Source organism: Nocardiopsis sp. FIRDI 009 (assembly GCF_003386285.1).
Taxonomy (GTDB): Bacteria; Actinomycetota; Actinomycetes; order Streptosporangiales; family Streptosporangiaceae; genus Nocardiopsis.
The window spans coordinates 1-56,916 of the sequence record NZ_QPNC01000039.1; the positions used below are offsets into that span (position 1 = coordinate 1).

Below are 56,916 nucleotides of genomic sequence, written 5' to 3' on the forward strand. Positions count from 1 at the left end.
GACGTCACTTTGGGTGAGGGCGCCTGCAAGGTCCGCTCCGGGCACGCTCCCGACAACCTGGCCGCGCTGCGAGCGGTCGCCCTGGTGTTCCTGGACCGGTTGGGGCAGGACACGGTGCCCGACGCGATCCGGTGGGTGTCGTATGAGGCGTTCACCCGCCCGCTGGGCGTGATCGGTCTGCCGTGACCAGCATCAACGTCACCACCCACCGAGAATGAAACAGCCCTGGATCACCCCCACGGATATATCGTCTCTGTCCTCTCGTCGGGGGTCTCACACGGCCAGGTCCAGGCGCTTGTCCATGTCCAGGTCGAACCGGCCATAGGGGTTGATATGGGTCCAGAACAGCGGGTTGAGCGCCCGCCGGTCCTCGGGGGTGAGCCGCTTCGCCCAGACGGGGTCTTCCAGGACCCGTTGCAGGAGCAGGGTGTTGACGTAGACCAGGGCGGACTGGAGCAGGTGCAGGCACAGCATGGAGATCTCGGCGTGCTCGCGGTCATCGCCGGTGAGCACGCCCTCCTTGCCGTAGAAGAACTTGTCGTTGGCGCCGTTCCAGTTTTCCACCGCCTCCAGCCCGCCGTGGATCTCCCTGCGCAGGGCTTCGTCGGCCAGGGAGTCGCAGGCGAAGATGGTGCGCACCGCCCGGCCGAGTTCTTCGAGGGCCTGGTAGACGGGCATCTTGGGGCCGCCGCCCTTGGTGAAGCGGCGCAGCACCTGCTCGGTGTCGGCCGTGCCCAGGCGCAGCGCGGTGGCGTAAGCGACCATCTGGTCGTAGTTGTGCTCGATCAGCGCCCAGTCGATGGGCCGGTTCTTGACCACCCGCTCCAGGTGCGGCCACGTCGCCGGGCCGGTGTCGGGGCTGTACAGGCGCACCGCGCCGATGTTCTTCAACCGCGGCAGCAGCTTGAACCCGAGCAGCTCGGTGAAGGCGAACCCCACGATGGACGCGCCGTGGGTGTCGGTGTAGTTGGCCTGGACCTCGGCGTCGGTGCAGTGCCGCAGCACCCCTTCGATCATCGCCGCGACCTCGGAGGAGGAGCACGACTTGAGCTGGGAGTAGATGCAGGCCCTGCCCTTGTCGACGTGCCAGTAGATCATCACCCCGTGCCCGCCGTAGCGGGCGTGGAACTCCGTCATCAGGTTCGACTCCCAGGACCCGAACCGCTTGGAGTCCGACGCCGTGGCGGTGGCGGTGCCCCACCAGGTGGCATCGCGAGCGGCGAAGGTCTCGTTCACCACCTCGGCGATGGCGCGGCGCAGGTTGTCGCGGGTGATGTGCGAGGCGCGGGTGCGGCGCAGCGCCCCCTCGTCCTCGCCGTGCTCGCCGGTGGCGATCATCTGCTTGATGCCCATGTTCGTCCCGAGCGCGAACAGACACAGCAGCAACCGGCGGTGCAACGTCGATTTCGGGATGGCCTCGCGGGTGGCCACCGAGGAGAACTCCTCGCAGAACCCGGTGAGCAGCGCGGTGTCCTTGAGGATGTCGAGCAGGTCGATGGTCCCCCACCGCCTGAGCACCTCACCCTTGAGCGCCCCCAGGTTCTGCGGCTCGGGCAGCGCCTCCAGCTTCGGGACACTGATCCAGGGCTGGCCCTTGCGGGTCACGATCCGCACCCCGCCCGTAGTGCCCTCCGACATCGCGGTGCCCAACCGGTCCAGAGCCTGGCGCATCCGGGCGCGCACCCCCTCCACGAACGCGTTCGGCTCCACCGGCTTCTTCAACGCCGCGTAGTGCACATCCCGGTTGTCGGCGAAGTCGCCGGGCAGGTCGGTGTCGGGGTCGCGCCGCTTCCCGGCCCCCTCCACGTAGATCTCCCGCCGGCGCAGGGCCTCACGCAGCGCGATGAGCACGCACAGCTCATAAGGGATGCGCTCCACCCGCCCCGAGGCGGCCTCGGCCCAGGCATTGGGCACCACGCCCTCGATCGGCACCACCTCGGCGGTGCCGTAGAACTTCTCGGAGCGGTCGACGTCGGTGTAGCGGCCCAGCAGCTCGATCGCCTCCATCACCGGCCGATAGGCGGTGTTGTTGCACCTAAACGACAGCGCGGCCAGTAGCGGGGAGAGCATCCGCCGGTAGTAGTGGGAGTAGGAACCGCGCAACTGGTAGCGCACCCGCTCGGCCACCGCCTTCTCCGTGGCCATCAGCTCGCGCGCCAGCTTGCGCAGCGTCTTCTCCCCGCCCGGGACCGCACCGAAGATCACCTCCGACACCGTCCCGCCGGGCTCGGCCAGGGAGGCGTCCACCATCCGCCGCAGGATGCCCTTCTTGCCCGGCACCGCGGTCAACTGGCCGATCAGCTCCTTCTCCACCCGCTTCTCCGCACGGGCGTTGATCCGGTGGATGAGGCGGATCAGAAGCTCCACCAGGCCATCGATCAGCTCGGCCTGCCGGGACCAGCACAGCGCGGCCAGCAGGGTGTAGCGCACCGGCGGTGCGCATTCGGCGAAGTCGGAGGGGTACATCCGGGCCGCGCGCGAGCGCCAGGCGGCCACGATCTTCTCCGACACGCCCCCGAACGGCTCGTCCGGCAGCCCCAGGGCCTGCACGGTCTTGAGCTTGTCGATCTCCTCCAGCAGGGTTTCCAGCCCCAGCGGGCCCGGGGTCGGACTTCACCGCCCCCAGCACGCCCTCGGTGCCCAGCACCCGGCTCTGGAGCCGGTCGCAGATCCCCGGGCCCAGGCGGGTCATCACGCTGGTGGTGAAGGACTCCTCGAACCGGCGCACCCCCGAGCCGACGATGCGCTCGACCTGCCCGGGTGAGGGCGGTTCGATCTTCAGGGTGCGGCACCGGCGCACCACGGCCTGGGCGAGTTCGTCGCGGTCGGCCTCCACCGGGCACACCTGGTCCGCGAGCCAGTCGGCGAGCTGGTCTTCGTCGTCCTCGGTGGCCGCGTGGGTGCCGTACTTGTCGCGGATCTGGCTGCGGTGGTACTTCACCGACCGGGTGTTCCAGGGGTACTTGCCGAACAGGGCCGCTTCCACGCCCACCTGGTCGGCGACGAAGGGCACCGCGGCGGCCGGGACTTCCTCGGCGTAGGAGGGGAAGCGCCCCTCGATCTGGAAGAACTTGAGCTTGAGCGCGAACCCGAGCCGGGTGGCGCCGCTCTTGTTACCGATCAGCTTGCGGTCGCCCTCTTCCAGGGACCACTCATCGACGAGCTGCTCGGGGGTCCAGTCCTGGCGCATGAGGGGTGCTCCCAGATCATGGCGGTCGGTAGTCGACAGCGCACACGATCGCGGACCGGTTCCGGGTTACCGGCGGGTTCGCCTGATCTGTGACCTCGGACCGCCCCAGAAGCTACTCACCGGTTACTTTGCCCCTCGCCGTAGCTTCGGGAGAACCGGGCCGTGGTGCGGGCGACCCCGGGGGAACGAGCCTTCTGCGTTTCCGACAGAACCGCAGGGATCCCACGACCGCGCAACATTCCGGGGTTCTCGCACGGCGCCGTGGTGTCAGCGCACGCGCGTGTACCGGTGAACCCCGTCGGCCGTCTCGACCGTGGCCCCTCCCCGCAGGACGAGCACGTCCAGGTGGGCCGCGGTCTCGTTGACCGCGAGCATCCGGTTGACCGCGTCCAGGCCGTCGAAGGGCGTCCCGCGACGGGTCCAGGTGAGGCCGCGGGCCACGGTGAAGGCGTCGTGGGCGCCCTCCCCCAGGACCGCGAGGGTCGCACGCAGTCGGCCCCGGTGGTGCGCGAGCAGCTCGGCGACCCGGGCGTGCGCGCTGTCGGTGACCGGGCCGTGGGCGGGCAGCAGCCGGGCGTCGGCGTACCGGGTCATCAGGTGCAGCGAGTCCAGGAAGTCGGCCAGCGGCCGACCGTCGGGATCGGCCGGTTCGAAGCCCACGGACGGTGTGATGTGCGGCAGGACGTGGTCGCCGGAGAACATCAGCCCGCGTCGCTCGTCCAGGTAGACGACGTGCCCTCGGGTGTGGCCGGGGGTCGGCACGACCCGGAGCCCGCCGCCGGGGAAGCGCAGTGTCTCCTGGCCCAGCCAGCGGTTCGGGGTCTCCCAGTCGCGGGGGTCGTAGTCGTCGGGGTAGACCGACCGGACCTCGTCGGCCAGTGCGGCCGCCCCCGCCCCGCGCAGGGTTCGGAGGAGGAAGGGCAGTCCGCCGCGCCGCTCGTTGAGCAGTTCCAGGCCGCGGCGCTCCCCGGCGCCGAGGTGGACCCGGCAGCCCAGTGACCGGCGCAGCTCCACCGCGTGGGTGTAGTGGTCGCGGTGGACGTGCGTGACCAGGATGTCGCGGATCTCGGCCAGGTCGCGGCCGATGGCCGTCAGGCCCTCCTCCAGGGCCTTGCGCGCCTCGGGGATGGTCCATCCGCCGTCGATCATGACCAGGCCGTCGTCCTCGGCCAGGTCCTCCAGCACATAGACGTTCACGGCGCGCAGGACGTCGTTGGGCAGCGGCAGGGGGATCCGGTGCACCCCCGGGCAGACGGTCTCCACCCCGGGCTCGGCCCACGCCCTTCGATCGATCATGGCTTTCCCCTCACTGGTGGCGCACGGTGCGCGTTGGGGTGGCGGACGGAGGCCGCTCACCGCACCGCGTGGGGTCTCCCCCGAAGAAAACAATATGAAATAAAATATCTTGTTCGTGTTCCGTGGGCAAGACCCCGGCCCCGGATGCCGCCCGGTCGCGGCCGTACCATGGGCGTCGTCACCCGATCTCGCCCGCCCGAGCGAAGACCTGCGGCACATGGGTAGGACCTCGCGTGCCACGGGGTGATCGCCCCCACCTCCCCACACCCGGAGCGGAAATGGTCCTAGTCGCCGGAATCGACAGTTCGACGCAGTCCTGCAAGGTCGTGGTCTGCGACGCCGACAGCGGCGCGGTGGTGCGCGAGGCGCGCGCCCCGCACCCCGACGGCACCGAGATCCACCCCCGTGAGTGGTGGTCGGCGCTGACCGACGCCGCGTCGGGCCTGCTCGACGGCGTCGCGGCGGTGGCCGTCGCCGGGCAGCAGCACGGCATGGTCACGGTGGACGGCGAGGGCGAGGTCGTGCGCCCCGCCCTGCTGTGGAACGACTCGCGCTCCGCCGGGGCCGCCGACGACCTGGTGGCCGAGCTCGGCGGCCCCAAGGCGTGGGCGGACGCGGTGGGCAGCGTCCCCGTGGCCAGCTTCACCGTCACCAAGCTGCGTTGGCTGGCCGAGCACGAGCCCGACGCCGCCGCGCGCGTGGCCGGGGTGATGCTCCCCCACGACTGGCTCACCTGGCGGCTGACGGGCGGCGGGGGCGAGGCGACCACCGACCGCGGCGACGCGTCCGGCACCGGGTACTGGTCGCCGCCGGAGGGCGTCTACCGCACCGACCTGCTCGTGCGGGCGTTCGGGCGCGAGATCTCCGTGCCGCGGGTGGCCGCCCCCGGCGAGGCCGTCGGGCACACCCCCTCGGGCGCGCTCGTCGCCCCGGGCACCGGGGACAACATGGGCGCGGCCCTGGGGCTGGGGCTGTGCGCGGGCGACGCCGCGCTGTCCCTGGGCACCAGCGGCACGGTGTTCGCGGTGAGCGACGAGGCCACCCGCGACCGGAGCGGAGCGGTGGCCGGGTTCGCCGACGCCACGGGGCGCTTCCTGCCGCTGGTGTGCACCCTCAACGCCGCGCGTGTCCTCACCGCCACCGCCACGATGCTCGGCGTCGACCTGGCGGGGCTGGACGCGTTGGCCCTGTCCGCCGAGCCGGGGGCCGACGGCGTGGTCCTGCTGCCCTACCTGGACGGGGAGCGCACGCCGGTGCTGCCGGACGCGGCCGGTTCGCTGCACGGCCTGCGCCGGTCCAACATGCGCCCGGAGAACATCGCGCGCGCGGCGGTGGAGGGCATGCTGTGCGGGCTGGCCGACGGGCTCACCGCGCTGACCGGCGCCGGGGTCCCCATCCGCCGGGTGCTGCTCCTGGGCGGCGGAGCCCGGTCGGCGGCGGTACGCGCGATCGCGCCCACGATCCTGGGCGTGCCGGTGGTCGTGCCCGCGCCGGCGGAGTACGTGGCCCTCGGCGCGGCGCGCCAGGCGGCGTGGGCGCTGTCGGGGAACGACCGGCCTCCGGAGTGGAACACCGCCGAGGCCGGTCCGGAGACCGGACCCGCGCTGGTGCCGCACGTGCGTGAGCGCTACGCGGCCGTCCGGCGGGCCGCCCACGGGGTGTAGGAACCCGGTCGCCCGCGCTCCCCGGCCGCGGGCTCAGCGGTAGCGGCAACCGGGATGGCCGGTCCCCCGCACCGCCCGGGGCTTCGGACACCGACCGCGCGGACGCCGTCGGGCCGCGCCCCGGCAGGGCCCCGCCGGGGCCGCTGCGAGCACGACCGGCGCACGGGGTGTCGGCGCCTCGGGCGGAAGCGGGACGGTCACGGACGCGTGGGGGTGGCACGCGGCGGCGACCAGCACGAACACGAGGATCCAGGAGCACGGGACCGGGAGCACGCGGCATCGCTCGGGCATGGGACCACACTGACAAGCGGAGACGACCCCCACACCCCACTCGCCCGACCCGAGGTGTCCACTTCAGGCCACACCCCGCGCGCATGGAACCCCAGATCGTGGGGAACGGTCAACGTTCCGCCCACGCTCGGCGCTCTGACCAGCACACCGGTCAGAGCGCCGAGCGACCCGCTCCTCGGTTTCCGACCGAGGAGCGCGGCGGTCACCCGCTCTCGGTGGCCTCCGCCTCCGACCGGACGACCGCGTCCTCCGGCGGACGGCGCGCCCACAGCGTCGCCACGGCCGCGCCGGACATGTTGTGCCACACCGAGAACAGCGCCCCGGGCAGCGCGGCCAGGGGGGCGAAGTGCGCCGTGGCCAGGGCGGCGGCCAGACCGGAGTTCTGCATGCCGACCTCGACGCTGACCGCGCGGCGCCCGCTCTCGGGCACCCCACCGATCCGGCCGACCAGGTAACCCAGGCCCAGCCCCAGAGCGTTGTGCAGCACCACGGCCAGCGCCACCAGGGGGCCGGTGCCCAGGACGGTGTCGGCGTTGGCGCCCACCACCCCGGCGACCACCACCACGATCCCGGTGACCGACACCAGCGGCAGCGCCGGGAGGGCGGCGGTGACCGCCCGGTCCGCGAACCGGCGCAACAGGAGTCCCGCCAGGACGGGCAGCAGCACCATCCTGACGATGGACAGGAAGAGGGCGCCCGTGTCGACGGGCAGCGTCGAACCGGCCAGGCCCAGCACGATCAGCGGGGTGAGCACCGGAGCCAGCAGGGTGGAGACCGACGTCATCGCCACCGACAGCGCCACGTCCCCGCGCGCCAGGTAGACGATCACGTTGGAGGCGGTCCCGCCGGGCGCGGCGCCCACCAGGACCATGCCCACCACGAGCATCGGGGGCAGCCCGAGCAGCTGGGCGATCCCGTAGCCGAGCAGGGGCATCACCGTGTACTGGGCGAGCACGCCCAGGGCCACCGCCCTGGGGTGGCGGGCCACGATCGCGAAGTCGACCGGACGCAGGGTGAGGCCCATCCCGAACATGATGACGCCGAGCAGGAGGGGGAGGTGGGGGGTGACGGTCGAGGCCAGGTCGGGCGCGAGGAGTCCGAGGACCCCTCCGAGCAGGACCAGGGGGGCGAACCAGCGGCCGACGGCGTCGGCGACGCGTGAGATGACAGACATGGAGGAACTTTCCCGTGGAATACCCCGGGGCGGCGGGTACCGATCCCCGGGCGGTTGCCGCCGCGAGGGGTCGACACCGCACCGGTCAGCGTAGCCCCCGGCGTCACCCGGCCCACCGACCGGCCCGGTCGGTACGTGTGCGCGCCGACCGGAGGGGCTCCTCAGCCGAGCTGCTCGGCCAGGCCGACGATGACGCCCTCGGGGCCGCGGACGTAGCAGAGCCGGTAGCTGTCCTCGTACCGGGCCACCTCGCCGACGGGTTCGGCGCCGTGGGCGCGCAGGCGGGCCACGGTGTCGTCGATGTCGTCGACGGCGAACATGACGCGACGGATGCCCAGCGCGTTCGCCGGCGCCTCCCTCGGCTCGGTGGCGACCGCCGGCGGCGTGTGGAACCGCATCAGTTCGAGTCGGCCGTGGCCGTCCGGGGTCCGCAGCATCGCGATGTCGGTTTGGACACCGTCGAGCCCGACGACACGGTCCACCCACCGTCCCTCGACCCGCCCCTCGCCCTCCAACTCCATCCCGAGTTCGACGAAGAACGCGGTGACGGCCTCCAGGTCGGCGACGACGATGCCGACGTTGTCCATCCGTTGAATCGTCATGCGGCCGAGCCTAGGGAAGAGGTGGGACACCCGGCCGCGCCGACATGGCACCGGACCGGGTCCACCGTCGCGTTCTGCGAGGTTCCGCACCGGTGTCACCCCGTTCAGGGGCGACACCGGCCTCGGATGGCAGCCGCCCCGCGCCGACCGAACACGGTCAACGAAAGCCCCCGCGAGGGACGGTCTCAGCCGCAACGCGTACCGCGCCCCCGTTCCTCGCGCACGGCCCTGGCCGTCGCCGTGACGTCCTCGACACCGTGGTACGCGGAGCCCTCCACGAGCAGGGAGCGGGCCAGACGCATCGCGTCACGCTCGCAGGCCCCAGTCCCGCCGACAAGCGCTGGGGGGTGGTTCGAGATCCGTTACGTTGCGGACGTGTTCGAGGAGGGCGTGTGCTCGGGCGACTGACGCCGGACCGGGTGCCGGAGCCTCATCCGAGACGGGGAAGGCGGCGGTCGCCGCCGTGCCCGGTTCGGGGCGCTCGCGCAGCCAGCGTTCGGCCGAAGCTCCACTGGGGTAGGCGGCGAGCGTTGGCGCGGGCCCCTCGCGAACGTCGGCGTCCGGCGGTTGACACGTGCTTCCGGACCAGAACTGGCGCAGGAGGGTGTCGGTGGTGCTCCGTCCCCGGACCAGGCCGAGGTCGTGCCACCGCGGGCGTCGGTGGAGAGAGGAGGAGCTTACGGCCGGTACCGCCTCGGCCGTCTCCGGGACGGCGGCCGAGCGGGTGTCGAAGGGGAGGCCGGTGGGGTCGAGGTCGGCCAGCGGTCCAGGAGGAAGGGCCAGGACGACGGCGTCGGCGCGGACATGGACGTGTCCTGGGAGCGCGTGGCCGCGCGCGTCCCGCCGTTGGAAAACGAGTCGGTAGCGCCCGCCGGGTGGTGGTCGCCTCCGCCTTCAGTCCTCCGGTCACGCCGTAGCCGCCGGCGTCGTGGACGAAGGCCACCGCCTCGTCGCTGAGCGCCGCGCCCAGGGCGTTGGCCCAAGGCGTCGCCTCCACACGCTGATCGCGCAGCACCGCCGAACGGCACCATGCTCGGAAGTGTTCCAGAGCTTCCTCGGTGCCACGCCGGTCCGCTCGGGCGCGTGCCTCGTGGTGGATTCGACGGCTGTGGACGAACCCCGGGAGCAGGGCCTCCGCCACCCGGTCCTCCAGAACCGCTGGGATCAGCCCGCACTCGTCCGGTCTGAGGCGGCAGGAAAGTGCAGCACGGCCCAGGTCCCGTTGCCGCAGCCTGTTCCCCGCAGGTCGTACAGGTTCTCCGGCCGTCCGAAGCCAACGGGATCAGGTCCGCGGACAGGCCCAGGTGATCGACGAGGCCCAGGACCCGGCGCAAACCCCGGTGGAGCCGCATGGCCCCCAGGTCGACCCACGGCACCGCCGCTCCCGGCGGCCGGGTAGGGGACCACCGACGACGTCGGAAACCTCCCTTCCGGGAGGCGACGCTGAGGACGGCGGGGACGACGTCTGTGTCATCGGGACCGGGTTCACCGGACTCACCGTGTGCCGTGCGCTGGCACGCCGGGGGATCGCCTACCGGTGTGGACCGCTCCAGCCACGTGGGTGGGCGTGTGGCACGTGCCTGACGTCCCCCCGGGGACAGCCTCACCCCCGCCTACGCCTCGCTCCGGCTGAACACGTCACGCGCCCGAACCGCGTCCACGGGGTCCCCATGCCGTCCGACTACCCCGACCTCGCCAGATGGCGGCCTACATGGGCGCGTTCTGCTCAGGTCACGGAATCGACGCGCGGACGGAGCTGAGGACCCGGGTGCCCGCCATGGCACCGGGCGGGAACGGCCACTGGGAGGTCGTCACCCGGCACGGGACCGACCCACCACGACGCAGGCGCTTCACACGGGTCGTGGTGGCGACCGGCCACCACTGGACCCCCCGGTTCCCCGCCCCGGCGATTCCGGGGACGGACACGCTCGAAGGGAGGTTCCTCCACTCGGTCCACTACTGGGAGGGCGAGGACTTTCTGGGCGAGAGAGTACTGTCATCGGCTTCGGCAACACCGCCTGTGACATCGCCGTGGACGTCTCGCGGGCGGCGAGGCGCACCCTGCTCTCGGTCCGGGGCGGTAAGCACGTCCTGCCCCGGCGTCTCGGAGGGGTTCCCGTGGACGCCCTGCCGGAGAACCCGGTCTGTCGGGCGCTACCACCGCCGATGAGACGTGCGTTGCTCAGGGCTCTGCTGGGAGCCGTCCGGGGAAGGATCACGAGCTACGGGCCGCCGCCTCCGACCGAACGCCTGCTCTCCTCCCTGGCGGTCCTGTGCGACGAACTGCTTCCCGCGCTCTCGCGAGGCGGCATCGCGCCCAAGGGCGCGGTGGCGCGGTCGGAGGTGAACGAGGTCCTGTTCACGGACGGCAGCCGCGAGAGGATCGCCGCGGTCATCTGCTGCACCGACTACCGGATGGACGCGCCCTTCCTCCCCGAGGGCCTCCTTCCCCGCGAAGGCGACCGCGCGGGACTCTACCTGCTCGTCGTGCCGCCCGCACACCAGGGTCTGTTCCTCGCCGGGTTCGTTCGCGGGACCTCACCCCAGGTGTCCACACTCGTCCCGCTCTTCGAGGAGCAGGCCGAGTGGATCGCCGACCTCGTCGACGGGACCTGTGCGCTTCCGCCCGCGGCCGTCGTGGAAGCGGAGATCAATGCCCATCGCCTGCGCGGGCGTCGCTCCGACGCCGAGAGTCCCTACCACGTCAGCCCCGGTGCCTACGTGAGGAGGTTGCGACGTGGACGCGCGGCGGGCGGGGGCCGATCGCGCCTTCGAACGAAAGCCCCGAAACGGGGTGAACCCCGGTTCGTTCCAGTCCTGCCGGAGACGATCGGGCCGCTGCTTCCAAGCCGCCCCGGCCGATCTCGCCTCCACAAGCCGGAGGAATCAGGGCGAGGCCCTCCAACACTGAAGATAAAAAAACTGATCGCCACAGAGAACATAAAGAACAATCCAAGCACCCCAATGGCCGAAAATGAGAATATCCGCCCTTCCCCACACCTGTCGCATCGATATTTCGCGAGAACCTGACAGCACCCTCTTGAATGCCTGGGCATACGTGCTACTCTCCTTCAGAGGATCCGAGGAGATCGACTTCCGACTCCCCTCGGCCGCCTTCACCAATATCGAAGATGTGTTCGCAACCAAGACGCCGTCTCGCCCGACCAGCTGTTCCTCGATAATTTTTGAGCGATTCTTCGTTCACTTCCTTGCCTGTTTTGTGCGCGTCCCTACGGAGGGTGTGAAAATATGGGTTTTCCGGTCGGCAAGATCAAGATCGGCCTCAAGAAGCCTGATGAGAACAACGTCACCAGGCCAACGGCGAACGGGATCCGGAATCAGCTGTCGAACATCGGTATCACATGCCCGGACACCGTCGCGGAGAAACTTCAGGGGAACATCGACACCGTCATCAAAAGGATCGCGGAGAAGGAGCCACCCAACCCCTGGCCGAGCTACTTCATCACGGAGCCCCGGCAGTCCGCACCGACCTTCGCCGACCCGGCCCACGCCGGCCTGTTCATATCGGGATCCCACGAACTCCTCGGGTCTCTCACAGCGGCGAGCCCGGCCACCCGGCAGTTCGCCAGCACCATAGCGAGTACCAATCCCGGCACCCAGAACTTCATCGACGAGCTGCTTCGCCAGGACTCGGAGGGCCAGGATTTCGTCGACCAGGTCCGTGAATCGCACTCGGAAGCCGTGGGGTTCCTCATGGACGTGGTCAACGACGAGCCGTCGCCTCGCGCCCTCGACGAGCACGTCGATCGACTCGGATCCACTGCACTGATCTACATGGCGCAGGTCGCGGCCCAAGGCCTGGAACCGGTCGCGGTGGGAACCTGGGTTCCGGACGTGAGCAAGGTCCAGCCTTCCCAGGAGTTGCATGACATCCAGCGCCGTAAGAACTGGGACAAGATCGTGCAAAGGCATGGCGACCAGTTCAGCGGGCAGGAGAAGAAATGGACTTCCAGGACGGACTCCTACACCACCGCTGACGCATTCGAGAACCTCTTCACAGACCTCGCCTACAACTCCTCAGCCTCCCTGGCCAACGGCCTCGCCAAGAGGGACACCACCGCAGCACTCGCCAACACGATCAAGCCGCTCCGAAATATTGGAGCCGAGGATTACGCACCCGGACCGCAGTCCCTCGTCCTCTTCCTCGCCGGAGACTACGATCCGACGAAGGAGGAGTGCAAGGGAGTCGGCGTCCTCACTGTGGAATACGAGATCCTCATCAAGGACTACCGAAACAAGAAGAAGCATGACCCCGACCGCAAGGCCACGGCTTCCGTCAGGCCACGCGCGGTCACCTACACTTCCGGAAAAATTCTCGAACGAGACCACAAGTGGGCACTGGAATCGTAGGATTCATTCCATTGGCAGCACTCGAACCACCATCGATTCAGAAACGAGGGGTGAGGAATGCCGTTCCCGGTAAAGAAGAAGATTGAGGTCTTCGACAAGCGTCCCCAGCTCGACAAGGAGTCATTCAACAAGGGGATCCCCCTGCAGGCCACCGCGGAGCAGATGAGGGCAATCATTCTCTACGCGCCCACCCTGCAGCTGGTCGGCTCCATCGACAACACCAATTCGGACGCCGACACCACCTGGTCCAGGTCTGTGACGACGGGTTTCACCTTCACGCAGTCGCTCACCATCGGCGTGGAGACCGCACTGGAGGTGAACGTGGAGTTCGTCAAGGCCAGCATGAAGATCTCGACGAGCATGACCTTCAGCAGCCAGTGGGCGAGGTCGGTGACCGAGACGATGCAGTTCTCGGTTCCTGCTGGGAAGAAGACCTTCATGTACCAGGGGTACATATGGTCCGAGATCGCGATCTACGAGAACAGTGAGTACAAGTGGTCGAACGAGGTGGCACGCTGTCTGTCCAACGTGATGGCCACCTCTCGTGAGCCGTTGGCCACTGGCTGACAACCCAGAAAGGGACGAGGGATGTGTCAGGGGACCACGCGGGAGCGCCGCGACCGGATCCGGGAGATCGTGCTGGAACTGTCGGAACTGGAGGACGACGAACTGGACGAGACGAGCCTGTTCATCGATGACTACGGGCTGGACTCGATGGTCCAGGTCGAGATCGTCGCGGCCGTCGAGCGAGAGTACACCCTGGTCATCGATGACGCGAAGGCCCGCCGGATGACGAGCCTGTCCTCTGTCCGGGAAGTGGTCGCACAGGCCCGAAACGAGATTCTCGCGGGACGACGGGGGTGAGCGGGGCCACGGCGCCGCGGGTCGTGGTCACCGGGCTGGGTGTCGTGAGTGCTATCGGGTCGGGTGTCGCGGAATTCACCGACGCTGTCCGCTCCGGGCGCAGTGGCGCCCGCCCGATCACGCTCTTCGACACCACGGGATTCGACCATGCCCACGGATGCGAGGTGGTGGGTTTCGACGCGGCGCGCTGGCTGCGGCGGCTCAGCCCCCCTGAACTCGGCCGGGCCGCGCAGTTCTCGGCCGCCGCGAGCCGCATGGCGGTTCGGGACGCGGAACTTGATCCGGCTGTTTTGAGTGGGAGTCGGGTGTTGGTATCCGTCGGTACCACGGACGGTGGTTCGCATGAGCTCGACCAGCTCGTCGCCGAGGAGATCGACGCCGGCCCCGAGGGGATGAGTCACACCCTGGTCCGGAAGGTACCGGCGATCGCCCTCTCCGTCGCGGTAGCGAGGGAACTGGACCTGCGTCGCGCGCAGGCCACCACCCTGGGCACGGCCTGCTCCGCGGGTAACTACGCCATCGGTGAGGGGCTCGACGCCCTTCGCTCCGGTGAGATCGACCTCGCGCTGTGCGGCGGTGCGGACGCGATGTGCCGCCGCAACTTCACCGGCTTCTACCGCCTCGGTCTGATCGCACCATCACGCTGTCAGCCGTTCGACGCCAACCGCCAGGGGATACTCACAGGTGAGGGGGCCGGGGTGCTGGTGTTGGAACGGGAGGAGTCTGCGGTACGTCGAGGAGCCCGGGTGTATGCCGAGGTGCTGGGACTGGGGATCACCTGCGACGCCTACCACCAGATCGCGCCGGAACGGGAGGGCATCGCCCGGTGCATGCGCTTGGCCCTGGACGACGCAGGCGTGGAACCAGGCGGCATCGACTTCATCTCCGCGCACGCGACGGGGACCAGACTGAACGATGTCACGGAGAGCCGGGCCATCCACGACGTCTTCGGCCCCTGCCCGCCCCCCACCGTCGGGCTGAAGTCCATGCTCGGCCACACGATGGGGGCCGCCAGTGCCCTGTCCGGCGCCGCCTGTGCGCTGGCCATCGCCCACGGCTTCATACCCCCCACGATCAACCACGTCGAGTCCGACCCCGAATGCGCGGTGGACTGTGTGCCCAATCACGCCGTGTCCACCACCGTGCGGACCGCTCAGAGCAACGGTCTGGCGTTCGGAGGGAACAACGCCGTGGTGATTTTCGGGGCTTACGAATCTGGTGGGGAGTGAAATGAGCACTGGGCCGTTCGTCATCACGGCGTGGTCGACGGTCTCACCTTTCGGGATCGGGCGTGAGGCGTTCGAGAGCGGCCTGCGGTCGGGGAGGACCACCGTTCAAGGGCCGGAAGCCCCACACGGACGGCCTCCACAAGACAAGGCGTGCGTTGTTCCCGATTTCGATGTCCGCGACGTGCTCGGGCGAAAGGGTACCCGCTCCATGGACCGAGTGAGTGGGTTCGCGGTCACGACAGCCAAGGAACTCCTCCACCGTTTGAGAGAGCCCGCTGAGACCGGTGTGGTGCTCGGCTGTACGGGGGCGGTCCAGGCGATGCGTGACTTCACCCGAACCTCCCTCCTGGCCGAGCGTCCCTTCTACGTCGACCCCAGCGCCGTCCCCAACGGCGTCATGAACTGCGCCGCCGGCCAGACCGCCATCTGGCACCGGCTCACGGGACCCAACGCCACCGTTGCCACGGGGCGAACATCAGGACTGTCCGCACTCGCCTATGCCCGACGCCTGCTCTCACACAAGCGTGCCGGGGCCGTGCTGGCCGGAGCGGTCGAGGAATACAGCAGTATGCGCGCCTGGCTGGAGTTCCGCCGCGACGCGTCCGCGACGCCGACCCCACTGGGAGAGGGGTGCGTCCTGTACCTCGTCGAACAGGCGCACACAGCCAGCGGTGCCCCACTCGTTGAGCTTCTCGGCGTGACAAGCCGCGTCCACCCGGCGGGGGACGTGCGCTCCACGTTGCGGTCGTCCCTCAGGGAGGAACTGGAGCGCCACGCGGTTCCACCCCGGCGGGTATGGGTGGCCTGTCCTTCTGGCGCTCCGGGTGAACACGAGGCCGTCGCCTCCGTGCTCGGAAACGATGCCCTGGGACGGGCGCCGAGCCTAGCCGGTGTCGGCGAAACGGGGACGGCCTCCGCCGCCTTCCAGATCGCGGCGATTCTCAGCCTGGCCGGACCTCCCCCGGGCTCCGTCGCTCTGGTCACATCCGTCGATCCCGGGGGGCTTCTCTCCCACGCTCTGCTCCGTTTCCCAGCATCGGATGCCGAACACTCGGCCTGAGGTCGAGCGGTGTCCCGCTCCGGGTGTGATGGTGTGGTGCGTCCGCGTTCTTCGGAGTCGGATTCACGGACCCCGGGATCACGTGACCTCAGGGAGGAGTCGCGGGACGACGTGGGTACCCGGCCGCGTTCCGCCGCAGGGTGCCCGACCCGGTCGAGCATCTTGGCGAACCCGGGCCGGCGGAACCGGTCGAGCCTCACCCCGCCTCGGCCAGCAGGGTCCCGGCGGTGGACTGGGGCACGAACCGGCTGGGCGTGATGCCCAGGAGCTCGGCGGCCAGCTCCTCGTTGCCGGAGAACCCGGCGTCGGCGTCGATCGTCTGCTCCCCGTCCCACAGCATGAGCAGCGCCGAGACCGTGTGCGTCCCCTTGTCGTGGTGCATGTCGTAGTGGGCGGCCATGGGCACGGTGTCGTAGTGCACCCACAGGTCGTGCCCGGTCATGAACATGTCCAGGTCGAAGGTGACGGTCAGCCCCATGAGCTCGGGCTTGTAGCGGTCGTCGATGCCCGCGAACGCCTCGTCCAGGGCGACCACGCGCGGGCAGGTCGGCGCGGCCGAGGAGTACAGCGCGTTGGCGGCGGCGAACAGCGGCAGGTGGATCGCGGCGGACTTCTCACCGCCCGACATCTGCTCGTGCTTGTTGCGGGTGAGCCGCACCTCCTCCTGGCCGGGGACGGCCAGGCGCAGCTCGAACCGGTACCACCTGCGGTAGTCCAGGACGGCCGCCAGCACCTGCTTGTAGCTGGCGCGCGGATGGGCGGCGTGGTGGTCGCGGATCATGTCGCGCAGCACCGCGCGCAGCTCGGCCAGGCCCGAGGGCCCCAGGCCCGCCTCGTCGCGCTTGACCAGCTGGGTGGCCAGGCGCTCCCGGTCGGTGAGGGACTCCTCCCGCACCCAGCGGATGCCGATGCGCGTGCCGGAGGACATCGGGCGGGCGCGGGTGTCGCGGTCCATGTTCCGCACCAGGTCGCGGGCGTCGCGGACGCGTTCGTGGATCTGCTGGGCGATGCCGCCGAGCAGCTCGTCCTCCAGGACCTGGTGCTCCTCCTCCCGCAGGAGCGCGCCCTGCTCCCGGACCCGGTCGGCGATGGCGCGCGCGAACACGGAGACGGGGTTGCGGCCGCCCTCGTCGTTGACGAACACGGTGATGACGCCGGTGGGGCCGACCTCGTGGTCGACCCGGTAACCCTCCGAGTCCCCGCCCAGGGTCTCCTGGAAGGCCCGCAGCGCGTTCGACATGCGGGTGGCCGTGGCCTTGATCTCGCTCTCGCCGACCGCCGGGGTGGCGCCGACGGTCTCGGCGAAGGACTCCAGCAGGGCTCCGACGCCGTCGGGGAGGGCGTCGTGGACGGTCTCGGCCGCGCCGGTGAGGATCCGCTCGGCCATCTCCTCCGGGGTGGGCCAGGTGCTCCGGTCGGGCCAGGCGGTGGTCGGTTCGACGCCCATGACGGCGCGCACGGCGGGCTGGGTGAACTCGGCCAGGGACTCCACCGCCTCGTGGAGGGCGCCCAGCGCGAGGGTGAGCGCGCCCCGGCCCTCGTCCCGGCGGGTCTCGGAGCGGATCGCGTGGTCGTGTTCGGTCCGCGCGGTGGCCCGGGCGGCGTCGCGCTCGCGGGTGAGCGCGTCGCGTTCGGCGCGCAGCGCGTCGAGGCGGGCGAGGATCTCGCGGACGGGGGCGTCGATGGCCGATTCCGTCGCGGCCAGGGCCGCGGCCTCCTCCTCGTGTGCGGCGCGCTGCTCGGCCAGTTCCTCCCGATCCGACTCCAGCGCGGCGGTGAGGCGGTCGACGGTCTCGCGGCGGCCCGCCAGGTCGCGTTCGTACTCGGCGGCGTCGGTGCGGGCGGTGTGCAGGGCGTCCGCGGTGGTGAGGAAGTCGGCCAGGGCGGCGGAGACGGCGTCGGCCCCGGCGCGGTCGGCGGGCATCGCGCGTTCGGCGGCCACGGCGCGCACCCGGCGGCGCTGGGCGTCGACCTCGGCGACGGCCGCGTCCAGGGCCCGGCGCGACCGCTCGGCGGCGGCTCGGGCGGAGGCCAGGAGGGTGGAGTGGCGTTCGACCGCGCGCACCGCCCGGGCCACGGGCGTGGGGTCGGGCAGGTCGGCGCGGGCGCGGCCGTGGTCCTTGAGCCGTTCGCGGGCCCCTTCGAGCCGCTCGCGCAGGTTCGCGTGGTGTTCGGTGAGTTCGGCGACGCGCGCGTCGCGGGCGGCGAGCCGTTCACGGCGGCGGTGGGCGCGGTTGGTGGCGCCGATGTACTCGGCGGCGGCCTTGGGGTGGGAGCCGACGAGCACGCCCAGTCCGAACCGGGCGCCGGTGTCCGCGCCCCCGGTCGTGGTGACGGCGTCACCGGTGTCGCGGTGCAGGGGCACGGAGCGCAGAACGCGGGTGATGGTCCGGGCGGGGACGTGCGCCTGGTCCTCGGGGACCAGGACGTCGGCGAGGGTGGGCCCGGTGTGCGGCTCGGACGGCAGCAGGTAGGCGTCGCAGTCGCCGTCGTCGAGGGCGGTGCGGGTGAGGGCGGGATCGGGGTGGACCCAGGCGGTGAGCAGTCCGGCGGCGTGCAGGGCGCCCTCGATCGCGGCGGCGTGCTCCTCGGGCAGGTCGTCGGCGAAGCGGACGAGCCGCCACAGGGGCGCGCCCTGGCGGCCGCCGCGCGGCGCGGTGCGCAGCGGGTCGGCGGGCGGGGCGTCGTCGCGCTCGGCGGCGATGTCGTCGCGCTCCCGGCGCAGCCGGTCGAGCTCCTCGCCGGTCTCGGCCTCCTGGCGTTCCAGTCCGTGCACCCGGGCGGCGATCTCCAGCTGCGCGTCGTGGACGTGCTCGTTGAGCACCTCGACCAGGGTGGGGGTGCCGGGTTCGCCGAGGCGGGCCAGGGCGTCCAGCAGGGCGTCGCGGCCGGTGTCGTCGACCAGGTCCCAGCGCCCGTGCCAGGCGTGCACGGCCTCGGCCGCCTCGGATCGGAGCGCGGCGAGCTCGTCGTCGGCGCGGGAGCACTCCTCCTGGCGTTCGGCGAGTTCGTCGGCGGCGCGGGCGCTGTCGGACTCGGCGCGGCGGCGGGCGGCCTCGGCGCCGTCGAGCGCGTCCAACCGCTCGGTGACGGCGCGCACGTCGCCCTCGCGGGCGGCGGCGCGGGCGCGAGCGGTGGTGGGCAGGTCCGGGCCGGTGTCGACGTCGCCCTCGGCGTCGTGGTGGATCCCGGCGCGGTCGGCGGTCTCGGCGAGTTCGGCGGTCAGGCGGCCGGCGGTGGCGCGGTCCCGCTCGATGCGCTCGGCGACCCGCTCGGCCTCGGCGCGCAGGTGGGCGATCTCCTGGGCCTGGCCGTCCAGGCGGGTGCCCTGTGCGGCCAGCCGTCGGCCCTGTTCCTCGTGGCGCTGGCGCCGCTCACGCAGGCGGTCGTGGTCGCGCAGGGCCTCGTCGGCCTCCAGGGCCGTGATCTCGGCGGACTTCTCCCCCATCCGGGTGGTGAGCTCGTCCTCGCGGGCGCGGGCGGCGTCGCGTTCGCGGGTGGCGCGGCGGTGTTCGGCGGCGGCCTCGGTGACGGTGCGCCCGTGCGCGGCGGCCTGGTCGGCGGCGGCGGTGACCCTGGCCAGCCGGTGGCGGGCGTTGGTGGTGAGGTAGTCGGCGTACTCGGTCAGGAAGGTCCGCACGGCCTCGTCGGCGGCGGTGGCGTTGTCGAAGCGGATCTGGACGGCGGCGAGGTTGGCGAAGTCGCGGGCGGCCTGGTCGACGAGGTCCTCGTCCAGGGGGCTGAGGCCGCTGGCGAGGGTGTCGGAGACCTTCTCCGGGTCCAGGTCCTTGGCCAGGAGGGGGCGGCGCAGGGCCAGGAGCAGGTCGAGGAGCTGGATGTAGCGGTCCCCGAGGCCGAACAGGCGCGCGTCGACGGCGCGGCGGTAGTCGGCGGCGCTGGAGTGGTGGGCGGTCTCGCCCAGGGCGGCCTTGAGCTGCTTCTCGGTGAGGGGTCGGCCGTCGGTGGCGAGCAGTCCGAAGTCGACGCCCAGGCGCTGGTCGGTGACGAAGAAGGAGGGGACGACGCCGTCGCGGTGCCGGTGGGCGCGCAGGCCGATGACGAGCGTGACCGTCTCGGGGGCGTCCCCGGAGCCCTCGTGCGCGGGCCGCGCGAACTCCATCCACACGTACCCGTACTCGGACTCCTGCCCCCGGTAGAGGAGGTTGGACTTCATCGTCCGGTTCTGGCCGCTGAACGGGTCGAGCCTGCGCGCGTCGGTGTAGCCGTCCAGGATGAACGGGAACAGCACCTCCAACGCCTTGGTCTTGCCCGAACCGTTGTGGCCGCGCAGGATGAGGCGGCCGTCGGCGAAGGCGAACTCCTCGTCGACGTAGTCCCAGACGTTGATCACACCGGCGCGGCTGGGACGGAAGCGGTCGCTCCCTCGGGTCGTCATCGGCTTCCTTCGGTCTCGTACGGAGCGGGGTCGGGGGCGGCGTCGGTCTCCGGGGCGTCGGTCCCGGGGGCCCGGTCGGGTTCGCTGAGGGGGCCGAGGGGGAGCAGGCCGGTGTCCTGCCGTTCGGGCAGGGCGCCCTGGATGTTGCGGTAGCGCAGCGCGGCGGGCGCCACCAGGACACCGCCGGGGACGGGGCGGACCAGGCGCAGATCGGCGAGGAGCGCCAGGGCGGCGTCCAGGAGGCCGTGCGGGTCCTGCTGCCAGGTGTTGGTGAAGGAGGCGGCGCCGAACTCGGCGAACAGGTCCGCGACCATGCCCTCCAGACGGCCGCGTTCGACCAGGGGCATCCTCGGGCCCTCCCCCGGCGGGCGTTCGGCGGCCGGGTCGTGGGCTCCGCTCCCGGTCCAGGCGAGTTCTCCGACGACACCGTGGCGGGGCAGGCCCGCGTCGACGAGGCGGACCAGGTCGGCGTGCTCGCGGGCGCGGGACGGGGCGTCCAGGTGGTCCAGGGCCGCCCAGGACTCCTCGAACAGGGTGGCGATCTGCGCCAGGAGCAGTCCGGCCGCGCGGGTGACCGCGCCGCCGCGGCCGGGGAAGGGCCGGTCGGTGAAGTTCCCGGCGGGGTCGGCGAGCAGGACGCCCTCGGCGCGGCGCTCCACCCTCAGCCCGGTCACGCGCGCGACCTCCTCGGCCACGCCCCTGCCGCGCAGGGCGGCGGCCACCTCGGGTTCGAGGTCGGCGTAGTAGACGGCCGGGTGCTCCACGAGCAGGCGCCGGGCGCGCTGGGCGGCCCGGTCCCGGTTCTGGCCGCCGGGGGCGTCGCTGAGCAGGCCGGTGACGCTGCCGACGTGCTGGACGGGGCGGGCGGGGCGGAAGAGGATCTCGCAGATCTCGTGGTCGATGTCGAAGAGGGCGTCGGCCTGGTCGTAGCCGCGCGCCCAGGCGTCCAGGGAGCCGTCGGACAGGTGGAGGGCGCCGCGGTCCAGCAGCCAGTGGGTGGCGTCGACGAGGGCGGCCTTGTGCGCGGAGTCGGTGGGGTCGTAGCCCAGGCCCTCGACCGCGTTGGCCGCGGGGGTGAACTGGCGGACCAGGTCGCCGAGGCTGATCTCGATCTGGGAGCGTTGGAACGCGGCCAGCAGCAGGCACAGGTAGGCGAGCCTGCGGCGGTCGAACGGGCGCCCCCTGCGGGAGAAGACCTGGCGCTGGGTGGGGTCGAGTTCGTCGAGTTCGCGCACCAGCCGCACGTGCGCGGTGGTGGCGATGAGCGTGTACCCGAACAGGGCGCGCATGTCCTCGGCCATCTGGTCGGCCCAGCGCAGCACCTGGTCGAGCACGCCGGGGCGGGGCCGGGTGGCGGTGATGAGGTCGTGGGTCAGGACCCGGCGCACGGCCTGCTGGTAGGTGCCCAGTTCGGTGGGGTCGACGGTGCGCGCGGGGCCTCGGCGGCGGGCCATCACGTCCCCTTCGTGGCGAGTTCGAGGCGGAGCCCGGGCAGGTGGATGCTGCCCTGGGTGGTGCGGACGGTGCTGCCGTGGTCGCTGGGCACCAGGCGGACCAGCGTGTCGCCGTCGGCGCCGGTGGCCGACCGGAGCCGTCCGGCGACCACGCTGCGCGACTCCAGCGCCCGGGTGACCAGGCGCAGCAGGATGCGGGTGTCGGTCTCGTCCAGGACGCGGCCGTGGGCTCCGTCGGCGGCGAGCGCTTCGGCGGCCCGGCGTTCGGCGGCGCGCTCCTCGGCCTGGCGGCGGCGCAGCTCGGAGCGGGCCCCGGGGTTGCGGCGGACCGGTTTGGGCACCCCGGCGCTCGGCGCCCGGTCGCTGCGGAAGAGGGTGACCGACACCTCCACTCCGGGGGCGTCCCACCAGGTGGTGGTGGGCGGGATCTGTTCGTCGTCGTCGTGCGCGGCACCCAGGTGGCGGGCCGAGCGGACGTTGAACGCGGCGCCCATGAGGGCGTGGGCGGCGCCCTCGTCGGGGGTGTTGAACACCCACTCGGCCAGGTGGCGCAGCTGGGTGGAGCGGTTCACCCCGCCGCGCTGGGCCTCGGTGATCTGCCGGAGGAGGGCGATGACGCCGGAGACGGCGGACCGGGTGGCGGAGCCGAGTTCGGCGGCGCGCGTGGGCGCGGTGCCGTCGGAGGCGAACCAGGCGCGCACGGCCGTCCAGCGGCGGCGCCAGTCCACCAGGCGTTCCTCGCGCGCCATGAACACGCGTTCGTCGGCGTCGGCCGCGCGGGACAGGAGGGTGGCCAGGCCGGTGGCCTCGACCTCGTGCACGGCGCGGTCCAGGCGCGGCAGGTAGCGGTCGAGCTCGGCCATGAAGTCGGACATGTGCACGAGCAGGGCGTTCTTGTACCGGAGGAAGGTGTCCGGGGACGCCTCGGTGGAGCGCAGGATCTCGCCGAGGGTGACGTGGAAGCGGGCCGAGCGCTGTCCCATGTCCTCCATGACCGCGTCCACGCGCGACAGCCGCCGGTAGACGTCCTCGGCCTGGCCGGTGCGGTTGGCCTCGGCCAGGGATCTGAGGTCGTCCAGGACGTCGGAGAAGACCAGGCGGGAGAGGTTGACGTCCTCCACCCGGGCGCCGAGCACGCTCTCCACCGCCTGGTAGACCCGGTAGCCGAGTTCGCTGAACTGGTAGACGGACTGGCGGTTGCGGTAGCTGGCCAGGTCGCCCGCGCGGGAGGCGTCGTCGAGGCGGTGCACGACCCCGTCGGCGGCCAGTTCGTCCAGCCGGTGGCGCAGGCCGCGTTCGGGCACCGTCACGTCGGGGTGGACCCGGGCGAGTTCGCTCAGGGCGGCGGCGACGTCCTCGGCGCCGACCTGCACCTGGTGGACCTCGCGCAGCCGGTCCATGGCGCGCAGGATCCACAGGTAGGTGATGTGGTCGTCGCGCCGGGTGAAGTTGAACAACTGGAAGCGGTCGCTGACCGCGAGCGCGTCCAGATCCAGCGCCGTGCGCTCAGCCACCCGTGTTCCCCGTTCACCCGCTCGTCCCGGCGCGCGTCCCCCGGCGCGGCCCCTCCCCCGGGACCGCTGACGGCGCCCCGGCCATTATGACAGCGCTGCGTGACCGCTGGTCCCACGTCGCGGAGGGCGGGACAGCGTCGGCCGCGAGGTCAGGAGACGGGGAGGGCGAGCTTGATCAGGGCGGAGCACTCCTCCAGGCACCCGGTGACGACGACGCTGCCTCCGGGGTGGGAGTCGGGGAAGTACAGGGCGGCGCTGGTGGACGTCCCCGCGTCGAGTTCGTACCGCCCGGCGGCCAGCTCCGCGCGCCGCCGTTCGCCGTCGAGCGTCCGGTACACGGCGCTCGGCAGGCCGAGGTCGGCGCTGTCGGCGGCGCTGATGTCCAGTGTGACCACCAGGACCGATCGGCCGACCGGCCGGTAGGCGGTCACGACGGTGGCCTCGACCCCACCCGACCCGACACGGGTGTCGCCCCCCTCGACGAGGGTTCCGGAGGGGTCGTCGCCGTCGACGCGGAACCGGGCGACGCGGCCGTCGTCGTGGGTGAAGTCGGTGAGTTCGACGCAGTGCCGGTCGGCGTCCCGGTCCCTGCCCCAGTACCCCTCTTCAGCGGTGTCGCGGCAGAGTCGGTACCCGGCGTCGGTGCGGGTGACCTCCGCGTCGTCCCGGGGGCGGTCGCCGTCGGCCCAGGCGCGGGCGACGGTCGCGTGGTGCAGGAGGTAGGTGTGGGCCGGAGAGTCCTCGGCGGCCTCCGCCAGCCCCGCACGCATCCGGTCGGGGTCGGAGGAGGCGGCGAGCGCGGCCACGTACTCCCGGACGGCGGACGAGTGCGGGTCCTCGGTCCCGCTCGGCCGTTCCCGGCCCGGGGTCGGCACGGTCGCGTCCGGACCGGATCCCCCGCCCGCCGGGGTCGGGGCGGGTCCGGGTTCGGCGGCGGGCGCGCTCCGGGAGTCCCGTCGCGGTGCGGGGTCGGCGGTCTGCGTGGTCGGTGCGGCGCCCCCGCCGTCCGTGGCTCCCGCGCCCGGCTCCCCGTCCCGCACGTGGAAGGGGCCGCAGCCGGTCAGGACGGCGAGGGCCACGGCGGCGAGCAGGCGGGTCGGGAGCATGAAACCTCCCCCACGAGGAGCGCGGAGTCAGGCTATGAGAAGTATGTGTCCTTATGTCGGAAATCAGTACGTTCATTCCTCCACGCGCCACCGAGGAAACCCCGACCCCCGACGCCCCACCAACCGCGACCAAACCTCCACCATCAGTGACGAACAGGAAGAACATCCCTTCACGGGGTGGACGGACAACAGGCGGATATGTATGCCTGAACGTATACATCCGACAGGTTGATCTGCCCGAAACCCCGACGGCTCCCGCCCGCAACACGCACGTAGTTGCCTTCGACGCGACCGGACGGCCGCGCCCACGCGGCCCGGACCACACCCCCGACGTCCACGAGAGCGGTACCGCGCATGCGCAATCCCCCGAACAGCCCGGACGAGACACCCACCCCCACCGCCCCCGCCCCGAACGCCAACCCGGAGGACGAACGGCCCCCGGCACGGCTGATGGTCACCTACGGCCTCCAGCACATCCTCGCCATGTACGCCGGAGTGATCACCCCACCCATCATCATCGGTGGCGCCGTGGGGCTCGACGCGGTGGGGATGGGCATCCTCATCAGCGCCGCGCTCCTGGTCAGCGGCCTGGCCACCCTGGTGCAGACGATCGGCGTGTGGCGGTTCGGCGCCCGCCTGCCGGTCGTCATCGGCACCTCGTTCGTCCCGGTCGGCACCATGGTCGCCATCGGCCAGGACAGCGGCCTGCCCGCGGTGTTCGGCGCCTCGCTCGCCTCGGGCGTGTTCGGCCTCGCGGTCGTCCCGTTCCTGGCCGGGCTGATCCGGTTCTTCCCGCCCGTGGTCACCGGGAGCGTCATCACGATCATCGGGGTCTCGCTCCTACCGGTGGCGATCGGCTGGATCACGGAGAACAACGAGACCGGGGTTCCCACGACCGGCGGCCTGGCGCTGGCGGGAACGACCCTGGCGATCGTGCTGCTGCTGTCGTGGATCCTGCCCGGGGTGTGGAACCGGATGGCGGTCCTGGGCGGCCTGGTCCTGGGCACGGTGATCGCCGCCGCGTTCGGCCGGGTGAACGTCTCCCCGGTCAGCGAGGGCGCCTTCTTCTCCCTGGGGCAACCGTTCCACTTCGGCGCCCCGGAGTTCCAGGTGGCGGCGATCGTCACCATGTGCGTGGTCATGCTCGTCATCCTCACCGAGGGGATCGCCGACATCCTCGCCGTCGGTGAGATCGTCGGGGCGCGCATGGACGGGCGGCGACTGGCCGACGGACTGCGCGTCGACGCCCTGGCCTCGGTCGTCGGCCCGCTGCTCAACTCCTTCCCCGGGAGTACGTTCAGCCAGAACGTGGGCCTGATCGCGCTGACCCGTGTGCGCAGCCGCTACGTCGTGGCGGTCGGCGGCCTCATCCTCATCGTCCTGGGCCTCTTCCCCGTCCTGGGCCGCGTGGTCGCGATGATCCCCTCCCCCGTGCTGGGCGGCGCCGGGCTGGTGCTGTTCGGATCGGTGGCCGCGGCCGGTGTGCGCACCCTGGCCAAGGTCGAGTACGAGGGCAACCTCAACCTCGTCATCGTCGCCGTGGCGATGGCCTTCGGCATCATCCCGATCGCCGCTCCCGCGTTCTACGACGGCTTCCCCGACTGGGCCGGGACGATCCTGCGCTCGGGGATCGTGGCCGCCGCCATCGCCGCGCTCGTGCTCAACGCCGTCTTCAACATCCTCGGCGGCGCCCTGGGGAGGGGGAGCGCCCGGGACACCGAGTAGCCCCGGCAGCCGCGGGTGTCCCACACGCGTGGGACATCCCACACGATCCCCGTCGAACCGCCCCGGGCGGTCCGGGTCCGGCACGGCGGCATCCGGGGTGGTTCGACCTCAGGCCAGTGGGGAATCTTGACGGGGACCGACGCGTTACACCCCGCGAGACCGCACGAGCGCCTGGAGGCACCCACACGATGGCCGAGCGAGCACTTCGCGGCACCCGGCTCGGGGCGACGAGCTACGAGAACGACCGCAACACCGACCTGGCTCCCCGGCAGGAGGTCACCTACGACTGCACCCGGGGCCACCGCTTCTCGGTCACCTTCGCCACGGAGGCCGAGATCCCCGCCGAATGGGAGTGCCGTTTCTGCGGTGACCGCGCGCTGCGGCGCGACGGTTCCGGCGAGGAGCCCAAGAACGCCAAGCCGGTGCGCACCCACTGGGACATGCTGCTGGAACGCCGGAGCATGGAGGACCTGGAGGAGGTGCTGGCCGAGCGCCTCGAACTGCTGCGCGCGCGCCGCCGCGAGGAGGCGGCCAAGGTCGAGGAACTCGCCAAGCAGCGGTAGCCCGCGACGACGCACATCGACACGGGCGGTGGACCGACGGGTCCGCCGCCCGTTCGTCGTGTCCGCCGGCGCCCGACCCGTTCGGGACACCGCCCGGGAGGGCGGGGCTCAGTCCTCGGCGCCGAACGGGCTCCGGGTGCTGCCCACGAGCTCCTTGACCGACTCGATCACGCGCGTCGGCCGGTAGGGGAACTGGTCGGCGGTGTCGCGGTCGGAGATCCCCGACAGCACCAGGACGGTCTGGAGGCCCGCCTCCAGACCGCTGAGGACGTCGGTGTCCATGCGGTCCCCGACCATCAGCGTGTTCTCCGAGTGCGCGCCGATCCGGCGCAGCGCCGAACGCATCATCAACGGGTTGGGCTTGCCCACGAAGTAGGGGCGGCGACCGGTGGCCTTCTCGATCAGCGCCGCGACCGCGCCCGTGGCGGGCAGCGGCCCCTCGGCGCTGGGCCCCGTCTCGTCCGGGTTGGTGGCGATGAACCGGGCTCCGGCGCGCACCAGGCGGATGGCGCGGGTTATCGCCTCGAAGCTGTAGGTGCGGGTCTCGCCGAGGACGACGTAGTCGGGGTCGTTCTCGGTCATCACGTAGCCGACGTTGTGCAGCGCCGTGGTCAGACCGGACTCGCCGACGACGTAGGCCGACCCGTTGGGCCGCTGCGTCTGGAGGAACTGGGCCGTGGCCAGGGCCGAGGTCCAGATGGACTCCTCCGGGATGTCCAACCCGGTGTTGAGCAAACGAGCACGTAGGTCGCGGGGGGTGAAGATGGAGTTGTTGGTCAGCACCATGAACGGGATCTCGTTCTCCCGCAGCTCGGCGATCAACGTGTCCGCGCCGGGGACCAGGTGCTGTTCACGGACGAGCACGCCGTCCATGTCGAAGAGGTAGTTCCACTCGTTTTCGTTGCTCACGGGGCCCATTGTGCCGCCTGGGGCATGCGCGGCGCTATTCCTACCCCCCGGTAGGGGACACGGTTCACACGGGTCGGGACCCGCTGGCGAGCCGTCGCTCACAGAGGCGGCCCCACGGGGCCGGTCCCCCGATCAGACCGGGGGCCAGGGCACCGACGGCCAGTCCGGCGCCGGGTAGGGGTGGATCCGGTGGTGGACGAGCAGGTCGACCCGGCTGCGCACCGCGTACACCTCGGGTTCGGTCAGGTGGCGGCCCAACACGTCGGACAGCGCGCTGCCGGGGTCCTTGAGCTGGTCGCGGAGCGACTCCAGGGCGGCCAGGGCGTCGTCGGTGAGCGGCTGGCCCCGCCACTGCCACAGCACCGTGCGCAGCTTGTAGTCCTCGGCGAAGGAGACGCCGTGGTCGCACCCGTACAGGTGGCCGCCGGGGGTGGGCAGCAGGTGGCCGATCTTGCGGTCGGAGTTGTTGATGACCGCGTCGAAGACCGCCATGTGCCGCAGGTCGGCGTTGTCGGTCTCCCGGGACAGCGCGACCAGGTCCACGGTCGTGTCACCGTGCACCCACAGCTGGACCATGCCCTCCCCGAACGGTCCGTCCCGGTGGACGGTGGGCGGCACGATCGCCCAGCCGAGCGCCTCGGAGACGGCGAAGGCCGACACCTCGCGCCCCGCCAGCGTGCCGTCGGGGAAGTCCCACAGGGGCCGCTCCCCCGCCACCGGCTTGTACACACACGCGGCCGACCGGGTGCCGTCGGAGACGGTGCAGTACAGAGTGGCGTTGGAGGCCGAGGTCAGGCGGCCCTCGACGGTGATCTCCCCGGAGCTGAGCAGGCCCAGGCCCGAGGCGGCGTCGAGGCCGTCGAAGGCGTCGGTGGTCTCGTTCATGCGGCCCCCCGCGACGGGTGCGCGCCGGGACCCCGGTGTCTGGTGGCCATCGGTACCGGCGTCACACCAGGCGGTCCGGCCGGTACCCGTTCTGGCGGACGCAGATGTGGCCGCTGGGGTCCAGGGGGCGGCCGCACAGCGGGCAGTCGGGGCGTCCGGCGGCCACGACCTTCATGGCCCGTCCGGCGAAGGCGCGGGCCTCACCGGGTGTCAGGTACACGCGCAGGACGTCGCGGTGCGCGGGGGCCTCCTCCGCGAAGACCTCCAGCTCCTCGTCGTCGTCCTCGGCCAGTTCCTCCCCGGCGGACTCGTCGATCTCCTGGGCCTCGACGATGACCCGAGCGGCCTCGGCGTCCCAGGCCAGGGCGAGGGTACCCACGCGGAAGTCCTGCTCGATGGGCTGCTGGAGGGGACCGTCGTCCTCCGGAGGGGTGTCGTCGCCCGGCGGCGTCCCGAAGCGGCGGTGTACCTCTTCCAGCAGTTCCTCGATACGGGTCGCCAACGCCTCGACCTGGGCCTTCTCCAGAACGACGCTGGTGACGCGCCCCTCTCCCACGGCCTGGAGGAAGAAGGTGCGGTCTCCCGGCTGGCCCACGGTCCCGGCGATGAACCGCTCCGGCGGATTGAACTGAAAGACGGGCATGCCATGAACCTTAAGGGATGGGGGCCGCGCGGCGCTAAACCGTCCCCCGTTGTTGACCTCAACCGGACTTGACGTTGTTCCCTTCCTCTCGGAGCGCCCCGGCGCCACCCCGTCCACGACCCACGGGAGTCATCATGGCCGCCACGCGCCGCACCGAGATCCACGCCCTCGTCCAGAGCTTCGAGGACGCCTTCAACGCCCACGACCCGGTGGCCCTCGGCGGGCACTTCGCCGCCGACTCGCTGTGGACCAACGCGGTCGGGAAGCGGATGCGCGGCCGCGACGCCGTCATCGCGTCCGGTCGGGAGGCGCTCCCGAGACTGGCCGACGCCCACGCCCGCGACCGGGTCGTCGACGTCCTGGAGATCCGCCCGGACGCGGTCGCCGTGCACGTCGCCCAGTCCCCTGTCGACGCCGACGGCGCCCCGACCGACGCGCCCCGCGCCAGCGCCGTGTACGTCCTCGCCCGCGGCACGGACGGCTGGGAGATCGCCGTGGGCCAGAACACCATCGTGGCGGCCTGAGGAAGCCGCCGCCTCTCGGAGCGCCTCCGCGCCGACCCTCAGGGGGTTCCGCCCCCGCCCGTCTGCGCCCCCGCGCCGCCGCCGACGGCCGCGTCGCCCCGGGCCTCGGCCCGGGTCGGCAGGCTGCCCGCCAGCCCCTCTCCGGTGTCGTTGAGCGTGTTGAGGAAGGGACGGGTGCGGGTGTAGGTGATGGAGGTGACCGAACAGGGGTCGACCCGCAGGCGCTGGAAGAGGTCCAGGTGCAGGCCGAGGGCGTCGGCGACGATCGCCTTGATGATGTCGCCGTGGCTGCACACGACGTACACGGGCGGGGCCGGAGCGTCGTCGGACGCGGTCGCGGCCTGGAGCAGACGCGTGTTCCAGTCGCGGACCGCCTCGACGGCGCGCGCGGAGGCCGCCGCGAGCGCCTCACCGCCGGGGAACCGCGCCGCGCTGGGGTGGTCCTGGACGACCCGCCACAGCGGTTCGTGGCCGAGTTCCTCCAGGCCGCGCCCGGTCCAGGAACCGTAGTCGCACTCGATGAGGCGGTCGTCCGGCGTGACCGCGATCCCGAGCTGCTCGCCGACGGTCTCGGCGGTCTCACGGCAGCGTTCCAGCGGGCTCGACACCAGCGCGGCGGGGCGCAGCTCGGTGAGGCGGTGGGCCAGGCGGGCGGCCTGCGCGCGACCGGTCTCGTTGAGGTGCACCCCCTCGGCGCGACCCGCCAGGCGGGGGCCGGTGGCGTCGGTCATGCCGTGGCGGACGAGGAGGAGGGTGACCGCCTCGGGCGCGGGGGGACGGGCGTCCTGGTCTGCTTCGGGTGTCGCCATGCCCCCACCCTAGCCACGGCGGGATCCCGGCCCGATGAACGACCCCGGTCCCCGTCGGGGCGGACACGGTACTCTCCGCCGCATGGAACAGCGACAGGTGGGCCGATCAGGCCTGTGGGTGTCACGCACCGCCCTGGGCACGATGACCTGGGGCAAGGACACCTCCGAGGAGGAGGCCGGGCAGCAGCTCACCGCCTTCGTCGACGCGGGCGGCACGCTCGTGGACACCGCCGACATCTACACGGGCGGGCAGAGCGAACGCATCCTGGGGCGGCTGCTGAGCGCCGCGGTACGCCGTGAGGACGTGGTGGTGGCCACCAAGACGGGGCACACACCGGAGGGGTACCGCCGGGTGGACGCCTCGCGGCGGCACCTGCTCGCCTCCCTGGACGCCTCACTGCGGCGGCTCCAGACCGACTACGTCGACCTGTGGCAGCTGCACGTGTTCGACCCGGCCACGCCCCCCGAGGAGTCGCTGGCGGCGATGGAGACGGCGGTCGCGGCGGGCAAGGCCCGGTACGTGGGAACGGGTGACCTGGAGGCGTGGCAGTTCGCCACCCTGGCCACCTGGCAGCGGGCCCAGCCCGGACGCGTGCCGCTGGTGAGCGCGGGGACGGAGTACTCACTGCTCAACCGGGGCGCGGACCGGGGGCTGCGTCCGGCGGCGGAGGCCGCCGGCGCCCACCTGATCGCGTGGTCGCCGCTGGGGCGGGGGGTGCTCAGCGCCAAGTACCGCAACGGGGTGCCGCCGGACTCGCGGGCGGCCTTCCCGCACATGGCCCCCTACGTCGAGCCCTACCTGGACGGGCACAGCCGCCGCGTGGTCGAGTCGGTGTGCACGGCCGCCGAGGGGCTGGGCGTGCCGCCGCTGGCGGTCGCGTTGAGCTGGGCGCGCGACCAGGACGGGGTGGCGTCGGCGGTGGTCGGTCCGCGCACCCTCCCCCAGTTGGAGGGCGTCCTGCGGGTGGAGGGCGTGCAGCTGCCGCCGGAGATCCGGGAGGCGCTGGACGACGCCACCGCCGGCCAGGAGCGCTGACCGGCGGATCCACCGCGCCGGTCCCGGAGCGGACGGTCATCACTTCTCGGTAGGCTCCCAGGGTCTGTGGAGAGCGTGACGAGGGGAACCGTCCGAGGTGTCCGAGGCTGTGGAACAGGTCAGTGCCGTCCTCGACCGGATGGGGGCGCCGGGCTCCCTGGCGCCGCGTGTGGCCGCCAGGCTGGGTCAGCGGGCCGCCGCCGAGCTGGAGGCCAACCCGTGGCTGCTGCTTCGGCTGCCCGGGGTGACCGTCGAGCAGGCCGACTTCTGCGCGCGGCAGCACCTGGGCGACGACGCCCGACCGGACGACCCCCGGCGGTTGAGCGCGCTGACCGAGCACGTACTCCGGCAGGCGGCGCGGCGCGGGCACACGGCCGTCGAGGAGCGCAGACTGGCCAACGTCGTCGGCGGGATGGGGGTGGCCGATCCCGCGGCGGCCCTGGCTGCGGCCGTGGCGGACGGTGTCTCGGTGGTGTTCGAGAGCACCGACGACACCGATGACGACTTCGACTTCGCCGAGGGCGGGGTCCCCGACCTTCCGGACGCCGAGCGCTTCCACGCCCTGCCCGACGTCGGCCACTCCGAGCAGCGCCTCGGTGAGCAGGTGGCGCGGCTGATCGGCGGCAACGATCCGGTCATGGACGCGCTGACCGCCGCCGAGACCGTGACGGCGGCGGCCGAGCGGCACGAGTTCGCGCTCTCGGAGCGCACCCGCGAGGCGCTGGTCACGGTGGCCCTGCGTCCGGTCACGGTCCTGCGACACGGCCCGGGCGACGCGGCCGAGCTGGCCCGCGCCCTGGTGTGCCTGCACGCGATCGCCACCGACAGCCAGGTGGGGATCGCGGTGGCCGCGCCGACCGCGCAGGCCGCGGCCGCGGTCAACGCGGAGCTGGCGCGGTGCTGGCTCGGGGGCGAACCCGAGCTGCGCGCGGTGTCGCTGACCGAACTGCTGGCGGGCGCTCCGCTGGAGGCCGGGGTGGTGGTGCTGTGCGAGGCGATGTCGGTGGGGGTGTCCCGGGCGGCCGAGTTGGCCTCCTCGTGCGCCGACGGAGCCCACCTGGTGCTGGCCGCCGACCCGCACCAGGCGCCCTCCGCGACCCCGGGCCGGGTGGTGGTGGACGTGGCCGCCTCCCGGACCGCTCACGTGGCCGAGGTGGCCGACCCGGGTGAGCCCGGGCCGATCGCCGAGCTGGCCCAGGCGGTGGCCGACGGCGGGGTGCCGGAGGTGGCGGCGCCGGAGCGGGAGGTGGTCCGGGTTCCGGCCGCGTCCGCGGAGGAGGCGGCGCACCGGGTGGTGCAGCTGCTCACCGACTCGATCCCGCGCGTGCTCGGCATCGCGCCGCAGGACGTGCAGGTGGTGGCCGCACGCGAGGACGGCCCGGCGGGTGCGGGCGCGCTCAACGCCGCGTGCAAGGAGCGGCTGAACCCGGGGCCGGGCGCGCACGGGGGTTTCGACGTGGGCGACCGGGTGCTGCTGGTGGCCGAGGGGCCCGGGTACGGGCCGGGCGACACGGGCCACCTGCGCGAGGTGGGCGAGGCGGCGGTGGTCGAGCTGGCCGACGGGCGGCGGGTGTCGGTGACGGACCCGGCGGCGCTGCGGCCGGGCTGGGCGGTGACGGTGGCGGCGGCGCACGGGAGCCGGTGGCCCGCCGTGGTGGCGGTGTTCCCGCCTCGGGTCCCGGTGTCGCGCCCGCAGGTGTACACGGCGCTGACCCGGGCGGTGCGGCACGTGTCGCTGGTGGACGCCACCGGCGGCGCGCTGGAGTCGGGGGTGCGGGAGAACGCGGGCGCGGAGCGGACGACGCGGCTGGTGCGAGTGCTGCGCGAGGCGTAGGGGCGCGGGTCAGCTCCCGTACCGGGGGAAGACCGAGGTGTCGATCCGGATGTCCTTGAGCGGCTCGGGCAGGACGACGTCGGTACCGAACTCGACGTCGTGCCGGGCCTGGTACTGGCCGCCCTTCGGGTCCCAGTACAGGCGGTTGGTGCCGTTCCTCGGGTCGATGACGAGGTAGACGGGGATCCGCCACCGCGCGTACAGGGTCGGTTTGATCTTCGTGTCGTTGGTGTGGTTACTCGGAGAGACCACCTCCACGACGCAGTCGACGTCGTCGGGGCTCACCAGCCAGCCGTCCTCCTCCTCGACCGCGACGGGGACGATCATGAGGTCGGGGGTGGCGAAGTCCTCGCCCTCCGGTGCCTCGACGGAGCACACCTGCACCGCTGAACGGCCATTGGGCAACTGCTCGAACAGTTGGCCGTGGAGCCGACTGAGAACACCCGCGTGCTTCTTCGAGGGCGTGGGCGACATCACGATGGCCCCTTCGAGGACCTCCACCCTGAACCCCGGGGGGACGTCGAGGTGGTCGGCCACATCGCGCAGACTACTCGGGGCCGGACGCACCTCGGAGGACTTTTCCAGTACGGCGGTCATGGGCTCCCCTTCCCTTCGCTTCGCCATCGCAGAGACCTCCGGGGCCGTATGTAGGGGTTCTCTCTCATCCTGTGCCCAAACGAGAGAGTGAGGCAAGGGACCGGGCCGGACGGGACTCACCGGTCGTACTGGCGGCAGCGTCCGGTGAACACGGTGGCGAGCTCCGCGCGCAGGGCCGCCCGGGCGTGGTCCGCGGCGCCCGTTCCGCCCCGGTGGACGCGGGTGGCCAGCCCCTCGGTCACCGCGGCGATACGCGTGGCGGCGGTGTCGGCGTCCACGTCGGGGGCGACCTCCCCGCACTCGACGCCGTGGCGCACCGCCCGGGCGATCTCCGCGTGCGCGGCCTCGGCGGTGCGCGCCTCCACCTCGGCGAGCGCGGGGCTGTCCAGAGCGCGTCCGGCGAAGGCGCGCACGATCCGGAACTCGGCGCGGCGGGGTTCGTCGAGCGGCAGGTACTCGGAGAGGGCGTCCAGCAGGACGTCGGCGATGGTCCGCCGGTGGGCGGGCGCGGCGCGGACGATCTCGGCGACCCGGCCCGCGACCTCCGTGCTGACCTCCTGGAACGCGTGCAGCAGCATGTCGTCCTTGGTGCGGAAGTAGTGCTGCACGAGCCCGACCGACATCCCGGCGCGCGCGGCCGTGCGGGACACGGTGACGGTCTCCAGGCCGGTCTCGGCGATCATCTCGCGCACGGCCCGGGTGATCTGTGCACGCCTGAGGGCGTGGTCCGCTGTTCTTGGCACGACATAACCGTATCAGCGTATGGTAATAATCGTATGTCCGTATGGTTATCTGAGGAGCCCCCCGTGCACCGACGTGTCGCAGCCGTGTCCCTCGCCCTGGCCCTGACCTTCCCCACCCCGCCTCCGGCGTCCGCCGCGACGGAGGGCATGGACTCCTACGTCCGTGCGCGGATGGCGGCGACCGGCACCCCCGGTCTGGCCTACGCGGTCGTGGGGCCGGAGGGGATCGAGCGCCGGGGCGTGTTCGGGGTGGACGGGAACGGCGATCCCGTCACCGAGGACACCCCGTTCCTGTGGGGGTCGGTGGCCAAACCGGTGACCGCCACGGCGGCACTGGTCCTGGCGGAGGAGGGACGGCTCGACCCGGACGCGCCCGTGGAGGAGTACCTGCCCGAGTTCGCCGACTTCGGCGCCGCCCCGACCGTGCGCGACCTGATGACGCAGACGTCGGGGATCACCGAGGCGGCCACCGTCGAGACCGCTGACGTGTACGACGCGGATTCGGCGGAGTTCGGGCCGCGCGTCGGGCGGATCGCGGCCTCCGAGGCGGGCGACCCCGGTACGCACGAGTACAGCAGTGCGAACTACCTGGTCCTGGGCGCGGTCATCGAACGCGTGACCGGCCGGGCCTTCGGCTCCTCTCTGCGCGAGGCCGTGCTGGACCCGGTGGGGATGGACGGCGCGTTCACCAGCGCCGCGGAGGCCGCGTCGGCGGGTCTGCCCCCGGGGTACCGGTCGCCGTGGGGCGTGCCGCTGGCCGACGCGGACGGCGTGGACGACGCCGGGGTGTCCGACGGATACCTGGGCGGGGACCTGGGTGCGCTGGCCGCGTTCGCGCGGACACAGGTGGCGGACGACCCGGCGGTGCTCGACCCGGAGACGCTGGCGGAGGCACGCAGGGGGATCGTGCCCGTGCCCGGTTCGCGGCAGGAGTACGGGCTGGGGTGGCGCGAGACCCGGATGTCGGAACTGGACGAGCCGATCGTCTTCCACGGCGGCGCGACTCCGGGGCACGCGGCGATGGTCGTGGTCCTGCCCGAACGCGACCGAGCCGTGGTCGTCCTGCAGAACACCTACGACCTGCTGCGCGACGGACAGATCCAGGCGGTGGCCTTCGGTCTGGCCCACCTGGTCGCCGGCGGCGACCAGCCGCGGAACCCGGGGCCGAGCGTGCTCGACCGGACGGCGGTGTGGGGTTCCACGGCCCTCGCGCTGGTCATGGCCGTGGGCGCGGTGCTGGCCGTGCGGTCCCTACGGACGCGCCGCGGAGGTGTCGCCGCAGCTCTGGCCTGGAGCGTCGCCGGAGCGGCGACCGGCTCGGCGGCGGTGTGGCCGATCAGCGCGTACGGCACGCGCCTCGCCCTGCTGTGGCTGCCCGAGGTCGGGCTGGCGACCCTGACGGCGGGCGTGCTCGGCGGGGTCACGCTGGTGCTGCGGATGACGGCGGTGGCCCGCGACCGGGCGGCGTCGCACACGTCCTCCGCCCCGCGGAACGCCGCGACCACCCGGCGCGGGTGACGGGGCGCACGGTGGTCAGACGACGCGGTCGAGGAACCCGCCGTCCACCACGAGGTTGTTGCCGGTGACGAAGCTGGCGGCGGGGCTGGCCAGGAAGACGGCGGCCCGGGCGACCTCCTCGGGGCGGCCGAGGCGGCCGTAGGGGATGCGGCCGCGGATGGTCGCGTAGAACTCGGGGTCGTTCTCGCGGCGCCGGTCCCAGCCACCGCCGGGGAACTCGATCGGGCCGGGCGAGACCGTGTTGACGCGCACGCCCTCGGGCGCCCACGACCGGGCCAGGGAGGCGGCGTGGTGGTTGAGCGCGGCCTTGAGCGCACCGTAGGCGGCGGGCCCGGCGGGCCGCGTGGTGTGCAGGGCGGAGGTCGTGGAGATGAGCACCACCGAACCGCCGCGCTCGGACTCCCGCAGGTGCGGGTAGACGCGTTCGGCCATGCGCACGAACGGCAGGACGTCGGCGCCGAAGTTGCGCTCCCACTGGTCGGGGGTGCGGCTGCTGCCCGCGGACACGTTGGAGACCAGGACGTCGATCCCGCCCAGGATCTCGGCGGCGTCGTCGACGAAGGAGTCCAGCGCGGGCGCGTCGGCGACGTCCAGGGCGCGGGCGAACACGGTCGCGCCGGTCAGGCGCAGCTCCTCGGCGGCCTCCTCCAGCTGCTCGGCGCCGCGCGCGCAGATGGCGAGGTCGGCCCCCTCGTCGGCGAACCCGTCGGCGATGGCCCGGCCGATCCCCCGGCTGGCCCCGGTGACCACGACGCGGGCACCCGTCAGGTGCAGATCCATGTGCTCCCCCTCCTCGGCGGCCCCTTCACCGCCCTGTCCGCGTCCGGCAGGTTACACCGGCACGGACGGACACCGGGTCCGGCGTGCCGGTTCGTCCCACCGCGGCCGGGTCAGCGGCGTTCGGCGGTGAGCAGGAACGTCATCGGCAGTTTCCGCCTCACCTCGTCGCCGAGGGAGGGGAAGGCGTTCCAGAACTCGTCCGGACGCTCCTCCAGACGGGTCAGGGCCAGGCCGGAGTCGACGAGGGCCTGGACGACGTCGGCGATCGTCCACAGCCGCTCGTGCTTGACCGAGGGTTCCTCGACGACGTCGCCGATGTACTGGGCCGTCCAGCCGGAACTGCGCTCGGCGTGGGCGAAGTAGTCGACGCCCGCCCAGACGGGGGTGGACGCCTCGGGGTCGAACAGCCAGCTGGCCGGATGGGTGTCGAAGACCATGACCCGCCCGCCGGGGCGCAGCAGCCGGGCGACCGCCCCGGCCCACGCGCGGATGTCGTGGATCCAGCAGAGCGCGCCCTGCCCGGTGTAGACCAGGTCCGCGGTGCCGTCCAGCTCGGCGGGGGTGTCGAGCACGTCGCAGCGGTGGAAGGTCGCGGGCAGGTCGAGGGCGCGCGCCTTGGCGCGGGCGTTGTCGACGTGCCGCCCGGAGATGTCCACGCCCACGACCTCGCGGGCTCCCTCCAGCAGGAGGGACAGGGTGTCCTGCCCGGACGCGCACTGGAGGTGGACGGCCCGCTCGCACCAGGGGGCCAGGTCTCCCAGGGCGGCGCGTTCGACCGGGTGCACGGACGACCGACCCGCGCGGAGCCGCTCGATGCCGGCGGCCACGCCCTCGGTGTAACGCAGGGCCCCCTCGTCCCAGGCGGCCTGGTTGGCCCGGTGACGCCGACGCACCTCGTCGGCGTCGCGGGCGGGCTCCTCGGGTGTGTACGTCATCGGTCCTCCACTGTCCCCGGCGAACGGACACAGAGGATCATCGGCGACCTACTCCCGTCAAACGGTTCGCTCGGGGGCGCCGCGCACAGCCGGGCGCCCCCGAGCTGGGCGGTCAGGCGCCCGTGGAGTGGAAACCGCCGTCCACGTGCACGATCTCACCGGTGGTCGCCGGGAACCAGTCCGACAGCAGCGCCACCACGGCCTTGGCGGCGGGCTCCGGGTTGGTGACGTCCCAGCCCAGCGGGGCGCGCTCGGGCCAGTGCTTGGCCAGGTCCTCGAAGCCCGGGATGCTGCGCGCGGCCATGGTGCTCAGCGGCCCCGCCGAGACCAGGTTGACGCGGATGTCCTGGTCACCGACGTAGCGGGCCAGGTAGCGCGCGGTGGAGGTGAGCGCGGACTTGGCCACGCCCATCCAGTCGTAGATGGGGTAGGACACGCTGTTGTCGAAGTCCAGCGCCACCACCGATCCGCCGTTCTTCATCATCGGCATGAGCGCCGTGGTGAGCGACTTCAGCGAGAAGGTGGACGTGTGCATGGCGGTGGCCACGTCCGACCACCGCGTGTTGAGGAAGTTGCCGCCCAGGGCGTCCTGGGGGGTGAAGCCGATGGAGTGCACGATGCCGTCGATGCCCTCGACGTGCTCGCCGACGCGGGTCGCCAGCGTGCCGAGCTGCTCGTCGTCGGTGACGTCGAGTTCCAGGACCGGCGGGGTCTCGGGCAGCCGCTTGGCGACGCGCTCCACGAGGCTCATCCGGCCGTAACCGGTGAGCACGACGGTGGCGCCCTGCTCCTGGGCGAGGCGGGCGACGTGGAAGGCGATGGAGGAGTCGGTGAGCACCCCGGTGACGAGGACGCGTTTACCTTCGAGAAGTCCCATGGTCGGGTTTCCTGATTCTGGTCTGGACCGGCGGGGGTGGTCCGGTGGCTGTGCGGGTGGAGGGGGTCGGGCCAGGACGAGGCGGAGGCCCGGAGGGACACAGGCTAGTGGCCCATGCCCATGCCGCCGTCCACGGGGATGACGGCGCCGGTGATGTAGGCGGCCCCGGGGCTGGCGAGGAAGCCCACGGTCTTGGCGATGTCCTCGGTGCCGCCGATCCGTCCGAGCGGGATGTTCTTCTTGATCTCGGCCTGGCGGTCCTCGTCGAGCCTGGCGGTCATGTCGGTCTCGATGAAACCGGGGGCCACGACGTTGACCGTGATGTTGCGGGAGCCGAGCTCGCGGGCGAGGGAGCGGCCGAAGCCGACCAGACCGGCCTTGGAGGCCGCGTAGTTGGCCTGACCGCCCGAGCCGAGCAGGCCCACGACGGACGAGATGAGGATGATGCGTCCCCCGCGCTTGCGCATCATGCCGCGCACGGCGCGCTTGGCGACGCGGAACGCCCCGGTGAGGTTGGTGTCCAGGACCGAGGAGAAGTCGTCCTCGCTCATGAGGGCGAGAAGCTGGTCCTTGGTGATCCCGGCGTTGGCCACGAGCACCTCGACGGGACCCTGGGCCTCCTCGACCTCCTTGAACGCGGCGTCCACCTGGGCGGAGTCGGTGATGTCGCAGCGCACCCCGAACAGGCCCTCCGGCGGCTCACCCGAACGGTGGGTCACGGCGACGTCGTCGCCTCCGGCGGCGAGCTCTCGGGCGATGGCCAGGCCGATTCCGCGGTTGCCGCCGGTGACCAGAACCGATCGCGACATAGGGGCACCTCTTCTCCTGCGGCTGGTGTCACCAGCCACGACGTGGATGTTCCGGGGGTGGGATCGCCTTGCAGGGTACCGAGCTACCCGGCGGTAGCAGCAACCGAGGTGCGCGGACGCCGCCCGGACCGCGCTCCGGGCCTCAGGCCCACCCGGCGTCGTGGGCCAGGATGGCCGCCTGCACCCGGTTGGACATCCCCAGCTTGGCCAGGATCCGGCTGACGTGCGCCTTGACCGTGGCCTCCCGCATCCCCAGCGCGCGCCCGGCCTCGGCGTTGGACTTGCCCTGGGCGACGGCGACCAGCACCGCCCGTTCGCGTTCGCTGAGCACCGACAACCGGCGTTCGGCCTCCTCGCGCCCGGTGGAGGTGCCGGAGGGATCGGGCTCGGCGAACCGTTCGAGCATGCGCTTGGTCACGCTCGGCGCGAGCATGGCGTTGCCCTCGTGCACCGTGCGCACGGCGGCGATGAGGTCGCGCGGCGGGGTGTCCTTGAGCAGGAACCCCACGGCGCCGGTGCGCAGCGCCCGGTGCACGTACTCGTCCAGGTCGAAGGTGGTCAGCAGGACCACGCGCGGCGCGTCGGGCAGCGCGGTCAGGCGCGCGGCGGCGGTGAGCCCGTCGGTGCCCGGCATGCGGATGTCGAGCAGGACCACGTCGGGCGACAGCTCCCGGGCCAGCCGGACCGCCTCGTCACCGTCTCCGCCCTCCCCGACCACCTCGATGTCGGGCGCCGACTCCAGGATCATCCGCAGTCCGGACCGGACCAGGTTCTCGTCGTCGACGAGGACGGTGCGGATCACCGTCGACCACTCCCCTCCGCCTCGTGTCCCCCGCTGACGGGAAGGACGACGCTCAACCGCCATCCCCCGTCGAACCGGGGCCCGGCCGTGAGCGAGCCGCCCGCCAGGGCGACGCGCTCACGGATACCCGCAAGACCGTACCCGCTGCTCGGCGGAGGCGTGACCGCGACGGTGGCGGGCCCGTTGGCCACCTCCACCTGTAGGACGTCACCCCTCCGGCGCAGCTCCAGGGTCACCCGGGCGCCCCGCGCGTGCTTGGCGGCGTTGGTCAGCCCCTCCTGGACCACCCGGAAGGCGGTGCGCTGGACCGTGGGGGGCAGGTCACCGAGCGGCTCGGAGTCGACGCGGTCCACCACCATGCCCGCGTCCCGCCACTGGCCCACCAGCCACTCCAGGTCGGACAGGCCGGGTTGGGGCGCGGTGGGCGCGGTGCCCCCGTCCTCCTCCCGCAGGACCCCGAGGATGCCCCTCAGTTCGGCCAGGGCCTCGCGGCCGGTGGTCCGGATCAGCCCGGCGGCCTCGGCCGTGCGCGGGTCCTGCGCGGAGACCTCCAGGCCGCCCGCGTGCAGGACCATGAGGCTCACCCGGTGCGCCACGACGTCGTGCATCTCCCGGGCGATCCGGGTGCGCTCGGCGGTGATGGCGTGCTCGGCCATGAGGTGCTGTTCGCGTTCGAGGCGCTCGGCCCGTTCCTGGAGGCGGTCGATGAGCTGGCGCCGGGTCCCGACCCACAGGCCGAGGGTCGTCGGGACCACGAGGAACAGGCCGAAGTTGAAGACGTAGACGAGCAGGTTCACGTCCAGGGCGACGTACAGGGCCAGGGCCTGGACCCCGAACCATCCGGCCAGGATCCGGCGGCGGTCGAAGTGCACCGCGTAGGAGTAGAGGGCGAACCCGGCCGGGAGCATGTTGCCGAAGAGCAGCAGGAGCGCGAACGCCAGGACCAGCAGCCAGTGCGGGCGGGAGCGCCGGAACAGGACGGCCAGGGAGACCAGTCCGGCCGGGACCAGGTAGAAGACGACGCCCAGGACCGTGAGCGGGAGCAGCTCGTCGGTCCGCTGGAAGAGCGGGTCGATGACCCCCCGCAGCAGCCCGATCTCCGGCACGATCTGGACGAAGGCGACCATCGGGAACGACCCGACGGCGTAGAACCAGTCGGCGAAGCGCAGGCGGCGGTCCCACCACCACCGCTCTCCCCGCCGCCACCAGCCCGTCGGTCCACGGGATACCCTCGTGTTCTGCTCCCTCATGCGCCGGATTCTACGGTCGGGCCCGGCTCGGCCCCGCCGTCCGCCGACACCGGTGCGCCTGGCGGCCGATCGTCGGTACCGCCCCGTTCTCCCTGGTGACGCATGGTTCCGCGCGCCCCGCCCGCCCGTTCCCGCCACCGGGACCCCCGACGAAAGTCGGTACCGACCCCCGACGTTGGAGTCGTGAACCCGGGTCCGCGTCGTCCCTTTGGCCGGGGTGCGGTTCAGCCCGCAGGGGGAGGAACCGGACACCACGGCGCCCCTAGCGTGGAGACCACACCGGGCGGGACCGGAGGCGACCTCCGAGCCGCCCGGTGACACGTGTCCGCACCGTCACCACTGGAGTTGTCTGCCGTGACCGCGTCCTCAGTCCAGCCCGTCCCCTCGGCCACCGCCCCGCCGGTGGTGGTCGCCCGGGGGCTCACCAAGACCTACGACACCGGGGGCAGCCAGGTCCACGCCCTCGCCGGGGTGGACGTGGACTTCCACCGGGGCGCGTTCACCGCGATCATGGGCCCCTCCGGCTCGGGTAAGTCCACCCTGATGCACTGCCTGGCTGGCCTGGACGTGCCCACCTCCGGCACCGTGCACCTGGGCCGCACCCAGATCACCGGCCTGCGCGACAGCGAACTGACCCTGCTGCGCCGCGACCGGATCGGGTTCATCTTCCAGTCGTTCAACCTGCTGCCGATGCTCACCGCCGAGCAGAACATCCTGCTGCCGTCGCAGATCGCCAAGCGCAGGATCGACCAGCAGCGGTTCGACCACATCATCGACGTCGTGGGCCTGCGCGACCGCCTCGACCACCTGCCCACCAAGCTCTCCGGCGGCCAGCAGCAGCGCGTGGCCGTGGCCCGCGCCCTGCTCAACGCGCCCGAGGTGGTCTACGCCGACGAGCCCACCGGCAACCTGGACTCGCGTTCGGGCGCGGAGGTCCTGGCGTTCCTGCGCGACTCGGCCAAGGACCTGGACCAGACCATCGTCATGGTCACCCATGACCCCGTGGCCGCCTCCTACGCCGACCGCGTCGTCTTCCTGCGCGACGGTCGGCTGGTCGACGAGGTCACCGACCCCAACCCCGAGCTGGTCTCCGCCCGGCTGCTGAAGCTGGAGGCCTGACCGCATGCTGCGCACCACACTCGCGGGGCTGCGGCTGCACAAGTCCCGCTACGTGACGACCGTTCTGGCGATCCTGCTCGGCGTCATGTTCGTCTCCGGGACCATGGTGTTCGCCGACACCCTGAAGGCCAACTACGAGGAGTCCGTGATGGGCTCCGCCACCACCGTCGACGCCATCGCCGAACCGGCCGAGCCGGAGCCGGGCGAGGACGGCGAGTACGTCGCGCTCGAGCCGCTGACCGAGGAGCAACTGGCCGACATCCGCGCCCTGCCCGAGGTCGCCGAGGCCGACGGTCTGGTCCGCGGCCAGGCCGTCCTGCTGGACGCCGACGGCCGGGCGTTCGGCTTCACGCCGCCCTCCGCCGTCTCCGTCGAGGGCGCCAGCCGGTTCGACGCGGCCCAGGGCGAGCTGCCCTCGGCCGATGACGAGATCGCCCTGGCCACCTCCACCGCCGAGCAGTCGGGGTTCGGTGTCGGGGACACCGTGACCGTGCTCGACCCCGACCAGGAGAGGCGGGAGTTCACCGTCACCGGCCTGGTCAACTTCGGTGTCGACCCGGAGTACAGCATGACCGGCGCCGTGGTCTTCGCCCCCGACACGATCGAGGAGATGACCGGGGCGACCGGCTACGCCGAGATCGACGCGATCGCCGCCGAGGGCTTCACCGACGAGCAGGCCGCCGACGCGGTCGGCGACGTGCTGGGCGCCTCAGCCGAGGTCATGACCGGCGAGGAGTACGGTCTGGAGATGGCCGAGGGCGTCGGCGCCGAGACCGAGATGTTCCGCATCGCGCTGCTGCTGTTCGCGTTCATCGCGATGTTCGTCGCCGGGATCGTCATCTACAACACCTTCGCCATCCTCATCGCCCAGCGCCAGCGCGAACTGGCCCTGCTGCGGTGCGTGGGCGCCAAGCGCTCGCAGGTCTTCCGGTCGGTGCTGCTGGAGTCCGTGGTCGTGGGCCTGGTCGCCTCCGCCCTGGGCGTCCTGGCGGGTGTGGGTATCGGCTTCGCCGGTGCGTCCTTCGCGGCCCCGGCGATGGGTGCCGACGGTGGTGTCCCCGTGATCATCACCCCGGTCGCGATCCTGGTCGGGCTGGGTGTCGGCACGATCGTCACCGTCTTCTCCGCGATGATCCCGGCACTGCGCGCCACCCGGGTGGCCCCGCTGGCGGCGCTGCGCACCAGCGCCACCGCCTCCGGTATCGAGAAGGGCACCGGCTGGATCCGCGTCGTGTTCGGTCTGCTGACCTTCGCCGTCTCCGGAGCGATGGTCGCCCTGACCCAGGTCTCCGGCCCCACCCAGGCGGGTCCGATCGTCGTCACCGCCGCCGCCCTGGTCGCGTTCGTCGGCGTCGTGGTCCTGGGCCCGCTGCTGGTGCGCGGCATCGTGCGCCTGGTCGGCGCCCCGCTGCGCAGGGTCGGTGTGGCGAGCATGCTGGCCGTGGACAACTCCGTCCGCAGCCCGCGCCGCGCCGCCACCGCGATGATCGCCCTGACCGTGGGCGCCACGCTCATCACCGGCTACTCCGTCGTCAGCGCCTCCACCGAGTCGACCCTGACCCGGATGCTGGACGAGCAGTTCCCCGTCGACTACCAGATCAACCCGCAGTTCGCCATGGAGGAGCCCGCGGGTACCGGGGACGCCTCGGATGCGGAGGCGGCCGCCGAGGACGCCCCCGCCGACGGAACCGCCGAGGGCGCCGAGACCGCCGAGGGTTCCGCGGAGCCGGGCGCCGAGCCGAGCACGGCACCCGCCGAGGGCACCGGGGGCGCTCCTGAGGAGGGAGCCGACGCCGAAGGCGGGACGACCGCCGACGCCGGTACGCCCGAGTTCGGCTTCGTCCCCGAGGAGGTCCGCCGCGACCTGGCGGACGAGCCGACCATCGCCGGGGTCTTCGGGCAGCGCAGCGGCTCCCTGGTGACCGAGGACGGCGGGTACATGAGTCTGGTGGCCTACACCAACGCGGAGATGGGCACCGACCTGACCGTGGACACCGTCGAGGGCGACCTGTCCGACGTGGGACCGGGCCGGATCGCGCTGGCGGAGGGTGTCGACGACAGCCTGAGCGTGGGTGACACCTACACCCTGAGCAGTGAGGACGCTGACCTCGACCTGGAGGTCGCGGCGATCGTCGAGGCCAGTGTGGGGGCCTGGAGCGGTTACGTCCACGCGGACGACCTCGCCACCCTCTTCCCCGAGGCGACCCAGGACGAGGCCCTGCTCATCCGCGGGGAGCGGGACGCCGACCCGGCCGAACTGCGCGAGGCGGTCTACGCCTCGGTCGAGGACGACCCGACGCTCCAGGTCATGTCCGTGGCCGAGATCAAGGAACAGTTCTCGGACATGATGGACATCGCCTTCTACACCATCGCGGCGATGCTGGGCCTGGCGATCATCATCGCGGTGTTCGGTATCTCCAACACGATGGCGCTGTCGGTGCTGGAGCGCACCCGCGAGTCCGCGATGCTGCGGGCGCTGGGTCTGGCCCGGGGCCAGCTGCGCCGGATGCTCAGCGTGGAGGCCGTGCTGCTGTGCCTGATCGGCGCGGGGATCGGCATCGTGCTGGGCGTGGTGTTCGGCTGGGCCGCCGCCGACTCGGTGCTGCCGGGCATGGTGTTCAGCCTTCCGGCCGGCCAGATCGCGGTGTTCATCGCGGTCGCCGTCCTGGCCGGGCTGCTCGCCTCGATCCTGCCGGGTCGCCGGGCGGCGGGCACCTCGATCACCGGGGCGCTGGCCAGCGAGTGACGCCCCCGGGCGTTTCTGCCCCGACGGGCCCGTGACACGCGGCGCGGCCCCCACTCCGGTGGGGACCGCGCCGCATAAGTTGTACCCCGGAGGTGTGCTGTGCGTGCTTCGATCCCGGTCGCGGCGGGCGCGGTGGCGTGGGGGACCCCCGCCGCGCGCTGGACGCTGGCGGCCACGGTGCTCGGTTCGGGGATGGCGTTCCTGGACTCGACGGTGGTGACGGTGGCCCTACCCGCCATCCGGGACGATCTCGACACCGGTATGTCCGGTCTGCAGTGGATCGTCAACGGATACATGGTGACGCTGTCCGCGCTCATCCTGCTCAGCGGTTCCCTGGCCGACCGGTTCGGCCGGGTCCGGCTGTTCATGGTGGGCGTGGCGGTGTTCGCGCTGGCCTCGGCGCTGTGCGTGTTCGCGCCGACGCTGGGGTGGCTGGTGGCGGGCCGCGTGGTGCAGGGGGTCGGCGGTGCGCTGCTGACCCCGGGCAGCCTGGCGATCCTCCAGGCGGGCTTCCGGGAGGAGGACCGGGCACGGGCGATCGGCGCGTGGTCGGGGCTGACCGGTGTGGCCGCGGCGGTGGGGCCGTTCGTGGGCGGCTGGTTGGTGCAGGTCGGCGACTGGCGGCTGATCTTCCTCATCAACCTGCCGCTGGCCGTGCTGGTCCTGGCGATCGCCTGGTGGCGGGTGCCGGAGTCGCGGGACGAGTCGGCCGGTCGGCGGCTGGACCTTCCGGGCGCGCTTTTGGGGGTCGCGGCGCTGGGCGGGACCACCTACGCGCTCATCCAGTGGGGCGCGGTGGGCGGGACCCCCTCCGTGTGGGTCGGTGCGGTGACCGGGGTGACGGCCCTGGTCGTGTTCGTCCTGGTGGAGCGGGCGAGCGCCGCGCCGATGCTGCCGCTGGGGATCTTCTCCTCACCCACGTTCTCCGTGACCAACGTGGCCACCGTCCTCATCTACGGTTCGCTCGGCCCGCTCTTCTTCCTGCTGGTGATCTACCTCCAGGAGGTCGGCGGCTACTCCCCGATCGCGGCGGGTGCGGCCTCACTGCCGATCACCGCGCTCATGCTGGTGCTGTCCGCGCGTTCGGGGCGGTTGGCGGCCCGGATCGGGCCGCGCCCGCAGTTGGTCGTCGGTCCGCTGCTGCTGGCGGGCGGGTTCGTGCTGCTGTCCCGGTTGGACGCCGGCGACCCCTACGTGAGCGGGGTGCTGCCGGGGGTCCTGCTGGTCGCGCTGGGGTTGTCGGCGGCGGTGGCGCCGTTGACCGCGACCGTGCTGGCGTCGGCCCCCGAGCGGCACGCGGGGCTGGCCTCGGGGGTGAACAACACCTTCGCCCGGGGGGCGCAGCTGATCGGGGTGGCCGCGGTTCCGGCGGTGGTCGGGATCAGTGGCGCGGGCGGGGAGGCCGCGGCGCCCGGCGCGGCGGCGGAGGCGATCGCCCGGGGGTTCGGTCCGGCGATGCTGGTGCTGGCGGGGACGTACGTCCTGGCCGCCCTGTGCGCCGCCGCGCTGCCGCGTGGCCGGATGCCCGGTCCCGTCGAGACGCCCGCCGCCGAGAAGGAAGAGGAGGTGGTGGTCGGGGAGGAGGCGCCCGAGGTGCGTCCCGTCCGCCCGGAGAGGCCGACGCGGTTCTGCGGGGTGTCGGGGCCGCCGTTGCGGGTGTGCCCGGGGTCGAGCGCGGGCGAGGCGCACGAGAGGGGTCCGGAGGGCTCGACGTGACCCGGACGGATCGTCGCCCTCCTGCTGTCCGGATGGTCCGTCCACTCGGGTGGTCGCCACCGGTGGACGGGAGTCACATGTCGGATTCCGGCGCGGCGTCGGGTTCGGCGGAGATGTCCGTCTCCGACACCACGCTCACCGCGTCCTCCTCAGCGCTGCGCTGTGTGCCCCACCGCTGGTGGGGGATGATCGGCCGCCGTTCGGCGCGCACCTCCTGGGTGATCCCCCACTCCCCCCGGCTGTCGTCGTCCACGAAGTCGTAGCCGAGGATGTTGAAGTCGGGGTCGATCACGCGCTCGCACTCGGCGATCTCGGTCTCCTGGGGGTCGTCCCCCAGGTCGTTGTCGACGTCGTAGGGTAGTTCGCTCACGGTGGCGCCTCCTTCCCCGTTGTCCCTGATGATCGCAGGTCAGGGCGGACAAGGGAAGGAACCGGCCCAGGGGACCGCCGCGGGCTCAGCGGCGCGGGCGTTCGGCCCGGCGCAGGCGCAGCGGACGCAGGGCCGCCTCCAGGGCGACGGCGCCGTCCAGTTTGCTCTCCCCGACGACGCGGTCCTCGAAGTGGATGGGGATCTCCATCATCTTCCGGCCGCGTCGGAAGGCGCGGTAGTGCATCTCGATCTGGAACGCGTACCCGGTGCTCTGGATGCTGGGCAGGTCGAGCACGCGCAGGGCCTCGGCCCGCCAGATCTTGAAGCCCGCGGTGACGTCGCGGACCGGCATGGACAGCACGGCCTTGACGTAGGCGTTGGCCCAGCCGCTGAGCAGGCGGCGGCGGATCCCCCAGTTCTCGGAGAGGCTGCCTCCGGGCACGTACCGGCTGCCGATCACGACGTCGGCGTTGGTGGACAGCAGGGTGCCGAGCAGTTGGGGCACGTAGCCCGCGGGGTGGCTGAGGTCGGCGTCCATCTGCACCACGTAGTCGGCGCCGTCGTCGAGGGCGCGGGTCATGCCCGCCACGTAGGCGCGCCCGAGCCCCTCCTTGCGGGTGCGGTGCACGACCGCGACCCGGCCGCCGTGCTCGACGGAGAGCTTGTCGGCGACCTCACCGGTACCGTCCGGGGAGTTGTCGTCCACGACCACGACGCCCAGCCTCGGCAGGCCGAGCGCCATCAGTTGGCCGACGAGCACCGGGAGGTTGGTCGCCTCGTTGTAGGTGGGGACGACCACGGTCAGACGCGCCGCCGACCAGGGGTCGGGCAGGGCGACGGGGGCGGGCGTGACGCGGACCGGGGCGGCCCCTGCGGGCTCTGGAGGTGTCGGCTGGGAGTGCATGTGCGGCGGCTCCTGCGTGTGGACGGCGGTATGGGGGCGGTTGGCGAGCGGGGTGTGGCCCAGGATCACGCATAGGGGCCAACGGCACAAGCGTGTGTGAACGGTAGGGTACGTGTTCTTCGCGCCCGGAGCGGACACCCCCCGTTCCCCGGCGGTCACTCCCCCCGTTCCTGGGCGACCACGGCCACGTGGACGAGGGCGCCGGTCTCCTCCAGGGTCATGAGCACCTCCGGGTCGGCGCTGCTGTCGGTCACCAGGTGGGCGATCTCCTCCGGGGCGACGGTGGGCACCATGCTGTCGGCGCCGACCTTGGTGTGGTCGGCCAGGACGACCGTCTCCTCCGCGCACGCCGACAGGGCCCGGTCCACGGTGGCCACGGCCGGGTTGGGGGTACTCAGTCCGCGGTCGGCGCTGACCCCGTTGCCCGACAGGAAGGCCCGGGTGACGCGGAGTCCGACCAGGCTCCGTTCGGCGGCGGCGCCGACGAGCGCGCGGATCGGGCCGTGCAGGGTTCCCCCGGTCACCACCACCTCGACCCCGGCGGCGTTCGCCAGGGCCTCGGCCACGCGCAGGGAGTTGGTGACGACGGTCAGTTCGGTGTGGGAGAGCAGTTCCCGGGCCAGTGCCTCGGTCGTGGTACCGGGGCCGACGGCGATCGCCTCCCCCGGGCGGACCAGCCGCGCGGCGGAGGAGGCGATGGCCGCCTTCTCCGCGGCGCACTGTCCGCTGCGGCCGGAGTAGCTCTGTTCGTGGCCGATCCTGCCCGGCAGGGCCGCCCCGCCGCGTCTTCGGTCGACCAGCCCCTCGGCCTCCAGCGCGCGGACGTCGCGGCGGACGGTGACCTCGGAGGCGCCGACCTTGGCCGCGATGTCACGCAGGGACAGGGTGCCGTGGGCGCGGACGAGTTCGAGGATGCGGTCCCTGCGTTCGGCGGCGAACACCGGACGACTCTCCTCGGCCATGGACACGACCCCTTCCCGTACCGCTCGGTCCGCACGGGATCGGTCCCGCGTGTCCCTAGAGTACGGATCTGTCGCGCGAGGGGGGAGTCTCCGCACCGGACCCGTCCGAGAGGAGGGTGAGCACGAGGACCGCGGACAGGAACACGAGTCCGATGATCGCTCCCGTTCCGAACAGCAGCACGACCGACATTCGGGCCTCCCAGGGGGCGGGCTGACCTGTCGGGTAACCGATTCCCGGTTTCGGTCGCACTCACACCGGCCGGTGGGGGGAAGGTCGAGCCGCCGACTGTTGTGCGGCCCGTCGGCGGGCCCCTGCCCCTCCGCGACGGGTGACCTTCGGACTCGGACCGGGACGCCGGGATTCGCTGAGATCCGGGGCAACGGTGACAATGGACGTATGACCCTCGGTTCCACCCTCAGCCCCCTGACGTCCACGGTGTGGTGGGCGCACACGTCCCTGGCGGCCGACCGGCTCCTGCGTCTGCTGGACGAACGGGAGCTCGCCCGCAACACCCGCTTCCGGCACCAGGCCGACCGCGACCGCCACCTGCTCGGCCGGGCGATGGCCCGGCTGGCCCTGGCCGAACTGGTGTCGTGCCCGCCCGAGAAGGTGACCTTCGACCTGGTCTGCCGGTCGTGCGAGGAGAAGGAGCGCACGGGCGCGGACCCGGGCGGGCGGGATCCCCACGGCAAGCCCGTCCCCTCCGGGCCCGCGCGTGGCTGGGAGGTGTCGGTGAGCCACTCCGGCGAGTGGGTGGCGCTGGCGGTGGCCGAAGGCGTACCGGTCGGTGTGGACGTCGAACGGGTGTCGGCGGCGCGCGACCTGGACGGGCTGGTGGGGTACACGCTGGCCGACACGGAGCGGTCGGTGTGGGACGCCCTGCCGCCGCAGGAGCGGACGGGCGCGTTCTTCGGTTACTGGGCCCGTAAGGAGGCGCTGCTCAAGGCGACCGGGCTGGGGCTGTCGGGCGGACTGCGGCGGGTGGCGGTCACTCCGCCGCACGCCGAGGCCCGGTTGGAGTCCTGGACGGGCGGGGGCGCCCCGGAGGCGGCCTGGCTGACCGACCTGGACCGGGGCCCCGACTACCGGTCCGCGCTGGCCGTGCTCACCGACCGCCCCGTGCGCCTGCGGATCCGTTCGCGCACCGACACCGCCGCGCTCCTGCGCTCCTGAGGCGCGGCGCTCCCGCGGCGGTGTCAGACGCCGCGGGCGAGGTCCCGGCTGATCACGACGCGCTGGATCTGGTTGGTGCCCTCGACGATCTGGAGGACCTTGGCCTCGCGCATGTAGCGCTCGACGGGGAAGTCGCGGGTGTAGCCGTATCCGCCGAGGACCTGGACGGCGTCGGTGGTGACCCGCATCGCGGTGTCGGTGGCCATGAGCTTGGCCATCGCCGCCCGGGTTCCGAAGGGGCGGCCCGCGTCGCGGAGCCGGGCCGCGGACAGGTACAGCTCGCGGGCCGCGGCGACCTGGGTCGCCATGTCGGCGAGCATGAAGCCCACGCCCTGGAAGTCGCCGATGGCCGTGCCGAACTGGCGGCGTTCGCGGGAGTAGGCCAGCGCCGCGTCCAACGCCGCCTGGGCGAGGCCGACCGCGCAGGCCGCGATGCCGAGCCGACCGGAGTCCAGGGCCGCCAGGGCGATGCCGAAGCCCCGGTCCCGCTCGCCGATGAGGGCGTCCGCGCCGAGTTCGACGTCCTCGAAGAGCACCCCGGCGGTGGGTGAGGAGGACATGCCCATCTTGCGTTCGGGGGCCGCCGCGCCCAGCCCGGGGGTGTCGGCCGGGACGTGGAAGCAGCTGATGCCGCGCGCGCCGGAGTCGGGGGCGCCGGTGCGGGCGAAGAGGGTGTAGTAGTCGGCCCGGCCGCCGTGGGTGATCCACGCCTTGGCGCCGTTGACGCGGTAGCCGCCCTCGACGGGTTCGGCGCGGGTGGTGAGGGCGGCGGCGTCGGAGCCGGAGCCGGTCTCGGACAGGCAGTAGGCGCCGAGGAGGTCGCCGCCGACCATGTCGGACAGGTGGGCGGCCTTCTGCTCGTCGGTGCCGAAGGCGGCCACGGGGTAGCAGGACAGGGTGTGGACGCTCACGCCCAGGCCGACCGCGAGCCAGCCGCGGGCGAGTTCCTCGACGACCTGGAGGTAGACCTCGTAGGGCTGGTCGCCGCCGCCGTACTCGCCGGGGTAGGGCAGGCCGAGCAGTCCGGCGGCGCCGAGCGTGCGGAAGACGTCGCGGGGGAAGGCGGCGTTCTCCTCGTCCTCGGCGGCGCGCGGGAGCAGCTCCTTGTCCACGATCTCCCGGGTCAGTTCCAGGAGTTGTTCCGCCTCGGGTGTGTGCAGTGTGCGTTCGACCGCCATGAAGCCTCTCCCACGGTTGCGGCGACCCACGGCCCATTTAGTAGGTCGTCCAACTATATGGTGACGAACGGCACCCTACCCCACAAGATCGATCACAGCGACGCTCGGGGGTGGACGGCGCGCAAGCCCGAGCGCGATCGGGTTGACGGCGTGTACGGGACGACGACCCGCGAACACCCGTCTGTACACGAAGCCCCCGAGCGGCCTACATTCCACGCATGGACCTCGAACTCCGCCACCTGCGCACCCTCTGCCTCCTGGCCGACACCGGCAGTGTGACCCGGGCCGCCGCGGCCCTGTCGACGTCGCAGCCCGCCCTGACCACCCAGCTGCAACGCATCGAGCGCGAGGTCGGCGGTCCGCTCTTCCACCGGGGCCGGTCCGGTGTCAGCCCGACCGAGCTGGGCGAGTTCGTCCTGGTCCGAGCGCGCTCCGTCCTGCTGTCCATGGACGATTTGCTGAACGACATCACCGCGCGCCGCTCCTCTCCGACCACGCTCAGAATCGGCGGGGTGGGGCCGTTGGCGCTGGAGCTGTCCTCGCGACTGCCCGAGGTCTTCCCCGACGTCCCCGTCCACGTGCGCACCGAGTACTCCCCCAAGCTGGTCACGGACCTGGTGCGCGCCGGGCGGCTGGACATGGGCACCACCGTCGACTACGTGGACCGCGACCTGCCCACCGACGGCCCGCTCAGCTGGGCCATGCTCGCCGTCGAACCGCTGCACGTGGCCCTGTGGGAGGACCACCCCCAGGCGGACCGGCCACTGGTGCGCCTGGCCGATCTGGCCGACTCGCCCTGGGCGCTCACCCCGCCGGACGGCTCCGGCTGGCCGGAGTGCTTCTACCTGGCCTGTCAGCGAGCGGGGTTCACCCCGCAGGTGCCCTTCCGGCTCTACGACCGCTCCGAGATCCACGACCTCATCGCGGCCCACCGGGCGGTGGCCCCCTGCCAGTCCGACTTCGACACCTCCGGAGGCGTCGTGATCCGTCCCCTGGCCGGGTCACCGATCCAACTGCGCCACCTGCTGGTCTGGCGCCGCGACAGCCCCGTACACCAGGCCTCGGACCGCGTCGCCCGGGCCGCGCGCGAACTGCTGGACCGGTCCCCCCGGGCGGTGGCGCCCGTCCGGCGGCGGGCCACCGGACGGGAACCTGCGGGCGACCCCCTCGGCGACTGACCCGCTCAGCCGCGCGAACGGACGACGGCACGCACCCACGGCAGGGCGGACCACGTCGCCATCGCCAGCCCGCCCAGGATCAGCGCCGCGGTGGCGATCCACTCGTGGGACCCGTCGGGGTGGTAGACACGCGTGTTCGCGCCGATGTCCACGGCGGCCGACACCGCGCCCTCCTCGCAGGCGAAGTCTCCACCCGAGAGGTAGACCCACTCGCGCTCCACGGAACCGTCGTCGGACCGGTAGTCGCCGTAGCAGGTACAGGACACGTGGCCGAAGTGGCTCACACAGTCCTGCGCGGCCGCGGTGAACAGGCCCGGCTCTCCGTCGGCGCGCAGCGCGCGGACGCTCCGGTCCACGTTGCCCCCGCCCAGGTAGACCAGGAGCAGTCCGAGCAGCAGGACCACGACCGGGAAGGCGCCCACCCGACGCCGTGTCGCCCGGCGGCGGGTCACGCGGCGACCTCCGACGTCTCCTCCTCGTCGTCGACGCAGTCGCACACCATCGCGTCCCGGTCCTGGGGCCGGGGCCGCGCGTGCAGGTACAGGGCGACCACCATCGGCGCGAAGACGAGGGAGTTGTACAGCAGGTGCAGCTCCACGCGCGGAATGACCAGCTGGACGAGGCTGGTCGGAGCGTCCTGTCCGGCGATGTTGGCCCCGACGAGGGCCTGGATCAGCAGCAGCAGGTGTTCGAAGTGGTGCCAGAGCTGGATGCCGAGGGAGATCCACCACCACGTCCGGGAGCGCCCCGTGAAGCCCGGGAGCAGGAGGAACAGCCCCGCGAGCATCACCAGTGCGTAGCCGTAGTGCAGCCACTCGGAGGTGACCAGCCACGGGAAGGGGATGCCGAGCACCCCCCGGGCCTCGGCCACCGGCCAGTCCAGTGCGTAGATCTGCGCGGCCTGGGCCAGGTGTTCGGCCCAGTGCGCGAGGACGACCACCATGAAGATCCGCAGTCCCGCGCGGTGGCCGCGGGTGTTGATCACGTCGACTCCGTCCCGGCATACCCGGTAGGTGCTCCGTACCAGGGTCATCGACCGCTCCCCGTGCTCGTCATCGGATGCCCGCTCCCTCGTTCGTACGGTGCCGCGTTCGAAAGGGTCACGACGCCATCCCCATCGTCGGTCGAACCCGACGTCGTGTCCTCTTCCGCATTGCTTCGCGGAATACGGGTCGGCGCGCACGGGAAAGCGCCGCATGATCTCGCTATTCGGGTTATCGCCCGAAGGGTTGCCGACCTCACGACAGGTTCGTCGAACCGCCGATTCCCCTGGCACATTGCGCGGCGCCCCGATTGGCGCGGAGGCGATCGGTCGGTTGACGTCCGATGACCGTTTCGGCGGATGTCGAAACGACGACACAGGGTTTCTGGTCGGTCACACGTCGGTGTCACAGTGTCCGCGCGGAGAATACGCGCCGGTGGGGATGTGTGTATCGCGAACCGCTGTGACGTAGGAGGGCCTCGTGGGATGAGCGCGGAACGCACAGGTGTACCCGGCGGTGTGCGGTATCCGGATCCCTCGGACGAGGAGCGCCCCGTCCGGGAAGGAAGGGGAATCCGGAGTACGGAAAAGAGCAACGTGGAAGAGGTTCACCGAAGGGACCGTGGCCAGGATGGAGCGATGAGAGCCAGGCCGCCTCCCCCCACGGCGAACCTCCCCGCCCAGTGATCGCCATGCTGGTTCAGAACCACGTAGGAGAGAGAGTGCGAGAATCGGTTCGTCAGGCCGTCTCCTCCATACACACACGCTATTCCGAGCCGATCACCCTGGCTGATATCGCCGCCGAAGTCTTCGTCAGCCCCTTCCACCTGTCCAGGGTCTTCGCGCAGGAGGTCGGTGTCCCCCCGGGCAAGTACCTCACCGCGGTCCGCATGTTCGAGGCCAAGAAACGGCTCATCGCCTCGCCCATGACCGTCTGCGACATCGTCCACAGCGTCGGATACAACAGCGTGGGGACCTTCACGAGCCGATTCACCCGTGCCGTGGGCATGTCTCCGCGCCAGTACCGGCATCCCGAGGTCGAGCGACTGCTCGTGGCCGCGTCCGGAGGCTTCAACCGCATACCGTCCCGGCGGGAGTTGAACAGGGTCGGTCGGCGGCGCGTGGGACACCGACACAGCGGGGGAAGGCTGAGCGGGGTCATCGAACTCCCCCGGACCCACCCGGACACGACCGTGCTGGTCGGCGCGTACCAGGAGCGCATTCCGCAACAGGCCCCGGTCGTGCACCTGGCCCTCCCCGCGCTCGGGCGCACGGAGTTCACCCTCACGGGCATCCCCCCTGGTGACTGGACGGTCATCGCCATCGCCATGCCCGAGGGCACGCCACAGCCCCGGGAGAACGTCTTCGTCGGCTCCTGCCCCACCCGGGTCACCGTCCACGCGGGAGCCGACTCCCGCACCCGGATCCCGATGCGACGGCTCGCCCCCACCGACACCCCCATCGCGATCACCCTCGCCGACACCCTCCCCCGCCCGGTCGAACGCCGCCCCGAACACCCCCCGGCACTGGCCTGCGGCTGACCCCACGCCCCCGGAAGGCACGGTGGACTCCGCCGTACGGGCGCCCCGACGCCGCGTACCGCGCCCCCACGAGTCCAGGACCCGTGTCAGTGCACGAGGACCCCATCCGGGGAGCCGAACGACCACCACCCGACCGGGACCGCCGGGCGGTACCTCCCGAGCGGATCCGCGCCCCCGAGTCCGCAGTGGCGTTCGACACCCGTATGGTGTTTACTCGCGAGTAACCTACCGTGGGTAGCACCTCACGCCGCCCCGGAGCCGAGCCTTCCCCGAACACGGGCCCATCCCCGCCGAGACACACCACGGACCCACAGGACACACCACCATGCGACCACTGAGTTCCCTCGCAGCGGCCCTGGCCGTCGCGATGCTGGCGACCTCCTGCTCTTTCGAGCGGACGGGCGAGGGCGACGACGACACGGACCTCACCCAGGGCGTGACCGACGACGCCGTCGTCATCGGTACGCACCAGCCGCTCACCGGCGCGGCCGCCCCCGGGTTCCGCCACGTGTCCAGCGGAGCCCGTGCCGTGTTCGACTACATCAACGACAACGGCGGCGTCCACGGGCGCCGTATCGAGTACCGGGTCCAGGACGACGGCTTCGACCCGGCCCACACCCAGGAGGTCACCCGCACCCTCCTGGAGGACCACGAGATCTTCGCGATGCTCGGCGGCCTGGGCACCCCCACCCACGAGTCGGTCATCGACGAGCTGAACGAGCAGGGGGTGCCGGACCTGTTCGTCTCCTCCGGCGCCCTGGCCTGGGACCAGCCCGAGGAGTACCCCTACAGCTACGGCTTCCAGGTGGACTACACCCGGGAGGCCAAGGTCCAGGGCCAGTTCATCGCCGAGAACTTCGCCGGTGAGGACGTCGCGCTCCTCTACCAGAACGACGACGTGGGCCCCGCCTCGCACGCCGGGATCGAGCAGTACCTGTCCGAGGAGATCGTGGCCTGGGAGTCCTACGACCCCGGGGTGCCCGAGCTCTCCGGGCAGATCTCGGCGATGAAGGAGTCCGGCGCCGAGGTCGCCGTGTGCTACTGCATCCCCTCCTACCTGGGACTGGCCGTCATGGAGGCGGCCGCGATCGGCTACGAGCCCCAGTGGGTGGCGCCCAGCTTCGGCGCCGACGTGCGGATCGTCACCGGCCTGATCGAGGAGTTCGCCGAGGGCACTCCCGCTGAGGACATCCCGCCCGAGGCCTTCCTGGACGGACTGATCATGACCGCGTTCCTGCCCATGGCGTCCCAGACCGACGACCCGTGGACCGCGTTCTACCGGGACATCCACGAGCGGTACAACGAGGGCACCCCCTTCACCGACACCACGATCTACGGCATGGCGCAGGCGACGCTGTTCGCCCAGGTGCTCATGGAGGTGGGCCCGGACCTGAACCGCGAGGCGCTCCTGGACACCCTGAACTCCCACGAGTGGAGGGGGCCGGGGCTGGTCCCCTTCGCCGCGAGCGAGGACGACCACAGCGGCTACACCGGGGTGATGGTCGTCCAGCACCACGCCGGCGGCGGGATCGAGATCCTCCAGGAGCCCAGGACCACCGACGGCGGTGGCGGCGAGATCGTCGAGTTCGAGTTGGA

General features: G+C 72.1%; 46 protein-coding genes and 3 pseudogenes (1 of these 49 only partly in view). 21 read left to right on the plus strand and 28 right to left on the minus strand.

Translation table 11 applies throughout. From position 1 onward, the window contains the following. Window positions 1-186: pseudogene (locus DVR05_RS25000) on the plus strand (ISAs1 family transposase); the annotation flags it as partial. 87 nt (window positions 187-273) lie between these two features. Here DVR05_RS25000 and DVR05_RS25005 read toward each other — a convergent pair. The 3 genes and pseudogenes from DVR05_RS25005 to DVR05_RS25010 all read right to left on the minus strand — a co-directional run bounded on the left by DVR05_RS25005 (window position 274) and on the right by DVR05_RS25010 (window position 4,486). After that, window positions 274-2,550 (minus strand): Tn3 family transposase, encoded by a 2,277-nt coding sequence (locus DVR05_RS25005; protein ID WP_232832316.1) that lies wholly within the window; start codon window positions 2,548-2,550, stop codon window positions 274-276. Between the two features lie 244 nt (window positions 2,551-2,794). Further along, window positions 2,795-3,190 (minus strand): annotated as a pseudogene (locus tag DVR05_RS27630) (DUF4158 domain-containing protein); the annotation flags it as partial. A 267-nt stretch (window positions 3,191-3,457) separates the two neighbouring features. Continuing rightward, entirely contained in the window at window positions 3,458-4,486 is a 1,029-nt protein-coding gene (locus DVR05_RS25010; protein ID WP_116248374.1) for an MBL fold metallo-hydrolase, read from the minus strand. A 278-nt stretch (window positions 4,487-4,764) separates the two neighbouring features. Here DVR05_RS25010 and xylB point away from each other — a divergent pair, with 278 nt between their 5' ends. Continuing rightward, entirely contained in the window at window positions 4,765-6,150 is a 1,386-nt protein-coding gene (xylB, locus tag DVR05_RS25015; protein WP_116248375.1) for a xylulokinase, read from the plus strand. A 493-nt stretch (window positions 6,151-6,643) separates the two neighbouring features. Here the strand turns inward: xylB and DVR05_RS25020 are convergent, their stop codons facing one another. After that, window positions 6,644-7,615 carry a bile acid:sodium symporter family protein gene (locus DVR05_RS25020; RefSeq protein ID WP_116248376.1) on the minus strand — a complete coding sequence of 324 codons (972 nt, stop codon included), beginning with the start codon at window positions 7,613-7,615 and terminating at the stop codon, window positions 6,644-6,646. Window positions 7,616-7,776: 161 nt separating this feature from the next. Then, window positions 7,777-8,202, minus strand: coding sequence for a VOC family protein (locus tag DVR05_RS25025; protein ID WP_198659349.1), 426 nt, complete (start codon window positions 8,200-8,202; stop codon window positions 7,777-7,779). 1,792 nt (window positions 8,203-9,994) lie between these two features. Here DVR05_RS25025 and DVR05_RS26815 point away from each other — a divergent pair. The 6 genes and pseudogenes from DVR05_RS26815 to DVR05_RS25060 all read left to right on the plus strand — a co-directional run bounded on the left by DVR05_RS26815 (window position 9,995) and on the right by DVR05_RS25060 (window position 15,741). After that, window positions 9,995-11,247: pseudogene (locus tag DVR05_RS26815) on the plus strand (hypothetical protein). A 219-nt stretch (window positions 11,248-11,466) separates the two neighbouring features. After that, window positions 11,467-12,588 (plus strand): lectin, encoded by a 1,122-nt coding sequence (locus tag DVR05_RS25040; protein ID WP_116248380.1) that lies wholly within the window; start codon window positions 11,467-11,469, stop codon window positions 12,586-12,588. Between the two features lie 57 nt (window positions 12,589-12,645). Further along, a complete protein-coding gene (locus DVR05_RS25045) occupies window positions 12,646-13,155 on the plus strand; it encodes a hypothetical protein (RefSeq protein WP_116248381.1) in 510 nt (169 codons plus the stop codon). A gap of 21 nt (window positions 13,156-13,176) precedes the next feature. Next, window positions 13,177-13,452 (plus strand): acyl carrier protein, encoded by a 276-nt coding sequence (locus DVR05_RS25050; protein WP_116248382.1) that lies wholly within the window; start codon window positions 13,177-13,179, stop codon window positions 13,450-13,452. A 23-nt stretch (window positions 13,453-13,475) separates the two neighbouring features. Beyond that, entirely contained in the window at window positions 13,476-14,681 is a 1,206-nt protein-coding gene (locus tag DVR05_RS25055) for a beta-ketoacyl synthase (protein WP_232832317.1), read from the plus strand. Between the two features lies 1 nt (window position 14,682). After that, a complete protein-coding gene (locus DVR05_RS25060) occupies window positions 14,683-15,741 on the plus strand; it encodes a beta-ketoacyl synthase N-terminal-like domain-containing protein (RefSeq protein ID WP_116248384.1) in 1,059 nt (352 codons plus the stop codon). 196 nt (window positions 15,742-15,937) lie between these two features. Here DVR05_RS25060 and DVR05_RS25065 read toward each other — a convergent pair whose 3' ends face one another. The 4 genes from DVR05_RS25065 to DVR05_RS25080 form a co-directional block, all read right to left on the minus strand. Beyond that, the gene (locus tag DVR05_RS25065; RefSeq protein WP_116248385.1) at window positions 15,938-20,137 is read right to left on the minus strand and encodes a TIGR02680 family protein; all 4,200 of its coding nucleotides are present in this window, start codon (window positions 20,135-20,137) and stop codon (window positions 15,938-15,940) included. Then, window positions 20,134-21,591 (minus strand): DUF2398 family protein, encoded by a 1,458-nt coding sequence (locus DVR05_RS25070; RefSeq protein WP_116248386.1) that lies wholly within the window; start codon window positions 21,589-21,591, stop codon window positions 20,134-20,136. Before DVR05_RS25070 ends, DVR05_RS25065 begins: the two co-directional genes overlap by 4 nt. Next, window positions 21,591-23,105 carry a TIGR02677 family protein gene (locus DVR05_RS25075; RefSeq protein WP_116248387.1) on the minus strand — a complete coding sequence of 505 codons (1,515 nt, stop codon included), beginning with the start codon at window positions 23,103-23,105 and terminating at the stop codon, window positions 21,591-21,593. Before DVR05_RS25075 ends, DVR05_RS25070 begins: the two co-directional genes overlap by 1 nt. A gap of 149 nt (window positions 23,106-23,254) precedes the next feature. Next, a complete protein-coding gene (locus DVR05_RS25080) occupies window positions 23,255-24,211 on the minus strand; it encodes a hypothetical protein (protein ID WP_116248388.1) in 957 nt (318 codons plus the stop codon). Window positions 24,212-24,565: 354 nt separating this feature from the next. Between DVR05_RS25080 and DVR05_RS25085 the strand changes: the two genes are divergently transcribed. Together DVR05_RS25085 and DVR05_RS25090 are read left to right on the plus strand one after the other, a co-directional pair. Then, window positions 24,566-25,936, plus strand: a complete 1,371-nt coding sequence (locus DVR05_RS25085; protein ID WP_116248389.1) for a nucleobase:cation symporter-2 family protein — start codon at window positions 24,566-24,568, stop codon at window positions 25,934-25,936. Window positions 25,937-26,124: 188 nt separating this feature from the next. Further along, entirely contained in the window at window positions 26,125-26,499 is a 375-nt protein-coding gene (locus tag DVR05_RS25090) for an RNA polymerase-binding protein RbpA (protein WP_017601845.1), read from the plus strand. A 108-nt stretch (window positions 26,500-26,607) separates the two neighbouring features. Here DVR05_RS25090 and DVR05_RS25095 read toward each other — a convergent pair whose 3' ends face one another. The 3 genes from DVR05_RS25095 to DVR05_RS25105 all read right to left on the minus strand — a co-directional run bounded on the left by DVR05_RS25095 (window position 26,608) and on the right by DVR05_RS25105 (window position 28,936). Then, complete coding sequence (locus DVR05_RS25095; RefSeq protein WP_116248390.1) at window positions 26,608-27,417, minus strand: HAD-IIA family hydrolase; 810 nt, start codon at window positions 27,415-27,417, stop codon at window positions 26,608-26,610. A gap of 123 nt (window positions 27,418-27,540) precedes the next feature. Next, window positions 27,541-28,293: an SCO1664 family protein gene (locus DVR05_RS25100; protein ID WP_116248391.1), complete on the minus strand. Its 753-nt coding sequence runs from the start codon at window positions 28,291-28,293 to the stop codon at window positions 27,541-27,543. Window positions 28,294-28,354: 61 nt separating this feature from the next. Beyond that, a complete protein-coding gene (locus DVR05_RS25105) occupies window positions 28,355-28,936 on the minus strand; it encodes a DUF3090 domain-containing protein (RefSeq protein ID WP_116248392.1) in 582 nt (193 codons plus the stop codon). Between the two features lie 134 nt (window positions 28,937-29,070). Between DVR05_RS25105 and DVR05_RS25110 the strand changes: the two genes are divergently transcribed. Beyond that, window positions 29,071-29,460, plus strand: a complete 390-nt coding sequence (locus tag DVR05_RS25110) for an SgcJ/EcaC family oxidoreductase (RefSeq protein ID WP_116248393.1) — start codon at window positions 29,071-29,073, stop codon at window positions 29,458-29,460. Window positions 29,461-29,498: 38 nt separating this feature from the next. Here DVR05_RS25110 and DVR05_RS25115 read toward each other — a convergent pair whose 3' ends face one another. Further along, window positions 29,499-30,269: an MSMEG_4193 family putative phosphomutase gene (locus tag DVR05_RS25115; protein WP_116248394.1), complete on the minus strand. Its 771-nt coding sequence runs from the start codon at window positions 30,267-30,269 to the stop codon at window positions 29,499-29,501. A gap of 82 nt (window positions 30,270-30,351) precedes the next feature. Between DVR05_RS25115 and DVR05_RS25120 the strand changes: the two genes are divergently transcribed. Together DVR05_RS25120 and DVR05_RS25125 are read left to right on the plus strand one after the other, a co-directional pair. Continuing rightward, window positions 30,352-31,305, plus strand: coding sequence for an aldo/keto reductase (locus tag DVR05_RS25120; RefSeq protein ID WP_198659347.1), 954 nt, complete (start codon window positions 30,352-30,354; stop codon window positions 31,303-31,305). Between the two features lie 97 nt (window positions 31,306-31,402). Continuing rightward, window positions 31,403-33,139: a helix-hairpin-helix domain-containing protein gene (locus tag DVR05_RS25125; protein ID WP_116248396.1), complete on the plus strand. Its 1,737-nt coding sequence runs from the start codon at window positions 31,403-31,405 to the stop codon at window positions 33,137-33,139. Window positions 33,140-33,148: 9 nt separating this feature from the next. On the opposite strand, the gene DVR05_RS25130 is transcribed toward DVR05_RS25125, so the two are convergent. After that, the gene (locus DVR05_RS25130) at window positions 33,149-33,736 is read right to left on the minus strand and encodes a Uma2 family endonuclease (protein WP_157982545.1); all 588 of its coding nucleotides are present in this window, start codon (window positions 33,734-33,736) and stop codon (window positions 33,149-33,151) included. Window positions 33,737-33,852: 116 nt separating this feature from the next. Continuing rightward, a complete protein-coding gene (locus DVR05_RS25135) occupies window positions 33,853-34,479 on the minus strand; it encodes a TetR/AcrR family transcriptional regulator (protein ID WP_116248398.1) in 627 nt (208 codons plus the stop codon). A gap of 63 nt (window positions 34,480-34,542) precedes the next feature. Between DVR05_RS25135 and DVR05_RS25140 the strand changes: the two genes are divergently transcribed. Continuing rightward, window positions 34,543-35,997, plus strand: a complete 1,455-nt coding sequence (locus tag DVR05_RS25140) for a serine hydrolase (protein WP_232832318.1) — start codon at window positions 34,543-34,545, stop codon at window positions 35,995-35,997. Between the two features lie 15 nt (window positions 35,998-36,012). Here DVR05_RS25140 and DVR05_RS25145 read toward each other — a convergent pair whose 3' ends face one another. The 6 genes from DVR05_RS25145 to DVR05_RS25170 form a co-directional block, all read right to left on the minus strand. Beyond that, window positions 36,013-36,777 carry an SDR family NAD(P)-dependent oxidoreductase gene (locus DVR05_RS25145; RefSeq protein WP_116248399.1) on the minus strand — a complete coding sequence of 255 codons (765 nt, stop codon included), beginning with the start codon at window positions 36,775-36,777 and terminating at the stop codon, window positions 36,013-36,015. A 110-nt stretch (window positions 36,778-36,887) separates the two neighbouring features. Then, window positions 36,888-37,712 carry a class I SAM-dependent methyltransferase gene (locus DVR05_RS25150; RefSeq protein ID WP_116248400.1) on the minus strand — a complete coding sequence of 275 codons (825 nt, stop codon included), beginning with the start codon at window positions 37,710-37,712 and terminating at the stop codon, window positions 36,888-36,890. A 112-nt stretch (window positions 37,713-37,824) separates the two neighbouring features. Next, the gene (gene fabI, locus DVR05_RS25155; RefSeq protein ID WP_116248401.1) at window positions 37,825-38,589 is read right to left on the minus strand and encodes an enoyl-ACP reductase FabI; all 765 of its coding nucleotides are present in this window, start codon (window positions 38,587-38,589) and stop codon (window positions 37,825-37,827) included. Between the two features lie 104 nt (window positions 38,590-38,693). Beyond that, on the minus strand, window positions 38,694-39,398 hold the full coding sequence (fabG, locus tag DVR05_RS25160) for a 3-oxoacyl-[acyl-carrier-protein] reductase (protein ID WP_116248402.1): 705 nt from the start codon (window positions 39,396-39,398) through the stop codon (window positions 38,694-38,696). A gap of 142 nt (window positions 39,399-39,540) precedes the next feature. After that, entirely contained in the window at window positions 39,541-40,200 is a 660-nt protein-coding gene (locus DVR05_RS25165) for a response regulator transcription factor (RefSeq protein ID WP_116248403.1), read from the minus strand. Further along, window positions 40,197-41,450 carry a sensor histidine kinase gene (locus DVR05_RS25170; protein WP_116248404.1) on the minus strand — a complete coding sequence of 418 codons (1,254 nt, stop codon included), beginning with the start codon at window positions 41,448-41,450 and terminating at the stop codon, window positions 40,197-40,199. The genes DVR05_RS25165 and DVR05_RS25170 overlap by 4 nt, the downstream gene beginning before the upstream one ends. 354 nt (window positions 41,451-41,804) lie before the next feature. Here DVR05_RS25170 and DVR05_RS25175 point away from each other — a divergent pair, with 354 nt between their 5' ends. The 3 genes from DVR05_RS25175 to DVR05_RS25185 all read left to right on the plus strand — a co-directional run bounded on the left by DVR05_RS25175 (window position 41,805) and on the right by DVR05_RS25185 (window position 47,031). Next, window positions 41,805-42,569 (plus strand): ABC transporter ATP-binding protein, encoded by a 765-nt coding sequence (locus tag DVR05_RS25175; protein ID WP_116248405.1) that lies wholly within the window; start codon window positions 41,805-41,807, stop codon window positions 42,567-42,569. A gap of 4 nt (window positions 42,570-42,573) precedes the next feature. After that, window positions 42,574-45,315 carry an ABC transporter permease gene (locus tag DVR05_RS25180; protein ID WP_116248406.1) on the plus strand — a complete coding sequence of 914 codons (2,742 nt, stop codon included), beginning with the start codon at window positions 42,574-42,576 and terminating at the stop codon, window positions 45,313-45,315. Window positions 45,316-45,414: 99 nt separating this feature from the next. After that, window positions 45,415-47,031, plus strand: coding sequence for an MFS transporter (locus DVR05_RS25185; RefSeq protein WP_304598603.1), 1,617 nt, complete (start codon window positions 45,415-45,417; stop codon window positions 47,029-47,031). A gap of 73 nt (window positions 47,032-47,104) precedes the next feature. Here DVR05_RS25185 and DVR05_RS25190 read toward each other — a convergent pair whose 3' ends face one another. From DVR05_RS25190 to DVR05_RS27810, 4 genes are all read right to left on the minus strand, one after another. Continuing rightward, window positions 47,105-47,401: a hypothetical protein gene (locus DVR05_RS25190; protein ID WP_116248407.1), complete on the minus strand. Its 297-nt coding sequence runs from the start codon at window positions 47,399-47,401 to the stop codon at window positions 47,105-47,107. Window positions 47,402-47,486: 85 nt separating this feature from the next. Then, on the minus strand, window positions 47,487-48,305 hold the full coding sequence (locus tag DVR05_RS25195; RefSeq protein ID WP_116248408.1) for a polyprenol monophosphomannose synthase: 819 nt from the start codon (window positions 48,303-48,305) through the stop codon (window positions 47,487-47,489). Between the two features lie 155 nt (window positions 48,306-48,460). Next, window positions 48,461-49,267 (minus strand): DeoR/GlpR family DNA-binding transcription regulator, encoded by an 807-nt coding sequence (locus DVR05_RS25200; RefSeq protein ID WP_116248409.1) that lies wholly within the window; start codon window positions 49,265-49,267, stop codon window positions 48,461-48,463. Between the two features lie 55 nt (window positions 49,268-49,322). Beyond that, on the minus strand, window positions 49,323-49,457 hold the full coding sequence (locus DVR05_RS27810; protein ID WP_255423127.1) for a hypothetical protein: 135 nt from the start codon (window positions 49,455-49,457) through the stop codon (window positions 49,323-49,325). Window positions 49,458-49,664: 207 nt separating this feature from the next. On the opposite strand from DVR05_RS27810, the gene DVR05_RS25205 reads away from it, so the two are divergent. Further along, the gene (locus tag DVR05_RS25205; protein WP_116248410.1) at window positions 49,665-50,441 is read left to right on the plus strand and encodes a 4'-phosphopantetheinyl transferase superfamily protein; all 777 of its coding nucleotides are present in this window, start codon (window positions 49,665-49,667) and stop codon (window positions 50,439-50,441) included. 23 nt (window positions 50,442-50,464) lie between these two features. Here DVR05_RS25205 and DVR05_RS25210 read toward each other — a convergent pair whose 3' ends face one another. Beyond that, window positions 50,465-51,619, minus strand: a complete 1,155-nt coding sequence (locus DVR05_RS25210) for an acyl-CoA dehydrogenase family protein (protein ID WP_116248411.1) — start codon at window positions 51,617-51,619, stop codon at window positions 50,465-50,467. 218 nt (window positions 51,620-51,837) lie between these two features. Between DVR05_RS25210 and DVR05_RS25215 the strand changes: the two genes are divergently transcribed. Beyond that, on the plus strand, window positions 51,838-52,797 hold the full coding sequence (locus tag DVR05_RS25215) for a LysR family transcriptional regulator (protein WP_116248412.1): 960 nt from the start codon (window positions 51,838-51,840) through the stop codon (window positions 52,795-52,797). Window positions 52,798-52,802: 5 nt separating this feature from the next. On the opposite strand, the gene DVR05_RS25220 is transcribed toward DVR05_RS25215, so the two are convergent. Continuing rightward, on the minus strand, window positions 52,803-53,249 hold the full coding sequence (locus DVR05_RS25220; protein WP_116248413.1) for a hypothetical protein: 447 nt from the start codon (window positions 53,247-53,249) through the stop codon (window positions 52,803-52,805). Next, window positions 53,246-53,830, minus strand: coding sequence for a hypothetical protein (locus DVR05_RS25225; RefSeq protein ID WP_116248414.1), 585 nt, complete (start codon window positions 53,828-53,830; stop codon window positions 53,246-53,248). Before DVR05_RS25225 ends, DVR05_RS25220 begins: the two co-directional genes overlap by 4 nt. A 671-nt stretch (window positions 53,831-54,501) precedes the next feature. On the opposite strand from DVR05_RS25225, the gene DVR05_RS25230 reads away from it, so the two are divergent. Both DVR05_RS25230 and DVR05_RS25235 read left to right on the plus strand, forming a co-directional pair. Beyond that, window positions 54,502-55,320 (plus strand): helix-turn-helix transcriptional regulator, encoded by an 819-nt coding sequence (locus DVR05_RS25230; protein WP_198659348.1) that lies wholly within the window; start codon window positions 54,502-54,504, stop codon window positions 55,318-55,320. A gap of 325 nt (window positions 55,321-55,645) precedes the next feature. After that, window positions 55,646-56,916, plus strand: partial view of an ABC transporter substrate-binding protein gene (locus tag DVR05_RS25235; RefSeq protein WP_116248415.1) — the 5' portion only. The gene runs 52 nt beyond the window's last position; 1,271 of the gene's 1,323 nt are visible here — the first part of the coding sequence; its start codon is at window positions 55,646-55,648; its stop codon lies off the right edge, out of view.

Bases quoted from the DNA above. Each gene is read 5' to 3' on its own strand.
- DVR05_RS25090 (WP_017601845.1), top strand. From the start codon at position 26,125: ATGGCCGAGCGAGCACTTCGCGGCACCCGGCTCGGGGCGACGAGCTAC.
- DVR05_RS25110 (WP_116248393.1), top strand. From the start codon at position 29,071: ATGGCCGCCACGCGCCGCACCGAGATCCACGCCCTCGTCCAGAGCTTC.
- DVR05_RS25065 (WP_116248385.1), bottom strand. From the start codon at position 20,137: ATGACGACCCGAGGGAGCGACCGCTTCCGTCCCAGCCGCGCCGGTGTG.
- DVR05_RS25180 (WP_116248406.1), top strand. From the start codon at position 42,574: ATGCTGCGCACCACACTCGCGGGGCTGCGGCTGCACAAGTCCCGCTAC.
- DVR05_RS25060 (WP_116248384.1), top strand. From the start codon at position 14,683: ATGAGCACTGGGCCGTTCGTCATCACGGCGTGGTCGACGGTCTCACCT.
- fabI (WP_116248401.1), bottom strand. From the start codon at position 38,589: ATGGGACTTCTCGAAGGTAAACGCGTCCTCGTCACCGGGGTGCTCACC.
- DVR05_RS25045 (WP_116248381.1), top strand. From the start codon at position 12,646: ATGCCGTTCCCGGTAAAGAAGAAGATTGAGGTCTTCGACAAGCGTCCC.
- DVR05_RS25050 (WP_116248382.1), top strand. From the start codon at position 13,177: ATGTGTCAGGGGACCACGCGGGAGCGCCGCGACCGGATCCGGGAGATC.
- DVR05_RS25130 (WP_157982545.1), bottom strand. From the start codon at position 33,736: ATGACCGCCGTACTGGAAAAGTCCTCCGAGGTGCGTCCGGCCCCGAGT.
- fabG (WP_116248402.1), bottom strand. From the start codon at position 39,398: ATGTCGCGATCGGTTCTGGTCACCGGCGGCAACCGCGGAATCGGCCTG.
- DVR05_RS25010 (WP_116248374.1), bottom strand. From the start codon at position 4,486: ATGATCGATCGAAGGGCGTGGGCCGAGCCCGGGGTGGAGACCGTCTGC.
- DVR05_RS25195 (WP_116248408.1), bottom strand. From the start codon at position 48,305: ATGCACTCCCAGCCGACACCTCCAGAGCCCGCAGGGGCCGCCCCGGTC.
- DVR05_RS25085 (WP_116248389.1), top strand. From the start codon at position 24,566: ATGCGCAATCCCCCGAACAGCCCGGACGAGACACCCACCCCCACCGCC.
- DVR05_RS25080 (WP_116248388.1), bottom strand. From the start codon at position 24,211: ATGCTCCCGACCCGCCTGCTCGCCGCCGTGGCCCTCGCCGTCCTGACC.
- DVR05_RS25225 (WP_116248414.1), bottom strand. From the start codon at position 53,830: ATGACCCTGGTACGGAGCACCTACCGGGTATGCCGGGACGGAGTCGAC.
- DVR05_RS25120 (WP_198659347.1), top strand. From the start codon at position 30,352: ATGGAACAGCGACAGGTGGGCCGATCAGGCCTGTGGGTGTCACGCACC.
- DVR05_RS25105 (WP_116248392.1), bottom strand. From the start codon at position 28,936: ATGCCCGTCTTTCAGTTCAATCCGCCGGAGCGGTTCATCGCCGGGACC.
- DVR05_RS25040 (WP_116248380.1), top strand. From the start codon at position 11,467: ATGGGTTTTCCGGTCGGCAAGATCAAGATCGGCCTCAAGAAGCCTGAT.
- DVR05_RS27810 (WP_255423127.1), bottom strand. From the start codon at position 49,457: ATGTCGGTCGTGCTGCTGTTCGGAACGGGAGCGATCATCGGACTCGTG.
- DVR05_RS25200 (WP_116248409.1), bottom strand. From the start codon at position 49,267: ATGGCCGAGGAGAGTCGTCCGGTGTTCGCCGCCGAACGCAGGGACCGC.
- DVR05_RS25100 (WP_116248391.1), bottom strand. From the start codon at position 28,293: ATGAACGAGACCACCGACGCCTTCGACGGCCTCGACGCCGCCTCGGGC.
- DVR05_RS25150 (WP_116248400.1), bottom strand. From the start codon at position 37,712: ATGACGTACACACCCGAGGAGCCCGCCCGCGACGCCGACGAGGTGCGT.
- DVR05_RS25025 (WP_198659349.1), bottom strand. From the start codon at position 8,202: ATGGACAACGTCGGCATCGTCGTCGCCGACCTGGAGGCCGTCACCGCG.
- DVR05_RS25145 (WP_116248399.1), bottom strand. From the start codon at position 36,777: ATGGATCTGCACCTGACGGGTGCCCGCGTCGTGGTCACCGGGGCCAGC.
- DVR05_RS25205 (WP_116248410.1), top strand. From the start codon at position 49,665: ATGACCCTCGGTTCCACCCTCAGCCCCCTGACGTCCACGGTGTGGTGG.
- xylB (WP_116248375.1), top strand. From the start codon at position 4,765: ATGGTCCTAGTCGCCGGAATCGACAGTTCGACGCAGTCCTGCAAGGTC.
- DVR05_RS25020 (WP_116248376.1), bottom strand. From the start codon at position 7,615: ATGTCTGTCATCTCACGCGTCGCCGACGCCGTCGGCCGCTGGTTCGCC.
- DVR05_RS25095 (WP_116248390.1), bottom strand. From the start codon at position 27,417: ATGGGCCCCGTGAGCAACGAAAACGAGTGGAACTACCTCTTCGACATG.
- DVR05_RS25170 (WP_116248404.1), bottom strand. From the start codon at position 41,450: ATGAGGGAGCAGAACACGAGGGTATCCCGTGGACCGACGGGCTGGTGG.
- DVR05_RS25215 (WP_116248412.1), top strand. From the start codon at position 51,838: ATGGACCTCGAACTCCGCCACCTGCGCACCCTCTGCCTCCTGGCCGAC.
- DVR05_RS25115 (WP_116248394.1), bottom strand. From the start codon at position 30,269: ATGGCGACACCCGAAGCAGACCAGGACGCCCGTCCCCCCGCGCCCGAG.
- DVR05_RS25070 (WP_116248386.1), bottom strand. From the start codon at position 21,591: ATGGCCCGCCGCCGAGGCCCCGCGCGCACCGTCGACCCCACCGAACTG.
- DVR05_RS25210 (WP_116248411.1), bottom strand. From the start codon at position 51,619: ATGGCGGTCGAACGCACACTGCACACACCCGAGGCGGAACAACTCCTG.